The sequence below is a fragment of the Atlantibacter sp. MEI4A-1023 genome (genome assembly GCF_056155425.1).
In genome coordinates, this window is record NZ_JBRXAC010000002.1 from 1 (window position 1) to 53391 (window position 53391).

Consider the following 53391-nt stretch of genomic DNA (forward strand, 5'->3'; position numbering starts at 1 on the left):
GTGAACAGAGTTACTGAGCGCCAGGAACAGAAGAGTAACCCGGAGTTCCAGAGAGAGTACCGGAACCGTATCCGGGAAACACACGACCAGTTAAACCTTTATCTCCCCAAAGATGCAAAAAGAATGTTGATAGAGATCACAAAAGTTAAAAAACTCACTCAGGCTGAAGTCATTGAATTTCTTGTCAAAAGCTATTACGACGGATTGAAATTTGACGATTCTGAAGAGTGATCTTACTATGTAAAAGCGGGTTCGCAGGTATTGCCCCGCTTAGAAACGCATGATATGTTAAGCGGCGTTTACATAACCTTACGGGGTTATTACTGAATTTAGCACGGGAAGAGCGGCCCGGAGATGTACCGCTTAGGAGTGGCAGGAGCCACAAAAAGTAAAACCCCCTGATCCCTGTTGGAAACTTTGGCCGGTCTCTCAGGAATCAGGGGGTGCAAACTGCCCACTGGCAGAAAGGATTATAGCAAATGCGTAACCTATTGCAATACAGCCCGGCCAATATGTGCAGGGGCTGGTGAATCAAAAGAATCCATACCTACAGCTTTCTGACATTGAGTCAGTAGAAGGTCTTTCGCCGGAGTTCATCTCCTGGCTTGAAAGCCAGTCCCCTAAAGAATCGCCCCTGCAGCTGCTTCTCGATGAAGGCACCAAGCCCGTGCGCAAAACCCGCCGTCGTCGCGGTACGCACTCAACGGCGTGTCTCTGCCCGGAGCCCAGCTGGTACCGACCGGACAATTTCAAAAAGCTCCCTGGCCAGCTTGGCCATGCCTACAACCGCCTTGTTCGCCGCGATCGCAAAACGGGCGCGTTAAGTCTGCGTATGCGGATCAGCCGCCACCCGTACTTCGTGCAGCTGCGCGAGCAGGCTGGCCGGAAGCGCGACTTCCGCCCGGAGCGGGAGAAATTACTCGATGCGATTGTGCCGCTCCTGGTCAGCACCGTTGACCGGGCTACCCATATCGACACTATCAACCTCAGTAAAATGGCGTGGCAGCTCAGCGAAAAGGACAGCGAAGGGAACGTGATCCGGAAAGTGACGGTACCGCGGGTTTGCCGGCTGCTGCAGCACATGATGGAATTCGGGTTACTGGCGCTGCCTGAAGGCGTCACATGGGACCCGTTTAACCGCAAGTGGTTCCCCAAGCATGTCGTGCTGACGGAACGCCTCTGGAAGATGATCGGTGTTGATCTCGATAAGCTGTATGCGGAGCAGGCCGAACAGGTGGCCGCTGAAGCTGCAGGCTGGATAACCCGTGATGAACATGGCCAGGCGGAAGAAATCTCTGTTAAAGCCGCGCGCCGGCGCTGGTATGAAAAAATGATGCACGCCACGCTGGTTCGCCGGCGTGAAGCCGCCCTGAAGGGTAAGCGCGAGAAGAAGCTGAAAGCGCTGGCAGAACAGCCCTATGACGACCGGGCTTACGCCATGTCCGTTCATCTGATACGGACGCTGCCGAAAGACGAACTGCACGCGCTGTCGCCTGAGCAGTTTACCCAGCGAGTACGCAGCCACCTGTATCAGCTCGATCTGGGGCTGGAGAGGGAATCCGGTCCCCCTGATTATCACTGATTTTCTCCCCCTGTAATTCTCTTACCGCCGCCTGGCGGTTTTCGTGCTCGCCAGCCGGCGCGACCTGCTCAAATTTCCTCCAGTTTTAACGTGTGGCCATCGTGATTTTTTGACGTTCTGGCGCCGCCGGTGGATAACCGGCAGCGAGATCACCACTATCCACAGTTATCCGCAAAGGAGGAAATAAAGTCACCTGCAATCGTGGTCAAAGCAAGCTGCAATACACTCTTAACTTCTTTAAAAAGATGTTTATTCAATAAAGAGATCACTGTTATTCAGGCTCAATTTTCTGTGGATTATGGGAATATGCCTGGCCTTTCAGCGCCGCTACGCGGCACGACGGCCAGAATGGTCGCTATGCTCCCAGGTTAGCACCCGGCAAATGCCGGGCAGGGTGGCCAGCAGAAACCACCACTGTAGATTTTTCTTTGCCCCACCGTGCTTTTCCCCGCCGAGCCAACGGCTCGGCAGAAAAAAGCATGATGGATGATGTAACTAAGAACACCCCCGTAAGACGGAAGGGCTGCGACCCGCACCCCTGACGTCAACGCTACTACCCACGCGCCCGGTGCGCCGCTAACGTCACACCGCCCGCTCGCAGTAGCCAGGGGGTAATGTGGCCACAGCGTCACCTGCAGGGCAGTCAGGCAGGAAAATCATCTGCTATGGCGTGCAATGCCTTTCAGGCAATCAACGCCAGTGTCTGCTGTCAGTTTTAAAATTAACAGGGAAAAGAGGATCGATTTAGCCGCGGTTATCCACGTCAGCCGCTCGCAGGCGCGTTAAAAAGGGTGAAGGCAGGGGAATGTTGCTCTTTTTGCAGTGAAGGCCACAGAGAGCGTTTCAGGCGCTTATTTGAGGAAATGCGATTTCTGCCAGGGTGGAGGCACAAAAAAACCCGACTGGTGAGATCGGGTTTTCATGTTTTGCCCCGGATGGAGGCGGGAACACCTAAACAATTGACGGTTAAATATTACGCCATGAGTGCAGTAAATGCAAACCACCGGGAATAGGGTATACTGCGCGGGTCAATCTGTTGACGTTCTTCTCCAGCCCCCGCTTACGCGGCGTGAACGGTTTAAAGCCCTGGTTGAAAAACAGGTGGTGCTGTTTCAATGCCCTGGCTGGAGTGGGAACATCTAAACAATTGACGTGAGGTAGCCGCTGTGACAGGCAATGTAAGGGCGATCAGCGGTGTTCCTGCTCTGTATGGAGCAAACGGATGATTAACTTGTTAATCGTCGTTCTGCGGGCAGTTGTTGCAGTGTCTAACGCTGTGATAGCGGTCCTGGAGCTGATCCGGCAGTATTTTGACTGACCGGAAACGTAACTAAAGGCGGGGGGACCACTCCCCGCCTTTTAACAGGGTTACATCTCGATCATCGGGAACAGATCGTCTTCCTGGTGGTAAAGCACGTCGTCCGTTTCCGTTCCATCAAGCCATTCAGCGAACAGTTCAAACAGGCACACCGACATTTCCTCCGGTGAAATTGCGCCACACTGCAGCTCGTAGAAGACCTCAATTTTTTCCAGCAGGCTGTTGGCCGCTTTGTCGTAGCCGAACAGCTTGATCGGCGGGAATCGCATTGCATCCGGGTTGGTTTCCGCCAGTTCATCATCCTTGCGTTCCGGATAAATGCTGTACAGCGTTGCCGGCGATGGCGGCAATACCTCGATAAAGCGGTTTATCCGCATCGGCAGTTCGCTGGAAAACTTCTCATTGTCCGGAATGTAAAACGCGGCGCTGCGTACCAGGGCATCCTGGAAAGAAATTACCCCCTGACCTTCGGTCTGCTTACGTAGCTCACGAATGTTCACGCGGTCCTTTTCACGGATTTGGTACAGATCCCCTTCCCGGACCGTTTTGGAAAACGTGCCGTGTTCGGCTTCCTGCCCGGAGAGCTCAGAATAATAATCCTGGCCGACGGTTTCGCGCAGTATTTCAAAGGTTTTCCGGTCTTCAATCGACTCAAAATATTTCACGCGGGTGTTGGCGATCAGCGAATCCACCTCGCCGTTCGCGCCGCGGGCGAGCGACGGGTGATCCTGGGAGGAAAATACGCCCATTTTTTCCAGTGAACGCATCTGCGCACTCAGCGTATCCATACCGCTGGTGAAATACTGGCCCAGCTCGTCATAAATCAGCCCGTATGGCGCCTGATTATTCAGCGCGTGAGTGAGCAGGACTTCCTCTTTTTTCCCTTCCAGCTGGTAGCCCAGGTCCTTACTGATGGTCATTCGCTGCAGCGTCACATATAAACGGCCAAGCGTGGCCGCTTCACCGCGTGACAGCTCCAGCGACGGGATCATGACGATGAGAATGCGGTCATTGTGGAAAATATCGTCCATCCGGATATCGCCGCTGTCTTCCGGAAAAACATGGCCATAAGTTTCATTGAACAGGGAGAGCGTCTTCAGGAACTGACGGCTCATGTAGTTATGCTGTTCGAAGGCGCGGGCTTCCCACGTTTCCGGGTATTCCGCGTTGGCCAGCAGGAAGCCTGGTGTATTTTCCAGATAACTTTCCAGCGCGGCGTAACCCTCGCTGTGCCAGCCGTTTTTCTTTGCCTCCACGTACAGCGCGGCCATTGCCGGCAGCGACATGTTTTTCTGAATAGTGCGCTGTGACAAAAGCAGTTCGCCGCGGGCGCGCTTATAACACAGGGCATTGATCAGCGCCGACATCATGGCTTTTGCCGTATCCTGCCACTGTGCCGAATCCCCGCCCACCTGGGGGAGCATGGATTCCATCAACTGGATGATGAAGGTCGGCGGGGCAACGCTGAAGAGGTTGACTGAGTTGGATTGCGCGGGGATGCTTTCCTGCTTCACCAGGTTCACGAACCTGTCAATACTGCCGGTCAGCAGGTTGAGAACGTAATAATCATCCTCACGGCCGAAACGGCGCGCCAGCGACCAGGTGGCGAAGGCCAGCTTGTTATCTGCTTTACCGTCTGAGAGGCAGTAGCCACGGCACCACAGCAGGAAGTTAACGATAAACCCATAGAAGGTTTCGGTTTTACCCGACCCGGTGGTACCAAAAAATACCATGTGGCGCAGCAGGTCCGTCATGTTCAGCCACAGCTCGCGGCCGAACAGGCGTCCCCGCTCATACCCGACATATAAAATTCCCTTCGCTTTCTTTCGCTCCCGGACCTTATGCGGGATGCGAATGGGCCCCAGACGGTATTCCGCCTGGGTTTCCGTGGTCAGGGTGTCGTCGAACATTTCGCAGTCTTTCGGCATTCGCAGCGGTGGCCGGAATTTACGATCCGTGAATGCCACCATCAGCGGCGGAAGGATGAGGATGCTCAGCAGCATGGTAAAGGGGAGAAACAGACCCAGCACGGTCAGTATGGCCAGCAGGCCAAACTGTACGTTCGGAGTGAGGAACCACTCCATGAACGAACCATCCGGGCGGAGGACTTTTTTACTGTCTACAGATTCCTGTTGCATAGCGGCTCCGGGTTATTCTCCTATTGCCTGCTGCAGGCGGGCATCGTCTTTGACGACGGAAACCGGGATCACATCACCCGAATCGGCAACGATGGACGGGGTACCGATAAACCCGAATTTCGCAAATGCCATATTGTTCGCGTCAACCAGGCGGGCGCCGGTGGTATCCGGGGCTGTTTTCGGATCGTCAATTTTCGGGTTCATGGTGGTGTATCCCATGTTAATCGTGTCTTCCCAGCTTTTCAGTCGGGTATCTTTCCCGGTATCGAGTACAGGAGCGGCGCGGACCATCGAGCGCAGGTCGCCATAAACGGACACGGGGAAAATCTCGACGTTATAGCGTTTGCTCAGTTCCTGCAGTCGGGGTTCCAGCGCGCGGCAGTGCGGGCACATCGGATCGGAAAACACATACAGGGTGTGTTTATGCCCGGTTGAAAGCGAGATTGTAAAGCGTCCGCTGGTGACGGCATCTTTCAGTGACAGCAAGTCGTTATCAGCCAGTTTTTTAGGGGCTTCAGGTGCTGCCTGAACCTGCAGCTGCTCCGGCGCAGTGGCAGGCTGCTGCAGACCCGGCGCGGGAGCATACGAGTTTGCCTGCAGTGGCTGTGCCGGCTGATGCATATTCATCAACGCGCCGTTGATGGAGACGATAAAGCCCAGCGCGGCGACTGGCCAGAAGATAAAGTTAGACAGCCGGCGCACGGCATTGAGTCCGCGCTGCTGTTTCAGCTTTTTACGGATATTGTTCAGCGCCTCGATGGCCTGATATTCGTTTTCAAAGCGGAACAGCTGCACCGCTTCACCAGAAAACGTATTGTGCGTCAGGATGTGGCCGCTGCCGGCATCATGGCCAAGTCCAAAATGACAGGCTGACAGGGGGAAGGAGTGCAGGGCTTGTTCCTGGTAGTTTCCGTCAGCGGAAAGATAAAGTGTGTTGCGATCGGTTTTTACGGTGAGTTTCATACTTCCTCGCTTAGAGTTCCAGGTGATCGGGTCGGGTTGCCGGCTGAGGTTTAGCCGGCGTCGGTTCATCGTCTGTCAGTCGCAGACTGTTGTTCGGGGTGTCGTGCGGAGCTGCAGGCGGCGTAGCCGGCTCGTCTTCCGCTTCAGCGTCAGATTCAAATGCAAATGGCGGTATAACGTCTTCCTGCCAGTGAGCGACCGGAATGGCGGGATCGCGGCGGTCAATATGGCGGTAATGGAGCAGATCCAGCTCAAGGCCCAGCACGGCCGCCCGCACGGTCGGCGGGAATTTCGCCGCCTTTTCTTCATCGAGCGTCAGCCGGTAACTTTCGCACTGACTCCAGGCAATAACACCACCTCCCTCAATGAAGAACTTCCCGCGGCCGGCGCTTGAAAGTGCATACCATAACGTGCGGTCCACACCTTTAAGCCACCGGAAATTAGCGGATGGCAGCTGCAGGTCATCATCGAACAGCGCGTAGAGTAGCGAACGGGAGCTGCGGCGCCCCTTTGCAAATTCTCGGAACGCTTCACACTGGCTGGCGACGGTCCAGAACCCGGCGGCCAGCGAATAATCAGGGAAACCGTCTTTAGTCCGCAGGCAGGAACGGTTGAGATCGTCGAGAATGGATTTAGCCGTTGGCCGGTCGCCCATAAACCGCAGATGTACAAACGAGGCTGCGAGCGCTTTTTCCCAGGGCGCCAGGGAAAGGGCCGCCCCTTCGGGGGCCAGGTTTACCTGTGACAGGAAGACTTTATGTGCGGCTTTTTTACGGAGGCGGCGCTTAGCGGTATCAATCAGGTTATGTTCCTGGGCAAACTCAACGGGTGACTGCGCGCTGCGTGCTTCTTCCGGATCTTCATTCAGCAGCAGCTGATCGAGGTGGCCAAACCGGGCGAGGATATGAGCTATCCCCGGATAGTTTTTTACCATCACCCAGGGAAGGTTCCGGATGGTCAGTTTACGGGTCAGACGGTAGTAAGGATTGCGCGAGATAACCCAGACGAACAACCCGATGATTAAAATGAACAGGGGAAAGAGCACGCTGGCCGTGTCGTTCATCACGCTGATAAAGTCCCACAGCGAAACCTGGTGGTTATACCGCGCCGCCGACAGCAGCATGTCCCGGCGCTCGGCCGCATTACCCGGCGTAATGGCGTCCGGCAGTACACCGTAGATCCAGTAAAGCAGGCGACAGACTCCGTAAATCACATAATCACGAAAGCCAAACCACATCACTGTGATCATGATGAGAAGGGCCCCGATAATCATCAGGCCATCATCCCCTCCCCCTTTCCGTTGTGGCTGGTTTTGCATCAGAACCTCAGAGAATTTTGGTAAACCTTCCCGATATACCAGGCCTTACGCGCCGGCGTGTTGGAGTGATAGCGGCCGACACCCTGCCAGAAATCCCCCCCTTCGAGAATGATGTTGTATTTGAGGATGTAGGCACTGGCCATTGCAGAGGCGCAGAAGTCATGCTGCAGCTGCTCCGCTTTCACGCCAAAATCGGACGCCAGCTTATTCGCCCAGATGGTGTTTATCTGGAATGCGCCGTAATCGTAAGTGCCGTTTTTGTTTTTATTTTTCATTCCCGGTTTTCCGCCTTCAGTCAGCCACAAGGCGAGGAATCCACGGAGAGGAATGTGATAAATCTGTGCTGCTTCAACCATGCAAGTTGGCAGCGGGATTGAGGGCGGGGCATCAACCATAACAATCTCCTAATGATTTCTATTTCGAGTAAAAAATATACCATCAAAAGGAGATTTTTTTAAATCATTTTGGTGCGGATAATTGAGAGGCTGTCAAAGGGATTTTATTTGCCTTCGACAGAGACAATATTGCCCTCGTTCACATTTTCCCATGTCGGGATTTCGCCACTCAGCGTGCAGCGGAGTGTTTCTTTTCCGACGGTAAGTGGTGCGCCACTGCTGTAGTAATGACTTTCATACAGGCAAGAGGTTTTCTTTTGTTCCGGGGTCAGTGTAATACCGGCATCCTGATCCTTTGCCAGCAGTTGTACAAGATGTTGGTTTGTCTGTACCTGCTCACCCAGAATGCTGCTCAGTAAAGAATCGGTTTTCGGCGCGGATACGCTCTGAGCAAAGGCACTGCAACTGATTACGGATGCAGCCAGAATAAGAGCAATCTTCGTGTTGAATTTCATTTCACTTTCTCCATTAAAAAAATCGGCAATCATTTTCTGTATCATTTAAATTAGGTCTGAAAACCGGCCTGAGTGTCAAGCCGATTCTGTTTAAAAATTAACAGGGGATAAAATGATTCAGTCACGTAATAAATATCTGCAGTTTATGCTGGTTCTGCTGGCAGCCTGGGCCATAGCCTGGGGGGCCATGTTTGTCATGGGGCAGGCTGTTCTGCTCTATGGGCTGGGGAAAAATACGCTGTTCTTCAGTCATGGTGCTGTACTGGTGTACCTCCTGTGTGTTTTCCTGGTATACCGCCGCTGGGTTGCTCCGCTACCGGTCGTTGGCCAGCTGAGCAACGTTGGCGCACTGTGGCTGGTTGGCGCGATGGCCGTGGTGTATGTCGGTGAATTTCTGCTGGGTAAAGTGCTGGACCTGCCCGCTGAGCCATTTATGACGAAACTTTTTGCCGATAAGTCCATACCCGATGTGATCCTGACGTTGCTGGCCGTCTTTATCCTTGCCCCGCTGAATGAGGAAATCCTGTTCCGTGGTGTCATGCTGAACGCTGAAGGATCCCCTCATAAATCAGCCATAGCATAGCCATATTTGAGCAACTGATTGGCGAATAATACCCAGGCCGCCAGCAATTCTTTCTCCGTGATTTGATAATCAGGCCGCCTGAGTACCTCCAATCCCAAGCGAATCGTTGAGAGTACCGTTCGATGCCCAATGGTATTGGCCTGAAAATGCTTATCCCAGCCCTGTTGCTGTGCGTGTAAACCAACTAGCCACAACAGGCATTGAACCATCAACGCTATCAGTAGGATGATGTCGAATCGCTCTGGACTGTTGGTACGACTTTGGCGTAAGCCAAAGCCGTATGCCGGGCTTTTGAGGTCACGAAAGGTTTCCTCTATTTGCATACGTTTGGCGTACAGGTTTACCAGCTGCTTTGGGCTCCGAGATTCTGGTGGTAAATTGCTGGCTAACACCCAAGGCTCTTTCGCCGATGTTGAGTACGTTTTTGCCGATGGATGGTGGCAATTAGTCCTCGTTGAACGCTGATTTGTACGCCCCTTAGGTTTGCTACGATAAAGCGTGAGATGGCAATTGATAGGGTTAGTTTTGGTCAAAGTCTTACAACCCAGGCTCTTCGCTTGACCGTTGGCCAAGTCATGTGTACTTCGAACTGCACGCCAATTTTCAGCGCCAATATCTGCAAATTGAACTGTACCGCGAATACGGCTTAGCCAAAACCAACCATGCGCCTCAACCTCTTTGTACCAAGGCACTTTGAACCCCGCGTCAGTCACGATGAGAGGGGTAACATGCAAAGGTAAAATCTTGGCTAAGTCCGCTAAAAAACCGTTGTGGGAGGCCTTAGAGCATTGTTCTGATAGGGGATAGGACTTCTCATACAGGGTAATAGAGCGGCCATTGAAGGCTATTGAGGCGCGCAGAGCCATGATGCGTTTATGCTCTCGGATGTCTGACCAATCGACGAGCACAATCGGCATAGGGTTACCAGAACAGATGAGGCTGGCATGCCATTGGTAGACAGCTAACCGTTCTTGATGCAGATGCGTGTTGCCGAGCAAACGATCAATGCGCTTGATGTTGTGCTTGGTTCGGGCCGTGGTTGGTAAATTTCGACCTAACTCAGTCAAGGTCAGTGTCTTACATTCAATCAGCGCCTTAGAGGCCAGCATCAAGCTGTTTAATCGTTTTAGGTGAAGTTCTGGGCAGTATTGGTGTAAAGAATGTTGGTAATGACTCCAACTTATTGATAGTGTTTTATGTTCAGATAATGCCCGATGACTTTGTCATGCAGCTCCACCGATTTTGAGAACGACAGCGACTTCCGTCCCAGCCGTGCCAGGTGCTGCCTCAGATTCAGGTTATGCCGCTCAATTCGCTGCGTATATCGCTTGCTGATTACGTGCAGCTTTCCCTTCAGGCGGGATTCATACAGCGGCCAGCCATCCGTCATCCATATCACCACGTCAAAGGGTGACAGCAGGCTCATAAGACGCCCCAGCGTCGCCATAGTGCGTTCACCGAATACGTGCGCAACAACCGTCTTCCGGAGCCTGTCATACGCGTAAAACAGCCAGCGCTGGCGCGATTTAGCCCCGACGTATCCCCACTGTTCGTCCATTTCCGCGCAGACGATGACGTCACTGCCCGGCTGTATGCGCGAGGTTACCGACTGCGGCCTGAGTTTTTTAAATGGCGGAAAATCGTGTTGAGGCCAACGCCCATAATGCGGGCGGTTGCCCGGCATCCAACGCCATTCATGGCCATATCAATGATTTTCTGGTGCGTACCGGGTTGAGAAGCGGTGTAAGTGAACTGCAGTTGCCATGTTTTACGGCAGTGAGAGCAGAGATAGCGCTGATGTCCGGCGGTGCTTTTGCCGTTACGCACCACCCCGTCAGTAGCTGAACAGGAGGGACAGCTGATAGAAACAGAAGCCACTGGAGCACCTCAAAAACACCATCATACACTAAATCAGTAAGTTGGCAGCATCACCAAGAATGTTGTAGGATATTGGCTTCGCGCATCTTGTTGTCCAAGTGTAGTTTTTGGCGAAACCATTTGATCATGCAACAAGATGCGCTTCCACCCTAATTTGATGATTTATTTGTAAATCATCAGGGGATTCTTCAGTATATTGCATTAAGCAAGGGGACGTTATGCGTGTATTAGCCTTATCGGCTGTGTTTTTGGTGGCATCGATTATCGGAATGCCTGCGGTAGCAAAGGAATGGCAAGAAAACAAAAGTTGGAATGCTCACTTTACTGAACATAAATCACAGGGCGTAGTTGTGCTCTGGAATGAGAATAAGCAGCAAGGATTTACCAATAATCTTAAACGGGCGAACCAAGCATTTTTACCCGCATCTACCTTTAAAATTCCCAATAGCTTGATCGCCCTCGATTTGGGCGTGGTTAAGGATGAACACCAAGTCTTTAAGTGGGATGGACAGACGCGCGATATCGCCACTTGGAATCGCGATCATAATCTAATCACCGCGATGAAATATTCAGTTGTGCCTGTTTATCAAGAATTTGCCCGCCAAATTGGCGAGGCACGTATGAGCAAGATGCTACATGCTTTCGATTATGGTAATGAGGACATTTCGGGCAATGTAGACAGTTTCTGGCTCGACGGTGGTATTCGAATTTCGGCCACGGAGCAAATCAGCTTTTTAAGAAAGCTGTATCACAATAAGTTACACGTATCGGAGCGCAGCCAGCGTATTGTCAAACAAGCCATGCTGACCGAAGCCAATGGTGACTATATTATTCGGGCTAAAACTGGATACTCGACTAGAATCGAACCTAAGATTGGCTGGTGGGTCGGTTGGGTTGAACTTGATGATAATGTGTGGTTTTTTGCGATGAATATGGATATGCCCACATCGGATGGTTTAGGGCTGCGCCAAGCCATCACAAAAGAAGTGCTCAAACAGGAAAAAATTATTCCCTAGAAGTGGTTAGCGCGTATTTGTGTGAAATAGCCGTCATATAAGCTGTAAAGATATATGGACAAAATGCTGATGCTCGATGCGCTTGTAGTTAATGGCTCATACTTAATCGGTTAGGCCTAATCGACTTAAGCTCCGCGCGTTAACTTTTAGCCTGAGCATTAGCATCACATTCCTCAACGTAAAAAGCCTAGCCAATTTGCTAGGCTTTTTTGTTATCTAAATGGTCATGGTCACTCAACATTGGGATGTGTATAAAGGAATGGCGATGTCAGTAAAGGTGAATGCCGCTGCGATAAAGTGCCTAGCCCATCAAGGATTGTAGGCTTTCTTGGCTGCTAAAGCGTTTGACGAAAAAGTCCAAGAAGGCGCTGATATTGGTGGCTAATTGTCTGCGGCTCGAATACACCCCGTAGACCTTAAAGGGTTCAATCGGCCATTCCTGTAAGATTGGCACTAGCTGGCCGTTGGCGAGTTCGGTTTTGCAGGCGGAGTTTGATAGCATTGCAATCCCAAAGTCATCGAGGGCTAACTGCTTAACCATAATCGGGCTATTGACCCTGACTTTACGCTGAAAGTTTACCATGGTTTTGCGAGCACCTTTGCCTAAGGGCCATATGGGTGCTGAGCGGGATGTTCCTAGCAGAATACCACTATGATCGCTCAGCTCCTTAGGTGTTGCGGGGGTGCCGCGTGCTTTTAAATAGCCAGGGCTTGCTACCAGAATTGGTTGACGCTCGAACAGTAATCTTGCAACAAGATCAGAGGATTGCAGTGGCCCATATTTGATAGCTATGTCATATCCTTCACCCACCAAACCTATATCGTTGTCGGTAAACTGGACATCTAATTCCACATTGGGATATAAACGCATGAATCCGCTACAGAGGTTAGCAATTAATTCTTGGCTAAAAGAGACCGGAATGGCTATCCGTAATGATCCTGATACATCATCATGGGTACTCTCGATAACAGCCTTGGCCGCTTCCACCTCATTGCGAATGGAATCACAGTGTTGATAAAAGAGTGCCCCGACTTGGGTAAGACTCAGGTTACGGGTGTCGCGTTGTAACAATCGCACGCCTAGTTGTTCTTCAAGCTGCGCGATTTTGCGACTTATGGTGGATTTTGGGTGGCCGGTTTCACGTGCAGCTTGGGAGAATCCCTTTGCTCTCACTACGGCTGCAAATAGCATCATACCGTTTAAATCTGGCATGTTTTTCCCACTGTCTCATATTTGGAACATAGCGTCTTATGCAGTTTAATGGCATTTGGCGGGATAACAAAGTTATATTTATTGGCTAAAAATTTTCAGAGGCTAAAGCAGAGGATCTTTTGATGACCAGCAATAATCAGCCCAAACACATGACTCAAGCCCAAACGCCCGATCCGCTTTTTTTACAGGCCGAGCACTGAAGAATCCCCTGATGATTTACAAATAAATCATCAAATTAGGGTGGAAGCGCATCTTGTTGCATGATCAAATGGTTTCGCCAAAAACTACACTTGGACAACAAGATGCGCGAAGCCAATATCCTACAACATTCTTTACACCAATACTGCCCAGAACTTCACCTAAAACGATTAAACAGCTTGATGCTGGCCTCTAAGGCGCTGATTGAATGTAAGACACTGACCTTGACTGAGTTAGGTCGAAATTTACCAACCACGGCCCGAACCAAGCACAACATCAAGCGCATTGATCGTTTGCTCGGCAACACGCATCTGCATCAAGAACGGTTAGCTGTCTACCAATGGCATGCCAGCCTCATCTGTTCTGGTAACCCTATGCCGATTGTGCTCGTCGATTGGTCAGACATCCGAGAGCATAAACGCATCATGGCTCTGCGCGCCTCAATAGCCTTCAATGGCCGCTCTATTACCCTGTATGAGAAGTCCTATCCCCTATCAGAACAATGCTCTAAGGCCTCCCACAACGGTTTTTTAGCGGACTTAGCCAAGATTTTACCTTTGCATGTTACCCCTCTCATCGTGACTGACGCGGGGTTCAAAGTGCCTTGGTACAAAGAGGTTGAGGCGCATGGTTGGTTTTGGCTAAGCCGTATTCGCGGTACAGTTCAATTTGCAGATATTGGCGCTGAAAATTGGCGTGCAGTTCGAAGTACACATGACTTGGCCAACGGTCAAGCGAAGAGCCTGGGTTGTAAGACTTTGACCAAAACTAACCCTATCAATTGCCATCTCACGCTTTATCGTAGCAAACCTAAGGGGCGTACAAATCAGCGTTCAACGAGGACTAATTGCCACCATCCATCGGCAAAAACGTACTCAACATCGGCGAAAGAGCCTTGGGTGTTAGCCAGCAATTTACCACCAGAATCTCGGAGCCCAAAGCAGCTGGTAAACCTGTACGCCAAACGTATGCAAATAGAGGAAACCTTTCGTGACCTCAAAAGCCCGGCATACGGCTTTGGCTTACGCCAAAGTCGTACCAACAGTCCAGAGCGATTCGACATCATCCTACTGATAGCGTTGATGGTTCAATGCCTGTTGTGGCTAGTTGGTTTACACGCACAGCAACAGGGCTGGGATAAGCATTTTCAGGCCAATACCATTGGGCATCGAACGGTACTCTCAACGATTCGCTTGGGATTGGAGGTACTCAGGCGGCCTGATTATCAAATCACGGAGAAAGAATTGCTGGCGGCCTGGGTATTATTCGCCAATCAGTTGCTCAAATATGGCTATGCTATGGCTGATTTATGAGGGGATCCTTCAGTGCTGAACGTCTTCCGTTCGAGGTACAACTGGACGATGTGGCTGGGCGCGCTGATAACGTCTTTGCTGTTTGCCGCCGTGCATATGCAGTATCAGAACCTGCTGACCCTGGCAGAAATGTTCCTGGTGGGGCTGATTACATCAGCTGCCCGGATCAGAAGTGGCGGCCTGCTGCTGCCGGTATTGCTGCATATGGAAGCTACCGCGCTGGGTTTACTGTTGGGCTGAAAGTTATATTTTTATTAAATATTGTGCGTTAAAGGCTGGTATGTTTTTTTGTGAATGTTATATTTAAATATAACTTTTATGGAGGTGAAAAATGCATACCACTCGACTGAAGAAGGTTGGCGGCTCAGTCATGCTGACCGTCCCACCGGCACTGCTGAATGCGCTGTCGCTGGGTACAGATAATGAAGTTGGCATGGTCATTGATAATGGCCGGCTGATTGTGGAGCCGCACAGACGCCCGCAGTATTCACTGGCTGAGCTGTTGGCACAGTGCGATCCGAACGCTGAAATCTCGGCAGAAGAACGTGAATGGCTGGATGCGCCGGCGGCTGGTCAGGAGGAAATCTGACATGGAAAGAGGGGAAATCTGGCTTGTCTCGCTTGACCCTACCGCAGGTCATGAGCAGCAGGGAACGCGGCCGGTACTGATTGTCACGCCGGCTGCTTTTAACCGCGTGACCCGCCTGCCTGTTGTTGTGCCCGTGACCAGCGGAGGCAATTTTGCCCGCACAGCAGGCTTTGCTGTGTCGCTTGACGGCGCCGGCATACGTACCACCGGCGTTGTGCGTTGCGATCAACCCCGGACGATCGATATGAAAGCCCGCGGCGGCAAACGACTCGAACGGGTGCCAGAGACTATCATGGACGACGTTCTTGGCCGTCTGGCCACCATCCTGACCTGACCCCAGCGTGCCGGCATGAAATATGCCGGCATTGCCTGTTTCCTGAAGCCTGCAATATACTGTATGTATAAACAGTTATTGGAGGCTAAATTATGGCGCTGGATCTCGTTTATCCCCGGCCTTCAGTGGAAGGTGACGCACTCCCTTTTTTTGCCGAGCCCGTTGCGGCCGGCTTTCCCAGCCCGGCCGCAGGCTATGAGGCCAATGAACTTAACCTGCATGATTACTGCGTGCGGCGTCCGGCCGCAACGTACTTCTTGCGTGTGTCCGGCGATTCTATGCGTGATGCCCGCATTCATGATGGCGATGTGCTGGTCGTCGATCGGGCAGAAGAGCCCCGGCACGGCAGCATCGTGATTGCCAGCATCGATAATGAATTTACGGTCAAGCAGCTGCAGCTCCGCCCTTACCCCTGCCTGATGCCGCTGAATCCGGCTTTTCCGCCAATCAGGTTTGATCCGGAGGCGCTGCAGATATGGGGTGTGGTTACGTTCACTGTCATGAGACACCGCCCGTGTACGCCTTAATCGATGTCAATTCGATGTACTGCAGCTGCGAAGAAGCGTTCCGCCCTGATTTACGAGGTCGCCCTGTGGTCGTTCTCAGCAACAACGACGGGGCGCTTGTTGCGGTCAATCGCGCGGCGAAAGCGCTTGGCGTGCGCCGCGGGGAGCCCTATTTCCGCTGCCGCCGCCTGCTGGAACAGCATAACGTTGCCGTATTCAGTTCCAACTACACCCTTTACGCCTCATTCTCCGCCAGATTTGCAACCGTGGTGGAGAGTCTGGCGCCGCGGACATTTGTTTACTCAATTGATGAGCTCTTTGCGGATGCCTCTCATATGGAGGGAGTGATGACGCCGCAGGCGTTTGGCCAGCTTTTGCGGGCTGAAGTGCTGCGCCAGACAACGCTCACCTGTGGAGTCGGCGTCGCGCCAACGAAGACGCTGGCCAAACTGTGCAACCACGCCGCGAAGACGTGGCCTGCCACCGGGGGGGTTGTGGCGCTCAGTGATCCTGTAAGACTGAAAAGGCTGATGAGCCTGGTGTCGGCCGGCGATGTGTGGGGGGTTGGCCATCGTACCGAAAAAGGGCTGGCGACAATGGGGATCAAAACGGCGCTGGCGCTCGCAGAGATGGATATCCGACTGGCACGCCGGCTGTACGGTGTGACGCTGGAACGCACCATCCGTGAGCTGCGTGGCGAGGCCTGCTTTGCCCTGGAAGAAGGTACCGGCGCGAAACAGCAGCTTGTTGTATCCCGTTCGTTTGGATCGCGGGTCACGCAACTGGCGCAGATGCAGCAGGCGGTGACTAAATATGCCACACGGGCAGGAGAAAAGTTGCGCCAGGAAAACCGTCTGGCGAAGGTGGTAACGGTCTTTATCCGCAGCAGTGCTTATGACGCCGGCGGTGTGCCCTACAGTAACCAGGCTACGGAAGTGCTTCCCGTGCCAAGCCAGGATACCCGCGACATCATCGCCGCGGCGCAGCTGGGACTGTCGCGTATCTGGCGTGAGGGCGTGCGGTATGCAAAAGCCGGCGTGATGCTCAGCGATCTGCAGGGATATGAAACCCAGCTGGATCTGTTTTCGCCGGCTGCTGTGCGGCCGGGCAGCGAAAAACTGATGGCCACCATCGACAAAATAAACAGGGAAGGAAGGTCAAGGATCTTCTTCGCCGGAGAAGGTATTGATCCGGAATATGCCATGCGCCGTGAAATGTTGTCCCCGGCCTACACCACGCAGTGGAAGGATATTCCCGCGGCGTTTATGCGATAACAGCGATGTGCAGCCGCTCTTGACGGCGGCTTGTTTTCCCTGGTGTCGGGAACATTAAAACCTCTCCTTACTGCCCGCGTGATAGGGCCGTATTTCCGGCTAATTCCAGATAGTCCCGGCCCTTATCGTGGTGCATAGCCCTCTTCAGCCAGTGCTTTCATGATCTGGTTGATTCCATCCATCATCAGATATGCCTCAATATCTGACGTCGCCAGGCCGCGGCAGTCACTGAATCCCAGACGCTTAACCAGTTGCGCCAGAGCCTGCGCTTCTCTGTGTGTCAGCTGTATATTCACTTCAACGGGTTTTTCGTGGCGAATTTCATCTTTCATGGTCAGAGTCCTTTTTTGATGTTTCGTGAAATGTACCAGGCTTCTTTTGCCTGAGCTACAGCCCAGATCCAGACGAGAGTTGACACAATGCACAGCCCCGTCATGTTCCAGAAATGACCTGTCGTATATTCATGGCTATGAAGCAGGAGGCCGGCGCCGGCCGCCAGGCTCATGACCAGGAAAAGGACGGCTGCGCCGGCGTGATAAATGATGCTGAACATGTAAAACCCCCTTCTGGCGACGGTAGCGCCAGTCTCTGTCTGTATTAAATGGTTGCCGCCTGCCGGGCGTCTGCCTGCATCATGGCGTCAATCAGGGCGCCGGCGCAGGCAATATTCAGGCACGTCATGTTCGATTTCAGGGTCGCCATCATGTCCGCGCGGCTTCTTTTAAGAAACGGCTGCAGCGGACCACGATAGCCCTGTGAGGTCACGATAATCAGCTGAGCGGCCGCATCATGCAGTGCCGGCACGCCGGCCAGAATATCCTGCTCAGCCGCGCTGATATACACGGGTGAACCGGCGATCACAAAGCGATCGTCCGGGCAGCGTTGCATCAGCTCAGCCAGGGAGGCGCAGCGGCCCGCCAGCGGGGGGCGTGCCGTCAGTGAGCCCCAGACGGTCGCCGGCGCGAAGGGCATGGCGTGAAACGTTGCCTCATACGCGACCGCCGGATCGGTATGGTGGCGCAGCCCCAGACCGGCCGACATGGCCCACAGCTCGATGCCCGGCCACCGCGCCGCGATACCGCGGGCACGCAGCCAGTGTGCGCCCCGGTAAAGCTCTCCCGTTTCCAGCACCCTGCCAGGACGGCGGGCGGCCTGGGCGATCAGCCTGTACCAGCCGTCAAAGGCGTCATCAAGGGAAGTGTCGCCCGGAAAAACGGTATCCTCCACGCTGCCCGCCTTGCGCCGGGTACAGGTGGTGATGAGGTGAAGACGTTTGTTCATTCAGGGCCTCCCGGCTCTGGTGCGTCTGTGCCTGCCGCGCGCGGTTCGCCGGGCCGCCGGGCACGCATATCGGGCAGACCCCGGCAGGCATCGTTCCAGTGCGTGCCCCGATCGGGGTTATTGGCCAGCTTACTGATCCAGGTTTCTGACACATTCCAGCGGCGGGCCAGATCCTTCTGCTTCCAGCCTTTCGCCCTGAGCAGTGCCCGCCACTCCTGCGGGGAAAGTGGCGCCGCCGTGATGCCGTCCGCATAACAGGTCGTTTTCATCGCGTGAGGCTCCCGGCCCTAATCCTGCCCCGGCCGTGCCGGCTGGATTTGACGCAGTATTGTTGTTGCCTGCCATCCCGTAAACCCGAAGGTATCGGCCAGTTCGCCGGGCAGTGACGCGGCCAGGCGCGGCAGTTCGTCCGGGGATTCATTGTGAAAGACAAAACAGACCCCCTCATCCCTGATGCGCGACATCAACATCGCAATAAGCCGGTGCAGCCCCTCATGGCTGGCGTGTTCAGTGACCTTTTCAGTAAACCGCCGGGGATTGCTGCAGCTGATGCCCCGGTCGGCCAGGAACGCCAGAAAGCGCTGCAGGAAACCGGGGAGATCCCTGGCGGCCAGGGCGGGTTTCAGCACCGCTTCTGCCTGGGCCTGTGTGAAGCCAAACGCCGCCGCCAGCTCAGGGGAAAAGTCCGGCGTGTCAGCGCTGGCCTCAAAAATGACGCCATCGTTTATGGCCTGCTGCATGTCCGGGGGCATATTCCCGATCATATTTTCACGCACGCCCCATGCACGGCCGGCGCTTTCGGTCAGTCTCTGCGGATCGCTGCAGCTGACGCCCCGCTCCGCCAGGAACGTCAGGAAACGCTGCAGGACGGCGGCGCCGGACCCGGTGCTTTTTCCGCTCCGCCAGGCCGTATTATTTCGACTGACGATGGCAGGATCGACATGTTCGCTGTCTACGATGCTGTTAATGAACGTCACTGACTGTTCTTCGCTGAAATCAAAGTCGCGCTGTAACAGGGACAGCAGCCTGTCATGCCAGTCATCTTTCACGCGACTGGCGGCATTAACCATGAACGTGACGTTCAGTACACCGGCCAGTAAACAGGCAGCCTGGTCGGCCACATACAGGCTGAAGTACTCCAGTACCGCCTGTTCAAATGCAGCGGGATCGCAGCAGACCACTTCCACAGCTCCCAGCGACTGCAGAAACCGCCGGGTGTTTTCGGTCACAGCGTCGGCGGGATTGAGGGCGATGGCGCGGCCGCGCTGTGACTGGATGTCAAATGTGACGATACGCTCCGTGACGGGCATCCGGCCGTGATCGGCGATGAAGCGGTAAAGCTGCTCCACCGCTTCCGTGGCGGTCATCCCCATTGCCTCCAGACGCAGTTCGGCGCGTTTCTTCAGCTGCTCATCGAGACGCACGGTCAGCTGGGCGTTTTTGGCCCGCTTTTTACGTTCAAAAAAACCGGTCATGCTCCTTCCTTTTTGTACAGTCATCTGGCTTTACATAATGTACAGCCATTTGTACCGCACTTTTGCGCGCGGGACCACATTTTTTCGCCGTTGCGGTTTAGCGGTATTCTCCGCAGCGCCGCCACTTATCCACCGTTTCTGTGGATAACGCTATATGTAGTGGCTCCGTCAGCCGGAAACGGCACAAGATATGGTGTCCGCGCCGGCAGCCGCGCGACCGTTCCCCTGCCTTCCTCTCCCTGTTGATTTCGTTTTTTCCGGTATTTACGTTTTTTCCGCAATGGCGGCACCGGCCAAAAGGTATTTTCCGGTGGTTGCGGGCGTAAAAGTCACAGGGTGAAAAGATAAGGGCGCAAATCATCCGGCGGGGTAAATCGTGCGGTCGTCACGCAGCGTGATGATTACCGGTGTGTTGCTTTATTAAATTAGCTTTTAGTGCTAAATCTAAATATTTATAATATACGAATGAAACCTAATTTATTAGAGTGTGGTTATTCAGTAAACAACGGCAAGCGGAGTGAATGGTATGGAATATGAAGCGTACAAGGTTCGCGGCTACGGCTTCGGACTGAAGAAAGAGATCACCGGCGTGCTGGGTCGTTACCCCACGCAGGAAGAGGCGCAGAAGGTCGCGGACGACTACACGCAGGCCTGCCTGCCGGATAACCTGCCGGACAGCTACGATATGGGCATGGTCCGGCCGGTCGCTGCCGGCGAACCTGCCGCCCTCGATACGGACGTTTTTCGCGGTCCGGGCGCGCCGTTCATGATGGATGCCGGCCAGCTAAGCACAGGTCAAACCGTATGCCTGGGCAAAGCGGCGGATGGAAAACGGTTTTATGTCGGCGGGGAGCATTCCGGTGGCCAGTGAACAATGTTTAACAGAGAGGGGGTTATGATGCGTCAGGGGGTGATTTCTGCCGTTATATATTTACTGCTGGCAATGCTGGTCATGATCTACATGCCGGAGGGTTACTCCGCGATTAGCTGGGCCATAGGCGCGGTTGTGGTTGTGACGCTGATTTATATTCGTGCCCGTAAAGGAGAGGATTGATGGCCACCAAGCATATTAATGACGAGCTCTGGCATCGTATTGAAGTTCTGACCGTCCGGGCAAATGCCAGGCAAAACCTGATCCGCCCGGTCAAAGAAGCGGACGTGCTTCATCTGGTTCTGCAGCGTGGCCTGGAGCTGCTTACAGACGACGATCTGCTGCAGCTGGGCAAGTACCGCCGGCCCATAGGATTTGTGCTGCGTCGGCCGGGCATGGAGATGCTGAAGCTGGACACACTGAGTATGGCTGACGCTGCTACTATCCTCATGCGCAGCGGACCGGCAACGCTGTGCATCTGGAGTCGTGACGATATCCTGCGGCAGGCCAGTGAAGCGGTGATCCGCGAACGGCTACCGGAAATGGCCCTGCTGTCGGAGGGGGATGACCGGGCCCGGTTCCAGACGCTGCTGCCTGGCGTCTGGAATGCCGCGAACCGGGGCGAAACGGCCGTGATTTCCCTGCGTGCTGACAATGCGGATCTCGCTATTGCACGCATCACTGACCTGATGTGCGAATCCCTGCTGGGTTATAAGGGGCAGCGGGCATACCGGGCAGGTGAAAACGAACAGGGAGAAGAGTCATGAACATGCGAGGCATTCTTTTTGTACTACTTCTGGGAGGTCCGGAGCAAAAACGTGCAGCAGCTGGACAGTCGTGCTGAGCTGACCGGAGATGAGATCAGTGCAATTCAGAAACTGGCCGCGGACAGTTCTCGGACCGACATTTGATGAAATGAATAAGGATATACAAAAGGAGCCCAACTGGTGAGGAAGGGCTCCTTTTAATTACTAGACGTTTTTACTACTTAACTTTCTGTCGGAGTAAACGGAAAATTAATTTGTTAATCACTGTCAGTATAAGTACCCGATAAACGTGGTGCAACTCCGTATCAGAAATTACCGCCAGTGCTTGAATCCAGCGCCCTGAACAGGGCTTCATGAGCGGCATCCAGAAGGCGTCCAGGCAGAAGGACATCATTCACGCGGTAACTCTGACCGTTCTGTGTGGTCACGGTGAGGTAATATTGATCGTCAAACTGCCTATCGGCACCGATATGCACAATGTTGGACGTGTCGATCCAGCACAGGTTTGTGCCTTCCACAGGATGAAGAGGTTTGATTCGGCCTTTCAGCCATTTCTGCGGGCGTCCCGGCCAGGATTTAATGGTAATGCCGTGCTTATAGTCGCGGGTTCTGGCCACAAAGGCCGCTACTTTATCTTCATCCATCTCTTTTGCTGAGGTGTTCTCCTTGAAGTAGTACGGATTGAGGTTGTATTGCAGCTCTTCAAATAGCTTCATATACGTCACCTGATCATCCAGGCTTTCCCCCTGATTTTTCAGGCTGCTGCCCCAAACTTCTTCCAGATTGGCTTTCAGCGCCAGCGTGACCGCCTCAAATTCTTCCTGATGTTTATCGTAGTAGTTGATATCCATCGCGTCTCCTGTTGTGTTTATGGCGAATTTGCGGAAATAATATACATAAAAAATGTTCAAATATGAACATTTTCAGGCTATAAATACAGGCAGATTATAACAGGCCAGTCCACCAGGATTCGGCCAGGAGCTGAGTACGCATGATAAAGAAACCACTTATTGCCGGCATCATGCTGGTTGTGGCGCACACCGCCGGCGCTGCGCAGGTTGATGATACCAATCTGCAGCAGATTTATACCGAGGCGGGCATTCAGGGTATATGCAGCGCCGGGATGCTGGCTGTGCCGGAAGGGGCCAGAGATGAAGTTGTCCCGCAGAACGTCAGACACCTCCTGGTTCAGTGTGCCTATTTCGACGAGCAGCAGTTGCGCCGGCGTGCCGGCCTTCCGGCTCAGACATTTAGCCACTGGCGTGACCGCAATGCGGTCCTTAATCTGTCGTCTGACCAGGTATCTGATGCGCTCTGGCTGTCAGCGTGGCGTGATTTCCGGGCACAACTGGCCTCGGCCTACCCGGCCCCGGCGGAAAAAAAGGCACAGGGGAAAGAGGCCGTACCCGCCGGCACGAAGCCCGGCACTGAGCATGGGAGTGCGGCGGATTGACCGGCTTTGACTTGATCCTGTGGCGACGGGGCCTGAACTGGACCCAGGAACGCGCCGCGGCTGAGCTCGGTATCAGCCGTACCAGCCTGGTAAAATATGAGGACGGTGAGACAGTACCCCGGACCATACAACTTGCCACCGTCGCGCTGACGCTGAAAGCGGAATGGCCCACCCTGAAAACCATGAGCAAAGACAGGCTGCTGCGGCAGCTGAAGTATGAAGTGCTGAGGATCGATAATGAATGAGTCCATCCATGTTGTCGGCTCTTTTATCCTTGCGGGTATCCTGCTGTATGGCCTCTGGCAGGGTACACGGCGACGCCGGCGCCGGCACGAACGGAAACAGGCCAGCGCGGTACGTGTGATCGATAAAATTAATACGTTTCCGCATTTCGGGCAGAAAATTGCCTATCTGCGCAAGATTGACCCGTTTGTGTTCGAAGAGCTGCTGCTTGAAGGCTTTGAACGCCGGGGCTTTGAAGTGATCCGTAACCGCCGGTATACCGGTGACGGCGGGATTGATGGCCGTGTGAAGATTGATGGCCAGACCTGGCTTATCCAGGCCAAACGCTATACCAGCTATATTGCCGTTGGCCACGTCCGTGACTTCAGCGACCTGCTGAACGCCACCGGTGCCCGCGGTTTTTTCTGCCATACCGGCAAAACGCGCGAAGGCACCAAATCGCTCATTCGCGGAGACAGCCGCATGATCCTGGTCAGTGGCCAGAAGCTGCTAGACCTTATTGCCACCGATGCGCCGTTTATCCCGTATCCGGGATACCGGCCACCGACCGAAATGGTTCATCCTGAACAGGAGACAACATGAAATTCAAAGGATACGTCGCCGCCCTGCCGGCACTGCTGCTGACAGGGTGCGCCATGCTCCCCGGACAGCCCACCGATTATGACCGCTTCTGTAACGTCTCAGGCATCGCCAGCCACGGCGAAACCTACCGTGTCAGTGACAGCCAGGATTTCTGGTTAACCCCGAACGGCCGCTATCTCAGCCAGGCTGAGTACAGCAGTCCGGCAGATACGCTTCAGAAACTGACGGGCGTGGTCAGTGGTGAAGATCCTGACCAGGTGCGGAAGAACGCCGTCAGGGTAAGGGTGTTCCGCGTCGAGAGTGAAAACAGCCATAAAGGTGCGTGCCTGCCTGTGCGTTATGACGATAATGGCGCACAGCGTAAAATGGATTCACTGACTAACGGCCGCCGTATGGTGGTATTCAGTGAAGATGAAGGTCAGTCTGGTCAGCAGATTTACAACAAAAGTCGTGGTACAGGATTCAGTTACAGGTTGTTATGAGTGGATTGAAAGGCCGCCGAATCAGCGCGGATATGTTTGCTATGATGTTAAAAGTATCTGCCGGGCAGCTGGTTTTTGCAGCCCGGCATGACAAGCCTTTACGCGGACTGACCCTACCCCCTTACAGAATCGAAGGCGGGAAAAGCTGGAGCTCGACCGCCTCCACCCGCAGTATGACGTTTGATATGCAGGATGCGGTCGAATTCAGCGAGAAATTTCATAAAATTCAGTCGCCTGACGGCTGATTAGCGGATTTTAAAAAATTGAACACTTTCCCCCTGCAAATTTCCCAGAATTCACGTAGCGACGCCATCGGGACCGGGCGCGTGACATATGCCTACTTCGATTATGCCGATGCGCTGGCGCTGCGGGAGATGGCCAGCCAGGCTGATTTACCCAAATACCTGCTGGCCCCGGAGGTGTCGGTGTTTCTGCGGTATGTGCCAGACCTGCGCCAGCAGGTCCTTTTCGATACCCTCTGGAACACGGGCGCGCGTATTAATGAGGCGCTGGCGCTGACCGGCGCCAGCTTTCAGCTTGACGGTTCCCGGCCGTTTGTCCGGCTGAAGACGCTTAAACAGCGTCAGCGTGGCCGCGGCAGGCCGGGCAAGGATGAAGAGGTGTTCCGTCTTGTTCCTCTGACCGATCCTCAATATGTCAGGAAGGTGCGTGAATTTCTGACCACCCTGCGTATTGGTAAACAGCAGCTGCTCTGGCCGGTGCAGAGTGATAACACGCCGCGTAACTGGATCAGGAAGGCACTGGACCTCGCAAAACGTGACTCTGTCACTTTTAGTATCCCTGTTACCTGCCACACGTTCCGTCACAGCTTCTGTATGCACCTGATCCAGCATGGGGTTCCGCTGAAAGTTGTACAGGCTTATGCCGGGCATTCCCGGCTGGAAACCACAGAAACCTACACGCGCGTGTTTGCGCTCGATGTTGGTCGTCAGTATGGCGTCCGATTCAGCCTGCCAGACAGTCATTTAACGCTCCCGGAATAATCTGTATCCCTCCCTGATATTTCCGTATAAATCTAAATAAATCCCTTTTCTTTCTATGTCAGACCGTTTTCAGGACGGTCTGACCGTCTTTTGTTGATTTTTATTCGGTATTTTTCTGTATTTTTCTATATTGGTGCATCTTTTTGTCTTTACACGTCAGCAGAGATGCGTAATAATCCATTTGAAAGCTGTATTTTTCCTGATTTCTACGGTTTTTTTCTAAATAATGTGAGGTTCAAAATGCGTATTTTTGTTGATGACGGTTCCACCAACATCAAACTGGCCTGGATGGAAGAAGGCGCAGTGAAAACGTTGATCAGTCCGAACAGCTTCAAGCCCGAATGGTCCATGACATTGCTGACAGATTCATCGGTGCCGGCTTCCGCCAACTATGAAATTGACGGGGAAAAGTACAGCTTTGACCAGCTGAGCCCGGATGCCGTGCGCACCACGGAAACACGCTATCAGTACAGTGATGTGAATGTCGTCGCTATCCACCATGCCCTGATGCAGTCTGGCATTGAACCGCAGCCGGTTGATGTTGTGGTGACGCTGCCGCTGGGCGAGTACCTGGATGAAAACGATCAGCCTAATATGGCCAACATCGAGCGGAAAAAAGCGAACGTGAAGCGCGCGGTGGCCGTTCAGGGGCGTGAGAGCTTTACCGTGCGTAAAGTCAGCGTACTGCCAGAGTCGGTCCCTGCAGGCTTCAGTGTGCTGAAGGATCTGGACGATCTGGACTCCCTGCTGATTGTGGATATCGGTGGAACCACGCTGGATATCGCGCACGTTCGCAGCAAAATGTCCGGATTCACCAAGACGCATTGCGATCCTAAAACCGGCGTATCCATCATCACCGAAGCCGTAAAACATGCACTGGATACCAGTGTGAGCACCCGTACCAGTTCGTATTTTGCCGACCGTCTGATCCAGGCGCGAAATGACGAAACGTTTCTTTCCCGTTACCTCCAGAATGCTGACCAGCGGGCCCAGGTGATGAAGGTACTGCATGAGCGGGAAAAAGCCCTGACGCACCGTGTCACCGATTCAGTTGGCCGCTTTGCCGGCTTCACGCACGTCATGGTTGTCGGTGGCGGTGCCAGCCTGGTCGCCGGCGCAGTGAAGCAGGCCACGGGGGTGAGTGACGATCGTTTCTTCGTCAGTGATAACCCGCAATTCGATCTGGTTCTGGGTATGGTGGCAATGAAGGGCTGAGTATGACTGATAACCGTAAGTGCTCGTTTTATATCTACCCGGAGCGCAATGCGGCGGACCGGGTAGCCGACGGCTTTCTTGAGAAACTGCCTCAGAAAGAGCGTGGCCGCGCGATGCGCGCCATGATGCTCTGTGGTGCCGCGTTGATGAAGCAGGACGAACGCCTGCCGTTCCTGATCGCTGAATTCCTGACGGAGAGCACCACGATGCAGGATATTCAGCGGATCATCAGCAGTACGCTGCCGCAGCAGGATACAGGAGAAATGGCGCGTCTGGTTGAGGCGTTTCTGCAGGCCACCGGCGGTGGCAGCAATACGGTGTCGCCGGCAGGCGGCGCTGCGCCGGAAAACAGTCCCGCCGTGGCTCCCGAACCGGCAGCACCGGAGGATAAGAATCTGGAAGAAACCCGTAAGAACGTCCAGCATCTGTTCCCGGATGATGATTAAGGGGGCTGCGTGAAAAAATATGTGCTGTTAACCCTGACCCTCATCGCCGGCGCCGTGGCAGCAAACCCGGTAACAGCGGCCGGCAATATTGCCGGCGATGTCCAGGCGCAAGCTGCGACTGAAGTGAAAACCGGGTTTTCACCCGGCGGGACCGCATTAAATCTGGTTCTGGATTCAATCGACCACGCGCAGCATGAGATTCTGGTTGCCGCGTACAGCCTGACCAGTCGTCCTGTTGCCGGCGCGTTGCGTGCCGCAAAAAAACGGGGCGTATCGGTGGTGGTGGTGGCCGATCGCAAAGCGAACGACAACCGGTACACCGAAGTGAACTTTCTGGCCAATAACCGCGTGGCGGTGCGGATCAACGATAACTACGAGGCCATGCATGATAAATTCATGGTCTTTGACCGCCGCGCCGTATTGACCGGCTCGTTTAACTTCAGCGCCAGCGCAGACAGTCGTAATGCGGAAAATGTGGTGCTGATCAGCGGCGCGCCTGCAGTAACTGAAGCCTACGTGAACGAGTTTTCCCGTTTATGGGACGAAGGAAAGGACGTGGCTCCACGGTACTGACCTACAGCAGCGGCAGAAACTCTGCCGCCTGATTTTTAACTTGATTTATATGGCTCATTCGTCGTATTATCAAGGCTCATTTTTCGGTAGCGCCCCGACTGGCGAAGGAGTAAAACCATGCAATCATTCCCCCTGTTCGTTTCCCGTGTCGTTCCTGTGATCACCCTGAGCCATTGTCTGCGGCAGCGGCGCTGGTCCCTGCACAACACGCCATGCCAGATTGACCTGAGATCAGGTTGTCACCTGCGCTCACAGCCTTTCGGCACGCTATCCAGACGGGAAATAAGCGACCGGCCACCGGCTATGCCCCGCGGTTACTGGTTCAGGCAATGCAGCCGGGATGTCATGTTTACGGGGCGCATCGATCAGGCAGATCCTATGAAACAGGTCTATTACAACGAAGGCTGGAGCGGTCCGAACAAGTATACGTTTGAAGTTTATCAGCTGGAGAACGGGAGTTACCGGGCGCTGGCCCGCAAATGGAATGGCAAAATCAACAAGGTGCAGCAGGAAACGCAGTACCTGTCTGACACGCGGGAGGGGCTGAAGCACCAGGACTATCCCCGCACGCGCCAGGTGAAAATTTTTCTGAATTCAGACTTCTGGGAGAAGGGTAATGATTAAGATGGTTAGCGTCGTTCCGCAGCCGGAAACAGTGAAGACGCTCCGGGAAAAAATGGGCATGACTGAAACCGCATTAGGGGCTGTCATGGGGTACGAACTGCGCGCCTGGCAGCGTAAGGAAGCTATCAGCGACGATCTCAGCCAGTACAACAAGACCAGTCTTCGCCCAGGCGAATATAACATGCTGATGCTGATCGCCGGCGTGCATCCTGATTACCGCCTGAACAGGGCATTCAGTCCTGATGATATGGTCAAAGATCCCGCCACGGCCGAAGACGTTCGCCGCCTGCGTCTGGCGCTGGGGCTGAAGCACGCTGAAATTGCAGCGCTGTTTGGCTATAAACCGGCGTCATGGCAGACCAAAGAAAAGGCTGCTCAGCGCGGCGTAAAGCTCAAGACCGGGGAATTCAATTTCCTGTTACTTCTGGCCGGTGAGCATCCGTCACTGCAGCTGGTTGAGAAGGCGAAATAAGGCCCGCGGCGACCAGAGAGGACCCTTTATGATCACCACACGCCGAATGTTAATGCTGTATGCCTGCCTTGTGCCCGTAGCCCTGACAGGGTGTGATCTGGCTGATTATTTCCCGAATGTGCCACAGCCCGTGCCCGTGATTTCGCCCGGCTATCAGGTTGATATCGATGGCCACCCGGTCCGAATATCAGGATTTGATGACTGTCCGCGGGAAAAAGATGAAGCCCGGCACGCAGCTGCACAAGATGAGAAAGGCTGCATTGTGCTGTCTGCAGAGCGTTCCGAGGTGAAGGTCAGACTGTATCAGCCAGCCGGCGCCGTCACCGAAACCTGGCGGATCATCCGGGAAAAAGACGCTCGCCAGAACGATATTATTCGCCTGCAGCGCCCGAACGGTGCGCTTGTGATGCAAAATTTACAGGGGAAAGAGTCTCCTTAAACCAGGGAAATAACAAAATTAACTTGATTTATATGGCTCATTAGACGTATAATAATTACATCGAAAGGCAATCCGGTCTTTCGACGGTAGCGCCCCGACCGGCGCAGGAGTCACCTTATGACTGCTCTCAATTCTCAGCAACAGGCTGATGTTGCCCGCTATATCCGGGAACATGGCAATAAAACCGTTATTTCCCCTGAATGGTCACTTATTTATTTCTCGCTGTGTCAGTGTGAATTACATCAATCGCATGAAGCCATTATTTTTCATAATGGCCGACCTGCAGGGCTATTTATTCTGAATGAAACAGGCGAGCTCACCGAATTATATCTGCTGGGGTCGCTTTCTGACATTCTCACCGCCGCTGCGGTCAACAAATAGCTTTCAGGGAGTAAATACACTATGACCATGCAATCAGAACTTGTTTTTACTGATCCTATGCTCAACGTCGTTATTGCTGAAGTTAAGCGTTTTAATTGCCCGCTTCTTTTTGTCAAAGATCATGGCGTGTATGTGATGGCGGCGAAAGGTGAGAAAAACAGTAATGGGATGCACAATGTCTGTTACGCCAATGGTTTTAATCCGGATACAACGGATTTTGACGAGCTCTGGGACCGGATGCGTGATGCCTGTGGCGGAGATGATTTTTGCGAATCCCTGGAGCTCGATCCGAGGTCGATTGAACTTCTCAGCCGTACCAAACCCTGCCTGAAAATTATGCTTTCAGAGACGGAACTGGAAGTTATTGCAGGGGGACAGAAATAGACCATAAAAGCCCGTTAAATCGGGCTTTTTTATATTTCACTGTATTTACATCTAGGACAAAATGTCCTATTATATATTTGTGGCCGGGCATGGTGCTCAGGTCCCCTAACGAGGGAAATATATGAAATTTTCAGCAGAAGAACTCAACATTATCCGCCAGGCGGACGCCATTATTGCCGGTAAAATTACCACAACGGATTTTATCACCGGCGCCGACGCCGCGCGTTCCTTACTGCGGTTTCGTCTTGCTGCAGAACCACGCGAATCATTCTGCGCGTTCTTTCTTAACTGCCACAACGGCGTGATTGCGTTTGAAGAACTGTTTAAGGGAACTATCAGCAGCGTCACCGTTCATCCGCGTATCGTCCTGCAACGCGCCCTGCATCATAATGCCGCCGCCGTGGTACTGGCGCATAACCATCCTTCCGCTAACACTACACCCAGCCAGGCTGACAAGCTGATCACCGAGCGTCTGGCGCAGGTGCTGGGGATGGTTGATGTCAAAGTCCTCGATCACCTGATTGTGGGCGGCAGCGATATTTACTCTTTTGCTGAACATGGTCTGATTTGATAACCGCGGCCGCACAGTGGTGCGGCCGGCTCTGGAGGCTTGCTATGGGCAATAAATATACCGTGCCGCTTAACGTGGGCGCGATCCGCGAAAGCTGTTTCCGTCCCGCTGATAAATGGACCCCGCCGACGGGGGATGAACTCCGCTATCTGCTGGAAAATGTGCTCAACCTGAGTCAGGAGGGACTGGCGCGACATGTCGGCGTGAACGGCAGAACGGTGCGCCGCTGGGTGAACGGAGAAAGTGACATCGCGTATTCCGTCTGGTGCGTCCTTTGCATCGATGCCGGCTTACCGCCGATCTGGAAATAGCAGCGCAAAACACCGACGCGCAAACGTGCTTCCTGAACGTATCGGATATACGAAGGAAATATTATGAATACTGATAACTATTTTTTCAGAGTCCCGGCCACACGCGGAATACAGGGCGGCATAGAACAATACATGCTGACGGTTCCTATGGTCGTGTTACGTCGTATTCTTGCAATGGACAATGATGGCGATGTTATGGATCGCAGCCAGCGAGAAGCGAACAAAACGCGGGCCAAAAAAATACGGAATTATGTTGCCGGCGCAACATCAAAACGAGCTCCCTATATTTTGCCGTCAATTACCGGAAATATTGATAGTCATGTTGAATTCCTTCCCAGCGAACTCTCGCCGGCAGTGGGGATTCTGGTAATGACTCCAACTTATTGATAGTGTTTTATGTTCAGATAATGCCCGATGACTTTGTCATGCAGCTCCACCGATTTTGAGAACGACAGCGACTTCCGTCCCAGCCGTGCCAGGTGCTGCCTCAGATTCAGGTTATGCCGCTCAATTCGCTGCGTATATCGCTTGCTGATTACGTGCAGCTTTCCCTTCAGGCGGGATTCATACAGCGGCCAGCCATCCGTCATCCATATCACCACGTCAAAGGGTGACAGCAGGCTCATAAGACGCCCCAGCGTCGCCATAGTGCGTTCACCGAATACGTGCGCAACAACCGTCTTCCGGAGCCTGTCATACGCGTAAAACAGCCAGCGCTGGCGCGATTTAGCCCCGACGTATCCCCACTGTTCGTCCATTTCCGCGCAGACGATGACGTCACTGCCCGGCTGTATGCGCGAGGTTACCGACTGCGGCCTGAGTTTTTTAAATGGCGGAAAATCGTGTTGAGGCCAACGCCCATAATGCGGGCGGTTGCCCGGCATCCAACGCCATTCATGGCCATATCAATGATTTTCTGGTGCGTACCGGGTTGAGAAGCGGTGTAAGTGAACTGCAGTTGCCATGTTTTACGGCAGTGAGAGCAGAGATAGCGCTGATGTCCGGCGGTGCTTTTGCCGTTACGCACCACCCCGTCAGTAGCTGAACAGGAGGGACAGCTGATAGAAACAGAAGCCACTGGAGCACCTCAAAAACACCATCATACACTAAATCAGTAAGTTGGCAGCATCACCGGGATTCTTAAAATTCCGATGGACGCTGATTTAAAATTATTCGATGGCCAGCACCGTGCGCTGGGTATTTTTGAATTTGTACGCGATTATTCCAATACGGAAGATACGATCAGCTTGTTGCTTACCGTTGGCCTGCCACTTGAGTTACGCCAGCAGTTTTTCGCTGATATTAATAACAACGCGAGCAAACCGGCAGCGGCGATCAGTATGGCATATAACAACAATGATCCGGTCAACCAGCTGGCAATGCATCTGGCCCGAACCGTCACCGGGCTGGCGGGCACAGTGGATTTTGAACACAACGTGGTCCCGGCGAAAAGCTCACGGCTGATCAGCTTTAAAGCACTGAACGATGCGACGAAAAAAATGCTCAACCTGCGGGCCAACAGCATTCCCTCGACGCAACAGCGTGATATGGCAGAAAAGCTCTGGACTGCCTGGGCACAGGCGATGCGCTGGAATGATATTGCCCAGGATGATATCGCTGCGGAGTACCGTCAGGAGGCGCTGGGACTGCATGGCATCATGATAAATGCGATCGGTATGGCAACGGCCAGGATGTTACGGCACAGAACACCTGAAAGCATCGAGAACCTTCTGGCCTGTGCGGAAAACGGAGACAACGGTTTTCATTATCGGGAGTCGTTTGTACCTGAGTGCTGGGAAGGGAAGTGTGTTGATCCGGAGACTGGCACCATTAAAACTGACCGGCGGGCGCTTGAAGCAACGGCTGAAGCGCTGCAAAAGCTGATAGACCCGTTCGCAGATGCGCTGTGGTTGCGTGCTTATCTGCCAGTTGAAGAGGCGAGTGATACGGCATTACTGAAATATGCTGCTGACATCGAGAGTTATAAGCAGCGCACAGCCGTGCCGATGATCAATATCGTGGAGAAGCTGAAGGCGCTGGGTGACGGCGAACCGCAGTTCAGAGCGTCGGTGCTGGCTTCCCGTGAGGGGCTAAGCCGCTATCTGGCCGGGGCTGAAGGCTGACGCGGTGGTTGCCGCCTGCAGGGCAATACGGGCATCGAACCCGTATTGCCCTGAAACGCGCTGAGCCGCTCTCTGGGCGCGCATTTAAAAAACCTGTACCCATCATCGTTTTTATGTCTTTGACGAGTCCTGCCCCCTATTCTGGCCTTTTCTGATGTGATCCCGCCCTGGTGTCTGCAAGTTAACTTAATTTTGACGCCCGCACAGCGTGTCTTCCCTGTTCATTTCTGCTCAGTTGCCGGCGTTTTCTGGCTGGCCTGTCGTACTAAAACACCTCTGGGCCCCTTCGGCTCCTGCCCGTCGGGCAGTCGTCAGCCACACTCCGCTAGCCAGGCAAAGCCTGGCAGCTCCGCCGAACCCCCTGCGGGGTTTCGGGCTATCGCTAGTGTCTGATGCCTGAACCCCTGCACCATGCCGGCAAAGCACCTTCATCGGGCTGATGGGGATCTGAAAAGCAAAATTTACAGGGAAAGGAGTTCAGGAAAAAACAAAGAAAATTAATCAGATAACGCTTGATTGTTATGGCTCATTAGACGTATAATGATCACATCGAAAGGCAATAAGGCTTTTCGCGGTAGCGCCCCGACTGGCGCAGGAGTAACAAATTATGAGTAAAGCACTGACCCCCTCCCAGCTTAAAGCTGAACTGGAAACGCAGAAAGATGCGCTGCTGAAGGCGTGCCTGTATGCCCTCAACGAAATCCCTAACCGTCGTTTAAGTGGCCCGTATGCGTCCACGTATGCGCTGGCCGAGCAGGTCAGTAAACTGCTTCAGCGCTGCAAATAATCATTGATGGGCTGGCATTGCCAGCCCTGTTCACCCCTTACGGTAGCGCCCCGCATGGCGCAGGAGTCTGAAATGTCATCTGAAAAAACTCTCCCGTCGGTCGATCTGATGTCCTGCCAGCATGGCGGTGAAGTGATCCCGTCCATAGCTATTGAGCGCATTATCTCGTTGCGGAATGAAGGTATTCGCGTCTATCTCGACGGCATAGACAAGCTGCGAAAAGCGCGCGATCTGATGCAGCAGGCCGGAGGCTGTCAGTACCTGTATGACTACGACAAAGCCGTAGAGAGCGCGATCAAATGGAGCGACACCAGACCAGACCAGGCCGAAACGGCTATTTCCCGCGTTATCGACGGAAAAATCTGGGATCGGCTGATGTCGGAAACCGGCATGTATACGCTGATGAGCAACAAACAACGTCAGGAATGGGATCGGCAGGTGGCAGGCGAGGAAATGCCGCCGATAACGCTGGAGAACGTTATGAGTACGTTCCGGCACCTGAACGCAAGCAAGGCCGATACTTTCACGCAAGGGCTGATTGATATCTTTAAATCCCTGTCGTGGGATTATAAAACCAATAACCCCTGCATGTTTGGCAAGCGTATCATCATCGCGCCGTTGCTCGATGTCTGGCGCAGTAGCTGGGTGCGCTTCAGCTCAGACGGGCACACCAAAATTGACGATCTGGCGCGGCCGTTCTACGTGCTGGACGGGCGTAACGTGCCTGATTACCGCGTTTCTGACGGTGCCAAACTGGATGCCTTTTTCAGTGAAAACCAGTTCAACGGTAAGGTGTTCGAGTGTGATTACTTCAGCGTGCGATATTACAAAAAGGGCAGCGCGCACATTACGTTTAAACGCCCGGAGCTGGTTGAGAAGATCAATAATCTGGTTGCCAGTCACTATCCCGGAATGTTACCCCCTCGCGTGTAATGCAGACGGCAGGCCGCATTTGCGGCCTGAAATATAAACAGGGAAAGGAAGTATTCCCCGGCCTGAAAAAATCATGCCGGGCATGTATTTATTGCTTGATTAATATGGCTCATTAGACGTATAATAATCACATCGAAAGGCAATGAGGCTTTTCGCGGTAGCGCCCCGACTGGCGCAGGAGTAATAAATATGGCTATTCAATCCCTTCAGTTCCGTAACGGCTCCGTTTCTCTTGGTGATGTTTTTGTTTCCAGCTGGGGTTATGAGCAGACAAATACCTGTTTTTATCAGGTGATCGCCCTGCGCGGTAAGAAAACCGCCGTACTGCGCCGCATCGCTGCGCAGCAGGTGAAAGCAGACAGTGCAATGTCTGGCGAGTTAAAGCCGGTATTGAACGACTTTAAAGGCGAACCCGTGACCCGTCGCATCTGTGAAAACCATGAGCATCCGTCTGTCAGCATTGACGAGTACGAACAGGCTTATAAGACCGATCCTAACGAAAGCCATTTTTACAGCACCTGGGGCTGACCGCCTGCTACGCCCCGCAAGGGGCGTATAGTCGAAGACTTATTCAACCAAAACGTGAATACTATGCGAAATAACAAGGCGCTCAGGACGCAGATACATGGCGGAAACAGTTTATCAGGCGCGGAGGCGTTTTTACCTTCTCCGTTTTCGGCGCAGTCGTAACCCGGACACACTGGAAAAAATGTACGAATCCATGCGGGATCGTGGACAGGTGCCGCCGGAGGACACCGAGGCTTTTGAGGCTGCCGCCGACCATCGCCGCGCAGAGCTGGCATCGGGACGCATCTGGGATAAGATCCCGCCGCATGTCTGGCAGTATGTAAAATAATCACAGCGCCCCTACACGGGGCGTTTTTTTGCTTGCATATATGGCTCATTAGACGTATAATGTTTTTACTGATTCAAATCAGTACCTTCCTAAACAGCCTTACAGGTGCATTATGACCTCTTCTGAAATCCTCCATAACCTCCCTCAGATTATCACGGCCGTGGCCGCCCTCATTACAGCCATTACCGGGCTGATTAAAGTCATGAAGGATAAAGGTAAGGACTGAACCGCCGCAGGGGGCGACAGCCCCCTGCATCCCTAACCGGCAGCGCCCCGACTGGCGCAGGAGTAAAAAAAGTGACAACGCTGCATATTCGAGAAATTCCCACTGATGGAGCGCCGCCTATCTGTGCAGGCCGCTCAATCTCAGATGATGACCTTTGCGCCTCATGCCAGCATCTCGACTATCGCCCTGGGCACCTCAGCGCCTGCCTGCTGTCAGGTTGCGGGCGTGACGACTGGCCTTCAGAACTGGATGCAAACGGCTACAGCGTTGCCTGTAGCAGCTATGAGCGTGAAAAATCGCTTGATTAATATGGCTCATTAGACGTATAATTATCACATCGAAAGGCATCCGGTCTTTCGCGGCAGCGCCCCGACTGGCGCAGGAGTTTTACAATGCACGGTAACGTAAATGAAATTTGCGCAAGGCTTCTCGATAGTTTTGATCCACAGCAGCGGATCAGCCTGCTGATCTGGACTGCTGAAGATGTCCATGACTGCACCAGTGATATGAACCTCACTGACGATGAGGCCGAAGCCGTTCTGGCAGAAATCGCGGAATGCAGTTCACACAGCCGTTATGGCGTCGGAAAAGATACCGTCTGGAGCCTGGCAAAGCAGGTGCGCGAAGATGCCGCCCGCGATCGAAAAATAGAGGTCAATGCCGAGGCGCTGCAAAAAGTCGTGGCGCTGGCGGCGCAGTTTATCCGGCTGGAAGAAATCCAGTCTGGTGAAGGAGCTGCACGCCGACTTTATCCGCAGGAGTCTGAGGCGCTGGAGTGCATCACGAAGGTGATTAACGGCTAATTCACGCAGTAACGCAGCGAACTTTCACGGTAGCGCCCCGACTGGCGCAGGAGGAAAAAACATGTCCCAGAATGAAGCCTATTACGACACGCTGGCCCTGATTGAAAAGGGGCAATGGTGTTTCGGCAGTATGGACGAAGAAAACGAAGAGCGGGCAATCAAGGCCGCTAAGGCGCTGGCGCTGTTTGCGCGCCTGAATGAGCAGGACTGCGACGGACACCCGGTTTCCGAAATCATCGTTGATTTTATCGCTAACCTGATGCACCTGGGGGAAGCGATAAATTTTCGTGTGCTCGATGAAGAAAGCGCGGTGATCCCGTTGGTCAGGATCGCCGCCGTACACTTTAACGCTGAAACAAAGTCATAGTAATCATGTGAATCAGAAGGGGGCAGGCGTGATCCTGCCCCCAAAAATGGACAGGGGAAAGAGTTCTCCCGCCTGAAAATATTCAGGCAGGCGGGAATTTTTTGCTTGATTAATATGGCTCATTAGACGTATAATAATCACATCGAAAGGCAATCCGGTCTTTCGACGGTAGCGCCCCGACTGGCGCAGGAGTACAGAAAATGTCTACTGAACTGAATCAACCCGCCATCACTGCACGCATTATCCCCAATAACCGCCGCATGGCCTTTCTGCCACGTCTGTTCGGCGCCTGGTATCTCACAGGTGAGGCCGGTGTCTACAACCTCGCACGCTCTCTCTGCGTCGATTATCAAGGCGGTTCCTGGGAGTTCGTCGAACTGTCTTGCGGTAGCGGCTTCATGTACCCACTGAGCGCAGAGCGCTTCACGGTATCGGTTAGCGGTAACTGGTTCGAAGGGGAACTGTCCGCAGAAGCTACCGGTATCGTGCTGACCCTGTTCACCCTGAACCACATGATCTGGCACGCACATGATGAAGGCTATCAGCACATCTGCGACATGCTGATCACCCAGCAGGAAAAGCTCAAATTATATGCCGACCAGCACGCCGAAGCCGGTTTGATTTACCGCGCGATTGACTGAAACGGCGGCCCCCGTGAGGGGGCCAATACTGACAGGGGGAAAAATGTTAACACTAACTGATATTCGCGCCAGCAATACGGTGCTGGTTACGGAATTTGGCGGCGTGCGTGCTGTGCATTTCTGTCTGCATGAAAAATTAAGCGGTAGCGACAACGATCTGTGGTTTCCGCTTGCCAATGGAGCCGACCTGTTCGAGGCGCTGGAAAGCATTATGTGCATCAATTTTGCCGCTGCTAACGTTGTCTCGCTGGAGTTCCTGCGGCAGAACGGGAAGTGCAAAGACTACCGGATCACCTACAACAAGGCCAAATTCAAGCCATTAGGTTAGATGTCTGGCATCATTTGATGTTCATATTTGAACAAAATTAAATAAAAAAAATACGTCTGATGAGTTGATAAAATGGCTCATTAGACGTATAATTATTACATCGAAAGGCAGTTGAGTCTTTCGCGGTAGCGCCCCGACTGGCGAAGGAGTTGAAATGAAAGAAGCAGACCAAAAAAAAGTGAATGCCGTAATGGCAATTGCTGATTATCTCGGTGTGAAAAATCAAATCGAGGTGATCGAATACTCAGCCGAATCAGTGCAGGTTGAGTGGCGAAATCCTAAAACAAAACAGCTTATTCATCGTGATTACACTTTTGCAAATTCCTTTGTAAAAGACTTTGAAAAAGCCCTGAAATCGAACGTGAAGTTTTACTGAAAAAGAGGGGGAGAAATCCCCCTTAATCCTCCCATTTTTTACTGATAAACATCAAATATATGAGGTGTATTATGTGGAAACGTGGCGAAAACAAAGTGATTCTGATGGGGCGTGCTGGCAAAGATGCAGAAGTGCGTTACACCCCAAACAGAACGGCCATTGCGAGCCTGACGCTGGCTACAGAAATCAGCTACAGCGACAACGAAGGGAAGGAGCAAAAAGAAACGGAATGGCATGATATTGTCATTTTTGGAAAGAAAGCCGAAGCAGCTGGGAAGTACTTCAAAAAGGGTATGATGCTGTATTTTGTCGGGCGCATTCGTAATAACAAATGGCAAGGGACAGACGGCAAAATGCGCAGCAATAAGGAAATTGTGATCGATAATAACGGCGAAATGCAGATGCTGCCGGGAGCTGGGCCACGTAACACCAGTGCAGAAGGCCAGGGAGGCATTGAAAATCATGATGAACCGCCGTTCCCGGATATGAATGATTACCCGCAGTGAGTATTTGAGTTAGAACGGCCCGCAGGACGCGGGCCGCCAATCCAGAGGGGGGAGTATGAATATCAGTGAACAATATCGGGTGGCGGTCGTCAGTACCGGCCATGTAAAAAAAGAAGACGCGGAACTACTGGACAAGGTCTGTAACGATGACTTGTCCGGTCAAGGTTTGTTCTGGATCGAGAAAAATCGCTATGGGTGGATATTGCGTATTTCTGCTACTGAACAATGGCGAGTGGAATTAACCAGGGCGGGGATCAGTGCAAGTGCTTTGGATAATATAGCCGCGTTAAATGGTGCCGGGTTCGACTGGATTTGGTTTGACCGGGATGCGGAACAGGTGCCAGAACTGACCGTTTGGGAGTGGTAAACCGGTTAAAAATTTGCCTCGAAAAGGGGCATTTTTTTCTTGCCTGCAATGGCTCATTAGACGTATAATAATCGTGAAGTTTAAAAGTGGATATTGATTAAAACGCTCTGTAAATAACGTGGAGAGAATATTATGGCGGCCTTATACCCTTATGAGGTTTATACCCTTATTGTGTCAGAATTAATCGTAAGCCATTTTAATGATGTCGCTATGGTATATCCGGGAAGCGAAGAAATTAAAAAGAACTACGACAGTGAATTAAGTGCTGTACAGGTAGTTAATGGCATCAGAGAAAAACTGATTGAAGATGGTGTTATACAGTGCGAACAGTGCCCACTGCTATCCGAGTGGGATGAGAACAAGGTTATCAACCAGCTAATTAAAGATTACCGCCTGATTCTCAATCGTGACTATGAACTAAACCGTGTTCGTCAGCAGCTGGCCCCGGAGCTGATCGCACAGATAGAAAACTGGAAAGAGCAGAAGTATTCCGATTCTGCGAAGGAATACGAGGTGCTCTATGAAACCATCAACATCAACGGAAAGGAGGTTACAGGCAAACTAAACGTAGTTGCAGTAAGTCGCTTTGATGCTGTTTTCATCGTAGGGCAGCGTCACGCTAACGATAACTTTTTGGTTCTGGATGTGAAGGAGGTGATGAATCATTGAAATCCAGAAAAGGTGCCGGATTGCGCCAACAATCCGGCTGGGTAGGCAATTTAAATTGTGAGGTTCAAAATGCCATTGTGGATTATACACTATGCTGAAGATGTCGCAAACGGAGTGCAAACAAAGTCGCATCCGATGAACGCAGCGCAATGGGATCACTTCCGTTTCTGGTTGGCAGTGTTCCGGCGGATTAAAGAAGCCGCAATGTAATCTGTAACTGTCTCAGGGGCGCTGTATGCGCCCCTTTTTAATATCCTTGCCCGGACTCCTTTCCCTGTAAATTTATCGGGATCAAGGGCGGATCGTGGCCCTGAACGTGCGCACCATTGAGCGCTGCATCGCAGCGGAACCGGAAAATTTTTTTCCGGCCAATGAGTGCCCTTGTCACCGGAACGGTGACAAGTATGCACGCACAATTACACGAACAGGCAGCACCCATGCCCGGCCTGACAGGCCGGGAGCTATATCATAATGTGGGATGCTATATGTGAAAGGTGAAGGTTAATACTGCGGACCTGAAGCGTCAGGATTCTGAGCGGTAGAGCTATTTTGTGTGCGCTGCTCTTCGTCAACTCCAGTGATTTTTTTTCGGCTGTTGCTGGTTCTTTTTTTTCCAACTCGTCCGGCAGTAATGTCCTTGATATCACGTAATGTAACGTCTGAAAAACCCGCATCGTTGAGGAATTTCAGTATCTCTTTATCTTCATATCCTTTCGAATCTTTCAGCTTCTTAATGTCAGACTTAAGCTCGTCGAGTACGTGCTTTTTCTCAAGCCTTTCCGACGTCACATCAGGCAAGTCGTCGAGAATGCTTTTGAATTTTCCGATGTCCTCACTGCTATAAAATGCTTTCTTTTTTGCAGGCATATGCCCTCCCAATAATGTCAAAATCGCCATGCCGAACCGGAGAAAATCGACCCAGGCTATTCGGGTGATTTTACATGATGCCCGGCACGATTCAATTGCTCTGCCTGCCAGGCCCTTCGCTGCTGGCTTTCAAACCTCGCCGATGGTAGAATTCAATGAGGTATTTAAGTACGGGACAAGATGTGTTTTTGGAGTACCGCCGACACGCGGCGGCCGTCCAAAAACGTCTTGGTCAGGGCAAGCCCCGACACCCCCTAACGAGGTTAGCTATCTGATGAGCCGTAGCGAGAGCAGAAAAACAGACGATCGAATCCAGGTGAGATGTTCCACAGAAGTGAAAGCTAAACTCACCGAAAAGGCCCATGAAGCAGGGCTTAGTCTTAGTCAATATCTTATCAAATCTGGGCTTGGAAAGCGCATTCAATCGAAAGGCAATTACAATGCACTTGCCGCTCTTGTAAAGATAACAGCCCTTCAAAAACATCTGTTTAACGAAGGTGCCGGAGTTCATAGCAAGGAGTATTCAGAGATTCTGATCGAGGTCAAAAAGGCCGCACAGAAACTGCAACAGGAGATGGATGGTGATACCTAAAATCATTGAGGGCCGAAGGGACAAAAAGTCCAGCTTTGGTCAGCTGATTAAGTACATGGCAGACAAGCCGTCTCAGGAGTTGACTGATACAGTTCAGCCTACTCCTGAGACGGCTTTGGCTGTTAAATCAGATATGTTCGAAGGGTTAAACAATTACCTGACCCGTAAGCAGAAAGTGATCAGCACACCGGTGGATGTTGAGCCAGGTGTACAGCGTGTTGTGGTTGGTGATGTTACCTGCCAGTACAATACCTTCTCGCTCGATGGTGCAGCACAGGAAATGAATTCAGTTTCTCAGCAAAGCACACGCTGTAAAGATCCAGTTATGCACTATGTTCTCTCATGGCCTGACTATGAAAAGCCGAATGATGATCAGGTTTTCGATTCGGTGAAGTTTACACTGGCATCGATGGGCATGTCCGATCACCAGTATGTTGCTGCCATCCACCGGGATACAGATAACCTGCATGTGCATGTTGCTGTTAACCGCATCAATCCCCAGACATATAAAGCAGCCTCATCGAGCTTTACCAAAGACACTCTTCATCAGGCGTGCCGCTTACTGGAATTGAAGAATGGTTGGTCCCATTCAAACGGTGCATATGTGGTTAATGACCGTCAACAGATTGTCCGGAACCCTCACAGCAAGAAAGAGCGGGGCAACTGGCGCTCACTCGATCGCATCAACAAGATGGAGAATAAAGAGGGGGTTGAAACGCTCTATCGCTATATCGTTGGTGATGAACAGGTAGGCGGTAGTCGTCAAAACTTGATCCATGTTTCAGCTGGGCTTCGTGAAGCCAAAAGCTGGGATGATGTGCATAAGACATTTGCAGACATCGGTCTTCGTGTCGAAAAAGCACAGGGGAAAAAGGGCTACGTCATTACCCACGAACATCAAAACCAGAAGACGGCTGTTAAGGCGAGTCTGGTATTTAACAAGGCGCAATATACCCTGAAGTCGATGGAAGAGCGCTTTGGTGAATACCAGCCTTCACATATTGAACCGGCCAAAGTATCGGTATTTAAAACCGCATATACCCCTGGTGCTTATCGTCGAGATGCCAATAAACGTCTGCAGCGTAAAATTGAGCGCGCAGAAGAAAGAATGCTGCTCAAGGGTCGCTATCGCGCCTACCGAAACAATTTACCGATATATTCTCCGGATAAGGATCGCATCGCCGATGAATACCGGAAAATTGCCCAACATACCCGGTTGGTGAAAAATAACGTCCGGCATTCTGTTTCAGATCCTCATACCAGAAAGCTGATGTACAACCTGGCTGAGTTCAAACGCCTGCAGGCGGTTGCCAATCTGCGTCTTAGCTTGCGTGAAGAACGCAACGGCTTCAGGGCGGCTAACCCACGGCTTTCTTACCGGGAGTGGGTCGAACAGGAAGCACTGAAGGGTGATAAGGCAGCGCTCAGCCAAATGAGGGGCTTTGCCTATTCCTCCAGGAAGAAGGAGAAGTATAAACAGCAACTGGTTGAGCAGATCGGGTTCAACCGTACCTTTAACGCCATCACCAGTCATGATCGTGATGATGTGGCCGTAATGGCCTCAGCACGTCATGGTGTCAAGCCACGGCTTTTGAAAGACGGTACTGTTATCTTTGAGCGCGACGGTAAACCGGTAGCGGCTGATCGTGGTCATATTGTGCTGACAGAAAGTAATGGAATCGACAAAGAGAAAACGGCTGACCTTGCAATTGCATTAACGATTGCTGGTAAAGCCAAATCTGTTCGTGTTGATGGTGACGGCGAGTTTAAGGAACTGTGCTGTAATCGTATCGTCGATGCAGCTGTGAACCACAATCACCCTGTCGCGCAGGGCATTACCTTCACAGATGCCGCTCAGCAGGCGTATGCTCAAAACGAGAAACATCGTTTGATTCGTGAGCAAAATAATAGTAAAAATGAAATGCAATTCAGAAGTGAAAGCGACGACAAATTCAATCCGAAGTAAAATGGAGTAAGAAATGAAAATCAAAATGCAAACGGTCCTCGCGGCCGTTTCTGTGTTAGCTCTTGCCGGGTGTGCCTCTCAAAGCGAAAAGGAAAAACAAATCTCTGCACAGCAGCTGGTAGATCAGGAATTGCGTGAGCAAGCCATTAAGATAAAACTCGCACAGGATGAGCTTTACCAGGCTGGAGCCATTAACAGGACCCGTTACAAATTCCCTACCATTATCAATGCAAACAGTCAGTATGTTCGTGTGAGCTGGCAGGGTGATGCTTACGAATTACTGGAGCAACTGGCTAAACAGCGTGGCCTTCAATTCACCAGTCAGGGGATCAAGTTACCGCTTCCACTCAATATCGATGTTGGTGGTTCGAAGGTTACGTTTGAACAGTTGCTGACCCTGATCCGACAACAAACGCAGTACCGTGCCACCATCAACCAGAAACCCGGTGAACTGCAGCTGCTTTACCTCACACCATCGAAGAAAGGTTCATTCCTCAGAGGGACCCGCCCATGAAACTTAAACTGATCGTGCTTCTGACGTTACCGCTGCTTGCTGCGAACGTTGCACGCGCGGACGACTCCGATGTTAAAGGCCTGGATTACTACATGGACCCGCCAAGCCAAAGTGACGATGAGGCCGATGTTACTGGCAGTATGCTAAACGACGCAGCGCACACCATTGGATTTCGCGGCGGAAAGGCAGAACGCGCTAAAGAAATTCGCGCCGCGCTGGAAAATCAGCGCAGCAACCTTGATTACATGTATTCGTTCCAGCCGCTGATCTCTTCTGAAGGCTACCTGCCTCCGGTCATTGCTGAAGCTAAAGACGTTGCACACATTACCAATGAGCAAATCCGAACGGCCAACCGTGCCTATGACATTGTGGTGCCGGCGCGCTTTGTCAGTAACCCGCCGACCTGGAAAAGCTATCTTCTGACCGGGCTGATGGCGCAGCGGATCGAATTGCCTGAACCGGCTGCAATGCCGAAGGACGGGAAACAACGTGATATCTGGAAAAAAGCTGTCGCGCTGGGCTGGTCTGACGGTCGCCAAAAAGCTGATGAGATATTCACTGCTAATTTCAATCGCCTCACACGGGATTACACCGGCATGTTGCGCTACAGCACGCTACTGCAGCAGGGCATGATTAAGGCTCCAGTCATCACACAGCAGCAGCAAACAGTTACAGGGGATAAAAACCGCCTCATGCTGGGCGATAAAACGAAACGTATGAAGCAGCAAGCTGAGTTTGACATCAACAAACGCAGCTGGAAACCGACCATACGTTAAGGGGCAGTAGATGGAAGCATTCAATTTTGGTCCAACGCTGACGCCCCAGACGCTGGAACGTTTTCTCGTACACTGCTCAAACAATGAAGTGTCCGATATTCTGTTGCAGGGCGGAGATAAAATCTGGGTAGAACGTCATGGGCGCCAGTTGCCCATGACATCTTACCCGCTCGACAACCTGGAGCTGGAACGTACCGTTGATAAGGTGTTCGGTCAGGAGATCAAAGGGACGCTGAAAAGTGCTGCGGTCGTTAATACCGCTATCCAGCTAAGAGGTGATGAAGCGGGCACGATTGGACTCGGCCGCGGCGAAACCCGCCGGTTCCGCGCGAACTTTACTCAGGCCGATATTTATAAAACAGAAGCGGCAATGTCTCTGACACTCCGTGTTCTGAATGAGGTTATTCCTCAGCTTAAACAAATGGGTATTGAGCCGGACCTGTTTAATTCTCTGTTGCCGGCTGCCGGCCTCGGACTGATATGCGGCGAGACGGGATCGGGCAAGTCAACCCTGATGGCCAGCATCTTCCAGTATTGCGGTGAAACGTACCAGGACCGGAAAATCATCACGGTTGAAGATCCCATCGAGTATCGCCTGGGAAGTCGAGACTGGATTGCGCCGGCGCCGGCACAGTCACAGATTGGGCGCGATATTGATTCCTTCCACAATTTTATCACTCTCTCCGGGCTCCGTCGTTCTCCGAAGATTATGGGGGTTGGTGAGCTCCTTAACCGCCTGTCATTTGAAGCTGCTGTACTGGCAGGTAAATCCGGCCACTTTTGTCTTGGCACACTGCACGTCAAAACGGTCGGAGAAGCCATTTCCCGATCATTGCAGAACTATCCGCCGGAAATGCGTGAAGCTGCCGCCTTTGACCTGCTGAGTATCCTTTCTTACATCATCGTGCAACGCTTGCTTAAAACAAAAGACGGCCGGCGCAAGGCTGTCCGTGAATATCTCGTCATTGATAACAGCCTGCGCCGCAAACTCTATGACGTTGATTACAGCAAGTGGGGCCGCTACATCGACGACCTGTTGATCGCTGAAAACCGCAGTCTGATTCAGAACGCCTGGGCAATGCACCAGGAAGGTTTGATCGACGAAGCGGAAGTCATCGAGGTCGCAGGATATATGGACTATCTGGCGTTAAAAGAGGGCAAGTATGGACATTAACAAATGGCGTTATGCCGGCCGGCCACTGACGGTTTTTGGTGTGCCTGTTATCTCGTTTCTTGTGTACTTCATCTGGTTTCCGTTCCCGTCAGTAAAAACCTTTGTTATCTGCACCTGTGTGGTTCTCTTTTACTTTCTGCTGGCCATGATGGGCTACACGTTACCGGTGCTGTACCAGGTCATTCTCCGGGTTATCCGCGGGAAAAAACTTACCGGGCGGCCGTGGTGGTACCGGCGCTCTCAGCGATAACACATAACTACAGGGGTAGACAGTATGGCGAAACCTGAAATTGCAACTGAAAGAACCCGTCTGAGTATTCCCTTTGACGATCGCCAACGTGCAATACGTGCGGCCGGCAAACTGGCTGATGGCAGTAATGCTCTGGACTACGTGAAGGAAGAAAAGGTGTGGTATGCACAGCCGGGGGCCAACCTGAGCCGGCTGAAAGAGTGGATTTTTGACCCCAATAAAGTGATCGAAGAACCGCCCCTGGATATTCAGGCCATTGAAGATGAATTTACGGCGTGGCTTGAAGAGCGCGGTGCCATTATCAAAGACCCCATAGAGTTCGATGGCCAGAAGCATTATGTCGATACCGTGGACGGTAAAGCTGGTTCAAGAAAGGGGGTGTATGCCGCCTTTCTGGATGGCCGACCTGCAGGGTGGTACAGGGACTATAAGAACGGTGGTGAAATTCAGAAATGGGTATCTACCGGCGCAGCCCCTAACCCTGAACAAATGGCCATGCTCCGTGCTGATGCTGCGGCAAGGCGTGAACAAAGAGCTGCAGCGCAAGCGGATAAGTTTGATCAGACCGCTAACCGGTTGATGGAAGAATATAACCGGCTTCCGGATGCCACGGGAGATCTGGCATACCTGAAAAACAAACAGGTCATTGCCGCTAACGGCCTTAAAGCTGATGAGCGGGGCAACGTTGTGATCCCTCTGTTTAATGCTGATGGCGAGTTCAGGACCCTTGAGCGCATCTGGTCCGACGGTAGTAAACACCTTGAAAAAGACGGCCAGGCATGGGGGAGTTTTTTCGTTGTGGGTGGTCAACTGAAGGATGGTGACAACCTGCTTTATGCCGAGGGATATGCGACAGCAGCCAGTATCAGCGAAGCCATCAATCAGCCTGTGATCATGACGGTTAATGCCGGCAACATGGTGGAAGTTGCTGGCCGCCTGAAAGACACCTTTCCAAACAGCACTCATTACTTCCTTGCTGACAATGACATTTATAAAGACGAGAACGTTGGGCTAGAAAAAGCGACAGAAGCTGCAGAGCTGACTGCCGGCCATGTTCTGGTCCCTGCCTTTAGCAACCCGAAAGAAGGGCTTACTGACTACAACGATTTGCATGTCTCTGAAGGGCTGGAGCAAGTCAGATTGCAGGTAGAAGGAGCCATTAATCAAATGAACAGGGTAGACACTATGCCGACTGATAACCCGAACATTACTGACGTTAATCACAGCTCGACTGACAGCGCTGCCGTTGCAGATCCTGAAAAAGCCGCGCCGGTGGCCAGCGCCCCTGCAGCTGCCGAACCGGAGGAAACCGCGCCGGTGGCCAGCGCCCCTGCAGCTGATGAACCGGTGGAAGCCGCGCAGGTGGCCAGCGCCCCTGCAGCTGATGAACCGGTGGAAGTCGCGCCGGTGGCCAGCGCCCCTGCAGCTGATGAACCGGAGGAAGTCGCGCCGGTGGCCAGCGCCCCTGCAGCTGCTGAACCGGAGGAAACCGCGCCGGTGGCCAGCGCCCCTGCAGCTGCTGAACCGGAGGAAGTCGCGCCGGTGGCCAGCGCCCCTGCAGCTGCTGAACCGGAGGAAACCGCGCCGGTGGCCAGCGCCCCTGCAGCTGCTGAACCGGAGGAAACCGCGCCGGTGGCCAGCGCCCCTGCAGCTGCCGAACCGGAGGAAGCTGTGCCGGTGTCCAGCACCCCTGCAGCTGCTGAACCGGAATACACCGCACCAACAGATCGAGACGGCGATGATGAAGAGAGTAATAGCGCCAGTGATCTTGAGGCGTATGCCGCTATGATGGCCTTTGGCGGTGAAACAACTGACTCCGCTCAGCAAAAGCCTGAAAGGATAGCGCCCAGCGAATCTGTAGCTAATACCGCCCCGGCTGAAAATGAAACCGAGGAGAAGAAAAAAACAAACGAAGAACTGGAAAACGGCATACGCTGGGCAACCAACGATAATGCAGAAACGCCCCCAAAAGAACGTATAGACCTGGAAGGGTTAATTGCCCGGTTTGGGTACAGAGCAGAGAAAGACTATACGGCGTATACGCTTGATGGACAGGATGCGTTTTACGATTACGGCTCACATCTGCGTATGGCTACCCCTGAAGCCAGCCAGAGTGACGAGATGATCCTGGCGGCCGTTCTAACCGCGGATAAGCAACATCATCGTGGTATTGAAATCACCGGCAGTGACGAATTTAAAGAGCGAGTGTTTAACCTTATCAGTGAATACAACATTGAGGTGAAACTGACTAACCCAGAACAAAGGGTTAAATTGCTCGAACTCAAAAAAGCAAATGAAACAGCAAAAGAAACGGCAAAAGAAAATGTTGCTGATTCAAATGCGAATAAGCAGGAAGGGGCAAACGAAAAGACAAATTCATCAGTTCAGCAGAATGGAATGCGCTGGGAAGAATCGGCCTCTGTGCAGCCGAAGAAGCAGAATGCATCTGATACTCAAAAGGAAGATAAAGCTGCAGGTGAACCCTGGGAGAAAGGCGTTATCGTCGCGCATGGACGTGCTAAGTATGAGTGGAAAGAAGATGAATCCATGAACTACTTTGTCACCCTCAAAAATGAACATGGAGAGAAGACACTCTGGGGGAAAGACCTTGAGAGAGCGGTTAAAGATGCTGGTGTAGACACAGAACGTCTTGTTACAGTCAGAAAGCTGGGATTTGTGGATGTTGAGGTGAATGCACCTGTCCGTGATGAAAGCAACAAGATCGTTCGTTATGAAACTATCCAGACCAAACGTAATGAGTGGGAAGTAAAGCCTGTATACCCACAGCCAACAGCAGGGAATGAACAGGCCTATAAGCCTTCTGAACTGGTTCCGTATGATGCTGCAACCTTCCAGAAGCTCCGCACAACAATTCAGCAGATTACCGGTGTTGATCTCAGCCGTGAGGCCGTGCCTGAAAAAGAACTGTACTGGTTCTTGCCTAATGGTAAGCCAGCTCCAGAAAGCATGACAAAGCCCACAGGCTATAAACTCCCTCAAGAGTCAAAAACCGCGGGTACACCTTTGCTGATCGCACCGCATAAAAAAGGCGAACGCCCAGATTATTTCCTTGTTGAGTCGCGTAAAGGATTCATGCAGGGGATCGCAAAGGATAAGGAGTCCGGTGAGTACCATAGCGTGATTGGAAAAGTGAACAAGCGTATTGATAAAGACGGAAACTGGAAAACGTATATGACTCTTTCAGCAATCAATAAAAATGCCGAAAGTGGAATTGTTTTGCATGGTTATGGACATGTAGATCAGGGGGGTAAAAATTTGCTTTACAAAAACACAATTGCAAATGAAAAACAGCCTCAGCATTTACAAGCGGCCTCAGATGAGGTAAAAAACAAAACAGTAATGAAGCAGCTTTTTCATCCTTCAAATTCTGCAAAAAGAAAAGATGATGAAAGGAGAGAACAGACTCATGCACCAGTCGCAAAGTCAGCGCCTCGGCCATAAAACAAAAACCCTACTCGTTGCAGTAGGGTTTTCCTGCATTTCTGTGAGCTCATTTGCGGCAACACAGACCTGTGCAGCATACGAACTGGCAAAAGCTGGTGCAGATGCTGCCTATAAGCAGGAAGTGGAAAGGATTAACAACGCCGCAAAAAGCGAATCCAGTACGTCTGATTCTCTCGGACAGTGCCTGGGGTCGCTATCGGTATCACTTAAAATCCCACAGTTTCCGTCTATCAGCGACATTATTGATAAGGTGAAGGATGAGGTATGCAATACGGTTAAATCGAAGATTAATGAGAAGTGGGGGAGCCTGACTAATACGACGCTGGACCCGTGGTCAACGATTTCATCCCGACTGCCAGATACGTCAGGTATCCTGCCCAACGCATCTTCTAAAAATGTGCAATTAAACAATCCGGCAGCTGCGAGTGGAAGTGGTGAGGATGCAAACAGTGATGCATTCCCGTTCCATTTGTAACTACCGGAAGAGTCCTTTCGGGATTTTATCGAATAGCTTGCCGGTTCGTATTTCAACGCGGCGGTGTTCCGCCGCGGTTAGTAAACGCATAAATTCTGTGGCAGGTAGAACATCACGTTTTGAGTCTACATACGTATCAAGCGAATCTTCATTCATGAAACGTCTGACAGTATGCAGCCAGTCTTCAGCTGATTTCATATTTTTTGAGCTCATCGTCGCTCATCTCGGCAAACGCTGCAGGTCGGCGACCTTTTCCTGTCCAGGTTATGGACTTTCCATCAACTTCGATCCGGTACTTCACTTTTCCAAAAGTGGATTTACTTTTCGTGGACGGACCAAAGAGATTTTCGAAGATCTGGAGAGCTTCATCAGCCGTAATATTGTGTTCTTCCATGAACCGCTTTGTGGCTGCGGCTTTCTCTTCAGTGGCCTTCTGTTCTTCCTTAAATTTCTCGATCATTCCCTGTGCAATGTCGGACCACATATTAATGAGTTGTTCAAGGTTTTCTGGCGGGATTTTGCGCAAAACGGCGGTGGCTTTTCGTCGTTCGCACATGATAACTGCACAGGATTCGTAATCATTATGTTCGCTCATGTATACCTCATTGTTCATTAACGATCTGCGTGATTTTCTAACACAAACTTTTGAAAAGAGAAACTCTATGAAAACACAAAATGGTGAAAATATTATGGATCAAACTGACTCGGATCAAAACTCAGTCGTTGATGATGACAGCAACGCCCTTGCTCCAGCTCTGGCTGAAGAGAGTAACCGAACGGTACAAGAAATCGTATCGAAACATGGTTTAAAAGTAATTTTGATTCAAACGCTAATCATATTAGTCGCAATCATTATCATTGGTCTTCAGGGTTACTGGCTTCACCAGAAAAAAACCAAATATATTGCAACGAATGGGGGCATGATCACAGAAGTTCATCCAACCGATGAACCCGCTTACACGGCGGAAGAGGTGATGGACTTTGCCAACCGTACAATGATCAAATCGCTTTCACTGAACTTTGTGAATTACGAAAACCAATTAACCAGCGTCCGCGGCGATTTTAGCGCTGAAGGGTACGTTAGTTTCCGTAAAGCGCTGTCCGATAGTGGGCTGCTGAAAGATATCAGTGAAAAACGTCTGAACGTAAAACTTTCCACAACTCCTGGAACCCTGATCACGGAAGGTCTTATCCGTGGCACCAAAACCTATGCCTGGCAATACCGCATTCCGGTGACTGTTCAGCTTGTTGGGCAGGCTCAGGACTACAGACCGCAACCTTACGATTTGATGGTTCAGGTACGCCGCGTAAAAGAAGACGAAGATCCACGGGGTATTCAAGTAGCACAGGCCATTCTCAAACCCCGGAACTACTGAGGTCAATCATGAAGATTAAACTGTTAACTGTACTTATGGCCGCACTGTTTTCGGCAAATTCTGTATCTGCAGCTGATGCGCCGACTGGTAATGGAGCGCCGCAGCAAACGGCGCCAGCTGTGCCTGGTGGTGATATTGCTCAATGGCAGCAGGCCAGTTCCGGGTTGCCCGTAAATCAGCAGTCACAGGTGCAACAGCCTCCACAGCAAACAGCACAGGAACAAGGTCAGCAGCAGGCGCAAGGCCAACAACCACAGGCACAGGCCCAACAGCAGCCAACTACTGCACTGCCTCCTGCACCCATGCCGCAGATTCCTCCACCACAGCAGCAGGTTACTCATGTTAATCCGCAGACACTGGAAGAGTTACCTGCACCTGTTCTGCAGCAGATCCAGCCTATTACCCCTGGTCAGGTGCGGTCTGCCCGCAGCGCAATGGAAGATATGAGCGCGGCGGCCAAAACCTCACCATTAACGCCGATCCCACGAATTTCAAGCCAGACGGTATCACTGTCAGCTGGTGCATCCATTCCGCAGGTACGGGTATTTCCAAACCAGGCAACCACAGTGACGTTTTCAGATGCAACCGGACACCCCTGGGTATTAGGCGCCCCTCCATATAATTCGAGTCCCTGTGCATCTGGTGGTGAACTGTGTGTTGGCTATATTCCAGGATCGGCGGTATTCACAATCCAGCCGACCAATGCCTATGCCAGCGGGAACATCACAGTGCTTCTGAAGGGGCTGGCTACGCCGGTCATTATTAACGTGAAGGGGGCAGAACCCTCCGTTAAATCAAAAACCGTTGATGTTGATTATCGTCTGGATCTCCGTATCCCGAAGCGCAGTCCTGACACACCGGTTTATACCGCTACTCCTGAGAAAAAAATCTCACTGTATGACAAGCAGCTGCAGAGCGTGCTCGATGGCATCCCGCCTGAAGATGCTCAGCGGTTGAAACTTAAAAACGCGCCAGGGAGTACCAAAGTCTGGCAGATCGGTGATGAGCTCTACGTCAGAAGTAACATGCAGCTGCAGGATGAGTTTGAAAAAACGCTTTCCGCTATCGATGGCACACATGTTTACGTGCTGCCGGCAACACCAGTGCTGACTTTTTCGGTTAACGGTCAGGCGCGTGACGTTGAAGTTGAGCTGAATTAAGGGGAACGACGATGGCTACAGATAAAGGTAAAGAAACCAGAAAAATGATGCTCTACGTCGGTGGCGCCGCTGCAGTTGTGGCGCTTCTGGGAGGGTACTGGTTGTTTGGCTCATCAGATGAGCCGGCAACGGGCGGGTCGCAGGTGAAGGCCCAGGGGCTGGAAGGGAAAACTGGCAGGGAAAAAGCTAATGATCCCCAATACAACAAGCTGCTGAATGAGTGGAATGCTGATAACTCAGAAAAAGCGGCTCTCACGGGGGATAGTTTCATATCCACGTTGTCAGCCAGTAACCCGGTGGCCGTTGATTACGGCACCAAAGCACCGCCACCAAAATATTCGTGGGAATCGTCAGCAAAACAGTCGGGCGATAACAGTAAGGCTAATGATGCTGAGCAGAAAGAGCGTGAGCGTCAGGCTAAAGCTGTGGCTACGTTACTGCAGAAAATAGACCAGGCCAGAACACCGGTTGTCACGGGTGTTGCTCTTGCAACCCCTCTGGGAGCAGAGGGTAATGACAAGAACGGCGGCACCTTCTCAGGGTGGACCGATTCGGTCTATCCGCAGAACAAAAAGCCGGATGCTGAAAAACAACAGGGGGCGAAGAATAAGGTCAAAGATAAAGGAGCCCGGCTTGTATCGGCTTACACGCTTGTGCCGGCAGTAATGGATACGGCGATGGACAGTGACGATCAGAACAGTATTGCTATTGCCCATGTTCCAACTGGAGCGCAGGCCGGCGCCAAATTCTATTCTGGCCAAAACCGTCTTGCCGGCGATGGTATTCGAATTCACTTCACCGGCATGGAGCTGAACGGAGTGCAGTGTAAGGTCGATGCGTATGGCGTGGCTTCCGACTCGTTGCGCGCGGCCGTTTCCTCAAATGTAAATAACCGCTGGTTCAGCCGTATTATTCTGCCGGCTGTTGCTAACGGATTAGGCCGAACTGGTCAGCTGTATGCGGACAGCAATTCGCAGATGATTATCACTGACGGCGGGAATGCATATCGTTCAACTGGTACACCTGATGGCAAAGCGGTTGCCGGTACCATTATTGGCGGGATGGGTGAGCAAGCAGGGCGTGTCCTGGCCGACGATGCAGCCCGCCTGCCGATTAAGCAGGTTACGGTTGACCGTAACCAACTCAT

The 53391-nt window shown here is 52.2% G+C and carries 73 protein-coding genes and 2 pseudogenes (1 of these 75 only partly in view); 57 read left to right on the forward strand and 18 right to left on the reverse strand.

Annotation, left to right across the window (positions count from 1 at the left end; all coding sequences use genetic code 11):
- The 4 genes from repC to dqlB all read left to right on the forward strand — a co-directional run bounded on the left by repC (position 1) and on the right by dqlB (position 2900).
- Positions 1-231: an IncL/M type plasmid replication protein RepC gene (gene repC, locus ACVV26_RS22425; protein ID WP_011091085.1), complete on the forward strand. Its 231-nt coding sequence runs from the start codon at positions 1-3 to the stop codon at positions 229-231.
- A 248-nt stretch (positions 232-479) separates the two neighbouring features.
- Entirely contained in the window at positions 480-530 is a 51-nt protein-coding gene (gene repB, locus ACVV26_RS22430) for an IncL/M-type plasmid replication leader peptide RepB (protein WP_011154478.1), read from the forward strand.
- Positions 527-1582, forward strand: coding sequence for a plasmid replication initiator RepA (gene repA / locus ACVV26_RS22435; protein WP_015060006.1), 1056 nt, complete (start codon positions 527-529; stop codon positions 1580-1582). The genes repB and repA overlap by 4 nt, the downstream gene beginning before the upstream one ends.
- Before the next feature lie 1222 nt (positions 1583-2804).
- Positions 2805-2900, forward strand: coding sequence for a DinQ-like type I toxin DqlB (gene dqlB, locus ACVV26_RS22440; RefSeq protein ID WP_004206884.1), 96 nt, complete (start codon positions 2805-2807; stop codon positions 2898-2900).
- Positions 2901-2950: 50 nt separating this feature from the next.
- Here the strand turns inward: dqlB and ACVV26_RS22445 are convergent, their stop codons facing one another.
- The 5 genes from ACVV26_RS22445 to ACVV26_RS22465 all read right to left on the reverse strand — a co-directional run bounded on the left by ACVV26_RS22445 (position 2951) and on the right by ACVV26_RS22465 (position 8202).
- Positions 2951-5038 (reverse strand): P-loop NTPase family protein, encoded by a 2088-nt coding sequence (locus ACVV26_RS22445; RefSeq protein ID WP_004206885.1) that lies wholly within the window; start codon positions 5036-5038, stop codon positions 2951-2953.
- Positions 5039-5050: 12 nt separating this feature from the next.
- Entirely contained in the window at positions 5051-6001 is a 951-nt protein-coding gene (locus ACVV26_RS22450; RefSeq protein ID WP_004206886.1) for a DsbC family protein, read from the reverse strand.
- A gap of 10 nt (positions 6002-6011) precedes the next feature.
- Positions 6012-7319 (reverse strand): secretion/conjugation apparatus DotM-related subunit, encoded by a 1308-nt coding sequence (locus tag ACVV26_RS22455; RefSeq protein ID WP_015059988.1) that lies wholly within the window; start codon positions 7317-7319, stop codon positions 6012-6014.
- The gene (locus ACVV26_RS22460; protein ID WP_004187436.1) at positions 7319-7714 is read right to left on the reverse strand and encodes a lytic transglycosylase domain-containing protein; all 396 of its coding nucleotides are present in this window, start codon (positions 7712-7714) and stop codon (positions 7319-7321) included. Before ACVV26_RS22460 ends, ACVV26_RS22455 begins: the two co-directional genes overlap by 1 nt.
- 104 nt (positions 7715-7818) lie before the next feature.
- Positions 7819-8202: a DUF1496 domain-containing protein gene (locus ACVV26_RS22465; RefSeq protein ID WP_019725042.1), complete on the reverse strand. Its 384-nt coding sequence runs from the start codon at positions 8200-8202 to the stop codon at positions 7819-7821.
- A gap of 79 nt (positions 8203-8281) precedes the next feature.
- On the opposite strand from ACVV26_RS22465, the pseudogene ACVV26_RS22470 reads away from it, so the two are divergent.
- A pseudogene (locus tag ACVV26_RS22470) lies at positions 8282-8716 on the forward strand (CPBP family intramembrane glutamic endopeptidase); the annotation flags it as partial.
- Positions 8717-8730: 14 nt separating this feature from the next.
- Here ACVV26_RS22470 and ACVV26_RS22475 read toward each other — a convergent pair.
- Positions 8731-9936 carry an IS4-like element IS10A family transposase gene (locus ACVV26_RS22475; RefSeq protein ID WP_025987686.1) on the reverse strand — a complete coding sequence of 402 codons (1206 nt, stop codon included), beginning with the start codon at positions 9934-9936 and terminating at the stop codon, positions 8731-8733.
- Positions 9933-10630 (reverse strand): IS1-like element IS1B family transposase gene (locus tag ACVV26_RS22480; RefSeq protein ID WP_095033700.1). Its coding sequence is split into 2 segments (ribosomal slippage): positions 9933-10381 and positions 10381-10630, totalling 699 coding nucleotides; the frame shifts between segments, so codons are not numbered across the junction. The genes ACVV26_RS22475 and ACVV26_RS22480 overlap by 4 nt, the downstream gene beginning before the upstream one ends.
- Positions 10631-10848: 218 nt before the next feature.
- Between ACVV26_RS22480 and ACVV26_RS22485 the strand changes: the two genes are divergently transcribed.
- Positions 10849-11646 carry an OXA-48 family carbapenem-hydrolyzing class D beta-lactamase OXA-48 gene (locus ACVV26_RS22485; protein WP_015059991.1) on the forward strand — a complete coding sequence of 266 codons (798 nt, stop codon included), beginning with the start codon at positions 10849-10851 and terminating at the stop codon, positions 11644-11646.
- Positions 11647-11947: 301 nt separating this feature from the next.
- Here the strand turns inward: ACVV26_RS22485 and ACVV26_RS22490 are convergent, their stop codons facing one another.
- On the reverse strand, positions 11948-12859 hold the full coding sequence (locus ACVV26_RS22490; RefSeq protein WP_015586033.1) for a LysR family transcriptional regulator: 912 nt from the start codon (positions 12857-12859) through the stop codon (positions 11948-11950).
- A 302-nt stretch (positions 12860-13161) separates the two neighbouring features.
- On the opposite strand from ACVV26_RS22490, the gene ACVV26_RS22495 reads away from it, so the two are divergent.
- The 6 genes and pseudogenes from ACVV26_RS22495 to umuC all read left to right on the forward strand — a co-directional run bounded on the left by ACVV26_RS22495 (position 13162) and on the right by umuC (position 17073).
- Complete coding sequence (locus ACVV26_RS22495) at positions 13162-14370, forward strand: IS4-like element IS10A family transposase (RefSeq protein ID WP_001206290.1); 1209 nt, start codon at positions 13162-13164, stop codon at positions 14368-14370.
- Positions 14371-14382: 12 nt separating this feature from the next.
- A pseudogene (locus ACVV26_RS22500) lies at positions 14383-14610 on the forward strand (CPBP family glutamic-type intramembrane protease); the annotation flags it as partial.
- Between the two features lie 91 nt (positions 14611-14701).
- On the forward strand, positions 14702-14959 hold the full coding sequence (gene pemI / locus ACVV26_RS22505; protein WP_004187429.1) for a type II toxin-antitoxin system antitoxin PemI: 258 nt from the start codon (positions 14702-14704) through the stop codon (positions 14957-14959).
- Position 14960: 1 nt separating this feature from the next.
- Positions 14961-15293, forward strand: a complete 333-nt coding sequence (gene pemK-mt / locus ACVV26_RS22510; RefSeq protein WP_004187427.1) for a type II toxin-antitoxin system toxin endoribonuclease PemK-mt — start codon at positions 14961-14963, stop codon at positions 15291-15293.
- A gap of 92 nt (positions 15294-15385) precedes the next feature.
- Positions 15386-15820 carry a LexA family protein gene (locus ACVV26_RS22515; protein WP_004187425.1) on the forward strand — a complete coding sequence of 145 codons (435 nt, stop codon included), beginning with the start codon at positions 15386-15388 and terminating at the stop codon, positions 15818-15820.
- Positions 15808-17073: a translesion error-prone DNA polymerase V subunit UmuC gene (gene umuC, locus ACVV26_RS22520; RefSeq protein ID WP_019725070.1), complete on the forward strand. Its 1266-nt coding sequence runs from the start codon at positions 15808-15810 to the stop codon at positions 17071-17073. Before ACVV26_RS22515 ends, umuC begins: the two co-directional genes overlap by 13 nt.
- A 122-nt stretch (positions 17074-17195) precedes the next feature.
- On the opposite strand, the gene ACVV26_RS22525 is transcribed toward umuC, so the two are convergent.
- The 5 genes from ACVV26_RS22525 to ACVV26_RS22545 are packed head-to-tail and all read right to left on the reverse strand — an operon-like array spanning position 17196 to position 19829.
- The gene (locus ACVV26_RS22525) at positions 17196-17405 is read right to left on the reverse strand and encodes a DUF7706 family protein (RefSeq protein ID WP_004187413.1); all 210 of its coding nucleotides are present in this window, start codon (positions 17403-17405) and stop codon (positions 17196-17198) included.
- A 2-nt stretch (positions 17406-17407) separates the two neighbouring features.
- The gene (locus tag ACVV26_RS22530) at positions 17408-17626 is read right to left on the reverse strand and encodes a hypothetical protein (protein WP_004187411.1); all 219 of its coding nucleotides are present in this window, start codon (positions 17624-17626) and stop codon (positions 17408-17410) included.
- 44 nt (positions 17627-17670) lie between these two features.
- Positions 17671-18354, reverse strand: coding sequence for a hypothetical protein (locus ACVV26_RS22535; protein WP_015059994.1), 684 nt, complete (start codon positions 18352-18354; stop codon positions 17671-17673).
- Positions 18351-18623 carry a helix-turn-helix domain-containing protein gene (locus ACVV26_RS22540; RefSeq protein ID WP_015059995.1) on the reverse strand — a complete coding sequence of 91 codons (273 nt, stop codon included), beginning with the start codon at positions 18621-18623 and terminating at the stop codon, positions 18351-18353. Before ACVV26_RS22540 ends, ACVV26_RS22535 begins: the two co-directional genes overlap by 4 nt.
- Positions 18624-18641: 18 nt before the next feature.
- Positions 18642-19829 (reverse strand): type II toxin-antitoxin system RelB/DinJ family antitoxin, encoded by a 1188-nt coding sequence (locus tag ACVV26_RS22545; protein WP_015059996.1) that lies wholly within the window; start codon positions 19827-19829, stop codon positions 18642-18644.
- A 526-nt stretch (positions 19830-20355) separates the two neighbouring features.
- Here ACVV26_RS22545 and ACVV26_RS22550 point away from each other — a divergent pair.
- Genes ACVV26_RS22550 through ACVV26_RS22560 form a run of 3 tightly spaced genes read left to right on the forward strand, consistent with a single transcriptional unit; the run spans position 20356 to position 21467 of the window.
- The gene (locus ACVV26_RS22550) at positions 20356-20700 is read left to right on the forward strand and encodes a hypothetical protein (protein WP_004187406.1); all 345 of its coding nucleotides are present in this window, start codon (positions 20356-20358) and stop codon (positions 20698-20700) included.
- A gap of 24 nt (positions 20701-20724) precedes the next feature.
- Positions 20725-20883 carry a hypothetical protein gene (locus tag ACVV26_RS22555; RefSeq protein ID WP_004187405.1) on the forward strand — a complete coding sequence of 53 codons (159 nt, stop codon included), beginning with the start codon at positions 20725-20727 and terminating at the stop codon, positions 20881-20883.
- On the forward strand, positions 20883-21467 hold the full coding sequence (locus tag ACVV26_RS22560) for a hypothetical protein (RefSeq protein WP_015059997.1): 585 nt from the start codon (positions 20883-20885) through the stop codon (positions 21465-21467). The genes ACVV26_RS22555 and ACVV26_RS22560 overlap by 1 nt, the downstream gene beginning before the upstream one ends.
- Positions 21468-21772: 305 nt before the next feature.
- Here the strand turns inward: ACVV26_RS22560 and ACVV26_RS22565 are convergent, their stop codons facing one another.
- On the reverse strand, positions 21773-22318 hold the full coding sequence (locus ACVV26_RS22565; protein ID WP_004187400.1) for a hypothetical protein: 546 nt from the start codon (positions 22316-22318) through the stop codon (positions 21773-21775).
- A 140-nt stretch (positions 22319-22458) separates the two neighbouring features.
- Here ACVV26_RS22565 and ACVV26_RS22570 point away from each other — a divergent pair, with 140 nt between their 5' ends.
- From ACVV26_RS22570 to ACVV26_RS22650, 17 genes are all read left to right on the forward strand, one after another.
- Positions 22459-22920 (forward strand): hypothetical protein, encoded by a 462-nt coding sequence (locus tag ACVV26_RS22570; RefSeq protein ID WP_004187397.1) that lies wholly within the window; start codon positions 22459-22461, stop codon positions 22918-22920.
- Complete coding sequence (locus tag ACVV26_RS22575; RefSeq protein ID WP_004187394.1) at positions 22917-23165, forward strand: helix-turn-helix domain-containing protein; 249 nt, start codon at positions 22917-22919, stop codon at positions 23163-23165. Before ACVV26_RS22570 ends, ACVV26_RS22575 begins: the two co-directional genes overlap by 4 nt.
- On the forward strand, positions 23158-23745 hold the full coding sequence (locus ACVV26_RS22580) for a restriction endonuclease (RefSeq protein WP_004187392.1): 588 nt from the start codon (positions 23158-23160) through the stop codon (positions 23743-23745). The genes ACVV26_RS22575 and ACVV26_RS22580 overlap by 8 nt, the downstream gene beginning before the upstream one ends.
- Entirely contained in the window at positions 23742-24227 is a 486-nt protein-coding gene (locus tag ACVV26_RS22585; protein WP_004187390.1) for a hypothetical protein, read from the forward strand. Before ACVV26_RS22580 ends, ACVV26_RS22585 begins: the two co-directional genes overlap by 4 nt.
- The gene (locus ACVV26_RS22590; protein ID WP_004187387.1) at positions 24224-24472 is read left to right on the forward strand and encodes a hypothetical protein; all 249 of its coding nucleotides are present in this window, start codon (positions 24224-24226) and stop codon (positions 24470-24472) included. Before ACVV26_RS22585 ends, ACVV26_RS22590 begins: the two co-directional genes overlap by 4 nt.
- A gap of 18 nt (positions 24473-24490) precedes the next feature.
- Entirely contained in the window at positions 24491-25231 is a 741-nt protein-coding gene (locus ACVV26_RS22595; protein WP_004187383.1) for a tyrosine-type recombinase/integrase, read from the forward strand.
- A 240-nt stretch (positions 25232-25471) separates the two neighbouring features.
- A complete protein-coding gene (locus ACVV26_RS22600) occupies positions 25472-26446 on the forward strand; it encodes a plasmid segregation protein ParM (RefSeq protein ID WP_004187382.1) in 975 nt (324 codons plus the stop codon).
- Positions 26447-26448: 2 nt separating this feature from the next.
- Complete coding sequence (locus ACVV26_RS22605; RefSeq protein WP_004187380.1) at positions 26449-26892, forward strand: plasmid partitioning/stability family protein; 444 nt, start codon at positions 26449-26451, stop codon at positions 26890-26892.
- A gap of 9 nt (positions 26893-26901) precedes the next feature.
- Positions 26902-27465, forward strand: coding sequence for a phospholipase D family nuclease (locus tag ACVV26_RS22610; protein WP_019725065.1), 564 nt, complete (start codon positions 26902-26904; stop codon positions 27463-27465).
- A 117-nt stretch (positions 27466-27582) separates the two neighbouring features.
- Complete coding sequence (locus ACVV26_RS22615; protein WP_004187377.1) at positions 27583-28089, forward strand: hypothetical protein; 507 nt, start codon at positions 27583-27585, stop codon at positions 28087-28089.
- Complete coding sequence (locus tag ACVV26_RS22620; RefSeq protein ID WP_004187375.1) at positions 28082-28561, forward strand: helix-turn-helix domain-containing protein; 480 nt, start codon at positions 28082-28084, stop codon at positions 28559-28561. Before ACVV26_RS22615 ends, ACVV26_RS22620 begins: the two co-directional genes overlap by 8 nt.
- Before the next feature lie 28 nt (positions 28562-28589).
- Positions 28590-29000, forward strand: a complete 411-nt coding sequence (locus ACVV26_RS22625; RefSeq protein WP_004206907.1) for a hypothetical protein — start codon at positions 28590-28592, stop codon at positions 28998-29000.
- Positions 29001-29117: 117 nt separating this feature from the next.
- Complete coding sequence (locus ACVV26_RS22630) at positions 29118-29381, forward strand: hypothetical protein (RefSeq protein WP_004187372.1); 264 nt, start codon at positions 29118-29120, stop codon at positions 29379-29381.
- 21 nt (positions 29382-29402) lie between these two features.
- The gene (locus tag ACVV26_RS22635) at positions 29403-29765 is read left to right on the forward strand and encodes a DUF3085 domain-containing protein (protein ID WP_004187371.1); all 363 of its coding nucleotides are present in this window, start codon (positions 29403-29405) and stop codon (positions 29763-29765) included.
- A 121-nt stretch (positions 29766-29886) separates the two neighbouring features.
- On the forward strand, positions 29887-30336 hold the full coding sequence (locus tag ACVV26_RS22640) for a JAB domain-containing protein (protein ID WP_004187369.1): 450 nt from the start codon (positions 29887-29889) through the stop codon (positions 30334-30336).
- Between the two features lie 44 nt (positions 30337-30380).
- On the forward strand, positions 30381-30647 hold the full coding sequence (locus tag ACVV26_RS22645) for a helix-turn-helix domain-containing protein (RefSeq protein ID WP_004187367.1): 267 nt from the start codon (positions 30381-30383) through the stop codon (positions 30645-30647).
- A 63-nt stretch (positions 30648-30710) separates the two neighbouring features.
- Entirely contained in the window at positions 30711-31034 is a 324-nt protein-coding gene (locus tag ACVV26_RS22650; RefSeq protein WP_019725063.1) for a DGQHR domain-containing protein, read from the forward strand.
- Here ACVV26_RS22650 and ACVV26_RS22655 read toward each other — a convergent pair.
- A protein-coding gene (locus ACVV26_RS22655; RefSeq protein WP_095033700.1) for an IS1-like element IS1B family transposase occupies positions 31028-31725 on the reverse strand; the annotation gives its coding sequence in 2 pieces (ribosomal slippage) (positions 31028-31476 and positions 31476-31725; 699 coding nt in all). The genes ACVV26_RS22650 and ACVV26_RS22655 overlap by 7 nt on opposite strands.
- Before the next feature lie 58 nt (positions 31726-31783).
- On the opposite strand from ACVV26_RS22655, the gene ACVV26_RS22660 reads away from it, so the two are divergent.
- The 14 genes from ACVV26_RS22660 (at position 31784) to ACVV26_RS22725 (ending at position 39629) form a co-directional block, all read left to right on the forward strand.
- Positions 31784-32770 (forward strand): DGQHR domain-containing protein, encoded by a 987-nt coding sequence (locus ACVV26_RS22660; RefSeq protein ID WP_254913179.1) that lies wholly within the window; start codon positions 31784-31786, stop codon positions 32768-32770.
- Positions 32771-33377: 607 nt separating this feature from the next.
- Positions 33378-33557 (forward strand): hypothetical protein, encoded by a 180-nt coding sequence (locus ACVV26_RS22665; RefSeq protein WP_004187364.1) that lies wholly within the window; start codon positions 33378-33380, stop codon positions 33555-33557.
- Between the two features lie 72 nt (positions 33558-33629).
- Positions 33630-34490: a DUF4942 domain-containing protein gene (locus ACVV26_RS22670; RefSeq protein WP_015059998.1), complete on the forward strand. Its 861-nt coding sequence runs from the start codon at positions 33630-33632 to the stop codon at positions 34488-34490.
- A 189-nt stretch (positions 34491-34679) separates the two neighbouring features.
- Positions 34680-35018 (forward strand): hypothetical protein, encoded by a 339-nt coding sequence (locus ACVV26_RS22675; protein ID WP_004187354.1) that lies wholly within the window; start codon positions 34680-34682, stop codon positions 35016-35018.
- A 97-nt stretch (positions 35019-35115) separates the two neighbouring features.
- The gene (locus tag ACVV26_RS22680) at positions 35116-35346 is read left to right on the forward strand and encodes an Hha/YmoA family nucleoid-associated regulatory protein (protein WP_004187345.1); all 231 of its coding nucleotides are present in this window, start codon (positions 35116-35118) and stop codon (positions 35344-35346) included.
- 297 nt (positions 35347-35643) lie between these two features.
- The gene (locus ACVV26_RS22685) at positions 35644-35880 is read left to right on the forward strand and encodes a hypothetical protein (protein WP_011154457.1); all 237 of its coding nucleotides are present in this window, start codon (positions 35644-35646) and stop codon (positions 35878-35880) included.
- A gap of 84 nt (positions 35881-35964) precedes the next feature.
- On the forward strand, positions 35965-36375 hold the full coding sequence (locus tag ACVV26_RS22690; protein WP_004187342.1) for a DUF1380 family protein: 411 nt from the start codon (positions 35965-35967) through the stop codon (positions 36373-36375).
- A gap of 61 nt (positions 36376-36436) precedes the next feature.
- Positions 36437-36742 carry a hypothetical protein gene (locus tag ACVV26_RS22695; RefSeq protein ID WP_004187339.1) on the forward strand — a complete coding sequence of 102 codons (306 nt, stop codon included), beginning with the start codon at positions 36437-36439 and terminating at the stop codon, positions 36740-36742.
- A 200-nt stretch (positions 36743-36942) separates the two neighbouring features.
- Entirely contained in the window at positions 36943-37383 is a 441-nt protein-coding gene (locus ACVV26_RS22700; RefSeq protein WP_015059999.1) for an antirestriction protein, read from the forward strand.
- A gap of 43 nt (positions 37384-37426) precedes the next feature.
- Positions 37427-37711, forward strand: coding sequence for a hypothetical protein (locus ACVV26_RS22705; RefSeq protein ID WP_004187337.1), 285 nt, complete (start codon positions 37427-37429; stop codon positions 37709-37711).
- Between the two features lie 154 nt (positions 37712-37865).
- The gene (locus ACVV26_RS22710) at positions 37866-38087 is read left to right on the forward strand and encodes a hypothetical protein (RefSeq protein ID WP_004187336.1); all 222 of its coding nucleotides are present in this window, start codon (positions 37866-37868) and stop codon (positions 38085-38087) included.
- Between the two features lie 71 nt (positions 38088-38158).
- Positions 38159-38593: a single-stranded DNA-binding protein gene (gene ssb, locus ACVV26_RS22715; protein ID WP_019725164.1), complete on the forward strand. Its 435-nt coding sequence runs from the start codon at positions 38159-38161 to the stop codon at positions 38591-38593.
- Between the two features lie 55 nt (positions 38594-38648).
- Complete coding sequence (locus ACVV26_RS22720) at positions 38649-38960, forward strand: DUF5983 family protein (RefSeq protein WP_004187333.1); 312 nt, start codon at positions 38649-38651, stop codon at positions 38958-38960.
- A gap of 132 nt (positions 38961-39092) precedes the next feature.
- Positions 39093-39629 carry a hypothetical protein gene (locus ACVV26_RS22725; protein WP_004187332.1) on the forward strand — a complete coding sequence of 179 codons (537 nt, stop codon included), beginning with the start codon at positions 39093-39095 and terminating at the stop codon, positions 39627-39629.
- A gap of 501 nt (positions 39630-40130) precedes the next feature.
- On the opposite strand, the gene ACVV26_RS22730 is transcribed toward ACVV26_RS22725, so the two are convergent.
- Positions 40131-40526 carry a hypothetical protein gene (locus ACVV26_RS22730; RefSeq protein ID WP_019725163.1) on the reverse strand — a complete coding sequence of 132 codons (396 nt, stop codon included), beginning with the start codon at positions 40524-40526 and terminating at the stop codon, positions 40131-40133.
- Between the two features lie 34 nt (positions 40527-40560).
- Here ACVV26_RS22730 and mobA point away from each other — a divergent pair, with 34 nt between their 5' ends.
- Genes mobA through ACVV26_RS22770 form a run of 8 tightly spaced genes read left to right on the forward strand, consistent with a single transcriptional unit; the run spans position 40561 to position 49708 of the window.
- A complete protein-coding gene (mobA, locus tag ACVV26_RS22735; RefSeq protein WP_172740549.1) occupies positions 40561-41088 on the forward strand; it encodes a plasmid mobilization protein MobA in 528 nt (175 codons plus the stop codon).
- A complete protein-coding gene (gene traI / locus ACVV26_RS22740; RefSeq protein WP_004187323.1) occupies positions 41075-43054 on the forward strand; it encodes a TraI/MobA(P) family conjugative relaxase in 1980 nt (659 codons plus the stop codon). Before mobA ends, traI begins: the two co-directional genes overlap by 14 nt.
- Positions 43055-43067: 13 nt before the next feature.
- Positions 43068-43568, forward strand: coding sequence for a DotD/TraH family lipoprotein (locus tag ACVV26_RS22745; RefSeq protein ID WP_004187320.1), 501 nt, complete (start codon positions 43068-43070; stop codon positions 43566-43568).
- A complete protein-coding gene (locus ACVV26_RS22750) occupies positions 43565-44344 on the forward strand; it encodes a type IV secretory system conjugative DNA transfer family protein (RefSeq protein ID WP_004187315.1) in 780 nt (259 codons plus the stop codon). Before ACVV26_RS22745 ends, ACVV26_RS22750 begins: the two co-directional genes overlap by 4 nt.
- A 10-nt stretch (positions 44345-44354) precedes the next feature.
- Positions 44355-45518, forward strand: a complete 1164-nt coding sequence (gene traJ, locus ACVV26_RS22755; protein ID WP_004187313.1) for a plasmid transfer ATPase TraJ — start codon at positions 44355-44357, stop codon at positions 45516-45518.
- Positions 45508-45768, forward strand: coding sequence for an IcmT/TraK family protein (gene icmT / locus ACVV26_RS22760; protein ID WP_004187310.1), 261 nt, complete (start codon positions 45508-45510; stop codon positions 45766-45768). The genes traJ and icmT overlap by 11 nt, the downstream gene beginning before the upstream one ends.
- Before the next feature lie 24 nt (positions 45769-45792).
- Positions 45793-49230, forward strand: coding sequence for an LPD7 domain-containing protein (locus ACVV26_RS22765; protein ID WP_015586048.1), 3438 nt, complete (start codon positions 45793-45795; stop codon positions 49228-49230).
- The gene (locus tag ACVV26_RS22770) at positions 49196-49708 is read left to right on the forward strand and encodes a hypothetical protein (RefSeq protein ID WP_011091071.1); all 513 of its coding nucleotides are present in this window, start codon (positions 49196-49198) and stop codon (positions 49706-49708) included. Before ACVV26_RS22765 ends, ACVV26_RS22770 begins: the two co-directional genes overlap by 35 nt.
- On the opposite strand, the gene ACVV26_RS22775 is transcribed toward ACVV26_RS22770, so the two are convergent.
- Together ACVV26_RS22775 and ACVV26_RS22780 are read right to left on the reverse strand one after the other, a co-directional pair.
- The gene (locus ACVV26_RS22775; RefSeq protein WP_305953721.1) at positions 49709-49921 is read right to left on the reverse strand and encodes an Hha/YmoA family nucleoid-associated regulatory protein; all 213 of its coding nucleotides are present in this window, start codon (positions 49919-49921) and stop codon (positions 49709-49711) included.
- Positions 49893-50303, reverse strand: a complete 411-nt coding sequence (locus tag ACVV26_RS22780; RefSeq protein WP_004187465.1) for an H-NS family nucleoid-associated regulatory protein — start codon at positions 50301-50303, stop codon at positions 49893-49895. The genes ACVV26_RS22775 and ACVV26_RS22780 overlap by 29 nt, the downstream gene beginning before the upstream one ends.
- A gap of 67 nt (positions 50304-50370) precedes the next feature.
- Here ACVV26_RS22780 and ACVV26_RS22785 point away from each other — a divergent pair, with 67 nt between their 5' ends.
- The 3 genes in view from ACVV26_RS22785 to traO are tightly spaced (at most 11 nt apart) and all read left to right on the forward strand, a layout consistent with a single transcriptional unit that may run on beyond the window.
- Complete coding sequence (locus ACVV26_RS22785) at positions 50371-51084, forward strand: DotI/IcmL family type IV secretion protein (protein ID WP_004187467.1); 714 nt, start codon at positions 50371-50373, stop codon at positions 51082-51084.
- A gap of 8 nt (positions 51085-51092) precedes the next feature.
- Positions 51093-52244 (forward strand): DotH/IcmK family type IV secretion protein, encoded by a 1152-nt coding sequence (locus ACVV26_RS22790; protein ID WP_004187471.1) that lies wholly within the window; start codon positions 51093-51095, stop codon positions 52242-52244.
- An 11-nt stretch (positions 52245-52255) separates the two neighbouring features.
- On the forward strand, positions 52256-53391 hold the 5' portion of the coding sequence (gene traO / locus ACVV26_RS22795; RefSeq protein ID WP_004187474.1) for a conjugal transfer protein TraO. Its footprint extends 214 nt past the window's final position; the window shows 1136 of its 1350 coding nt (coding positions 1-1136); it begins with the start codon at positions 52256-52258; its stop codon lies off the right edge, out of view.

Coding starts and splice junctions, on each gene's coding strand:
- dqlB (WP_004206884.1), top strand. CDS start 2,805: ATGATTAACTTGTTAATCGTCGTTCTGCGGGCAGTTGTTGCAGTGTCT.
- ACVV26_RS22445 (WP_004206885.1), bottom strand. CDS start 5,038: ATGCAACAGGAATCTGTAGACAGTAAAAAAGTCCTCCGCCCGGATGGT.
- ACVV26_RS22450 (WP_004206886.1), bottom strand. CDS start 6,001: ATGAAACTCACCGTAAAAACCGATCGCAACACACTTTATCTTTCCGCT.
- ACVV26_RS22455 (WP_015059988.1), bottom strand. CDS start 7,319: ATGCAAAACCAGCCACAACGGAAAGGGGGAGGGGATGATGGCCTGATG.
- ACVV26_RS22460 (WP_004187436.1), bottom strand. CDS start 7,714: ATGGTTGATGCCCCGCCCTCAATCCCGCTGCCAACTTGCATGGTTGAA.
- ACVV26_RS22465 (WP_019725042.1), bottom strand. CDS start 8,202: ATGATTGCCGATTTTTTTAATGGAGAAAGTGAAATGAAATTCAACACG.
- ACVV26_RS22485 (WP_015059991.1), top strand. CDS start 10,849: ATGCGTGTATTAGCCTTATCGGCTGTGTTTTTGGTGGCATCGATTATC.
- ACVV26_RS22490 (WP_015586033.1), bottom strand. CDS start 12,859: ATGCCAGATTTAAACGGTATGATGCTATTTGCAGCCGTAGTGAGAGCA.
- ACVV26_RS22495 (WP_001206290.1), top strand. CDS start 13,162: ATGCGCGAAGCCAATATCCTACAACATTCTTTACACCAATACTGCCCA.
- pemI (WP_004187429.1), top strand. CDS start 14,702: ATGCATACCACTCGACTGAAGAAGGTTGGCGGCTCAGTCATGCTGACC.
- pemK-mt (WP_004187427.1), top strand. CDS start 14,961: ATGGAAAGAGGGGAAATCTGGCTTGTCTCGCTTGACCCTACCGCAGGT.
- ACVV26_RS22515 (WP_004187425.1), top strand. CDS start 15,386: ATGGCGCTGGATCTCGTTTATCCCCGGCCTTCAGTGGAAGGTGACGCA.
- ACVV26_RS22525 (WP_004187413.1), bottom strand. CDS start 17,405: ATGAAAGATGAAATTCGCCACGAAAAACCCGTTGAAGTGAATATACAG.
- ACVV26_RS22530 (WP_004187411.1), bottom strand. CDS start 17,626: ATGTTCAGCATCATTTATCACGCCGGCGCAGCCGTCCTTTTCCTGGTC.
- ACVV26_RS22535 (WP_015059994.1), bottom strand. CDS start 18,354: ATGAACAAACGTCTTCACCTCATCACCACCTGTACCCGGCGCAAGGCG.
- ACVV26_RS22540 (WP_015059995.1), bottom strand. CDS start 18,623: ATGAAAACGACCTGTTATGCGGACGGCATCACGGCGGCGCCACTTTCC.
- ACVV26_RS22545 (WP_015059996.1), bottom strand. CDS start 19,829: ATGACCGGTTTTTTTGAACGTAAAAAGCGGGCCAAAAACGCCCAGCTG.
- ACVV26_RS22550 (WP_004187406.1), top strand. CDS start 20,356: ATGGAATATGAAGCGTACAAGGTTCGCGGCTACGGCTTCGGACTGAAG.
- ACVV26_RS22555 (WP_004187405.1), top strand. CDS start 20,725: ATGATGCGTCAGGGGGTGATTTCTGCCGTTATATATTTACTGCTGGCA.
- ACVV26_RS22560 (WP_015059997.1), top strand. CDS start 20,883: ATGGCCACCAAGCATATTAATGACGAGCTCTGGCATCGTATTGAAGTT.
- ACVV26_RS22565 (WP_004187400.1), bottom strand. CDS start 22,318: ATGGATATCAACTACTACGATAAACATCAGGAAGAATTTGAGGCGGTC.
- ACVV26_RS22570 (WP_004187397.1), top strand. CDS start 22,459: ATGATAAAGAAACCACTTATTGCCGGCATCATGCTGGTTGTGGCGCAC.
- ACVV26_RS22580 (WP_004187392.1), top strand. CDS start 23,158: ATGAATGAGTCCATCCATGTTGTCGGCTCTTTTATCCTTGCGGGTATC.
- ACVV26_RS22585 (WP_004187390.1), top strand. CDS start 23,742: ATGAAATTCAAAGGATACGTCGCCGCCCTGCCGGCACTGCTGCTGACA.
- ACVV26_RS22590 (WP_004187387.1), top strand. CDS start 24,224: ATGAGTGGATTGAAAGGCCGCCGAATCAGCGCGGATATGTTTGCTATG.
- ACVV26_RS22600 (WP_004187382.1), top strand. CDS start 25,472: ATGCGTATTTTTGTTGATGACGGTTCCACCAACATCAAACTGGCCTGG.
- ACVV26_RS22605 (WP_004187380.1), top strand. CDS start 26,449: ATGACTGATAACCGTAAGTGCTCGTTTTATATCTACCCGGAGCGCAAT.
- ACVV26_RS22615 (WP_004187377.1), top strand. CDS start 27,583: ATGCAATCATTCCCCCTGTTCGTTTCCCGTGTCGTTCCTGTGATCACC.
- ACVV26_RS22620 (WP_004187375.1), top strand. CDS start 28,082: ATGATTAAGATGGTTAGCGTCGTTCCGCAGCCGGAAACAGTGAAGACG.
- ACVV26_RS22625 (WP_004206907.1), top strand. CDS start 28,590: ATGATCACCACACGCCGAATGTTAATGCTGTATGCCTGCCTTGTGCCC.
- ACVV26_RS22630 (WP_004187372.1), top strand. CDS start 29,118: ATGACTGCTCTCAATTCTCAGCAACAGGCTGATGTTGCCCGCTATATC.
- ACVV26_RS22635 (WP_004187371.1), top strand. CDS start 29,403: ATGACCATGCAATCAGAACTTGTTTTTACTGATCCTATGCTCAACGTC.
- ACVV26_RS22640 (WP_004187369.1), top strand. CDS start 29,887: ATGAAATTTTCAGCAGAAGAACTCAACATTATCCGCCAGGCGGACGCC.
- ACVV26_RS22645 (WP_004187367.1), top strand. CDS start 30,381: ATGGGCAATAAATATACCGTGCCGCTTAACGTGGGCGCGATCCGCGAA.
- ACVV26_RS22650 (WP_019725063.1), top strand. CDS start 30,711: ATGAATACTGATAACTATTTTTTCAGAGTCCCGGCCACACGCGGAATA.
- ACVV26_RS22665 (WP_004187364.1), top strand. CDS start 33,378: ATGAGTAAAGCACTGACCCCCTCCCAGCTTAAAGCTGAACTGGAAACG.
- ACVV26_RS22670 (WP_015059998.1), top strand. CDS start 33,630: ATGTCATCTGAAAAAACTCTCCCGTCGGTCGATCTGATGTCCTGCCAG.
- ACVV26_RS22675 (WP_004187354.1), top strand. CDS start 34,680: ATGGCTATTCAATCCCTTCAGTTCCGTAACGGCTCCGTTTCTCTTGGT.
- ACVV26_RS22680 (WP_004187345.1), top strand. CDS start 35,116: ATGGCGGAAACAGTTTATCAGGCGCGGAGGCGTTTTTACCTTCTCCGT.
- ACVV26_RS22690 (WP_004187342.1), top strand. CDS start 35,965: ATGCACGGTAACGTAAATGAAATTTGCGCAAGGCTTCTCGATAGTTTT.
- ACVV26_RS22695 (WP_004187339.1), top strand. CDS start 36,437: ATGTCCCAGAATGAAGCCTATTACGACACGCTGGCCCTGATTGAAAAG.
- ACVV26_RS22700 (WP_015059999.1), top strand. CDS start 36,943: ATGTCTACTGAACTGAATCAACCCGCCATCACTGCACGCATTATCCCC.
- ACVV26_RS22705 (WP_004187337.1), top strand. CDS start 37,427: ATGTTAACACTAACTGATATTCGCGCCAGCAATACGGTGCTGGTTACG.
- ACVV26_RS22710 (WP_004187336.1), top strand. CDS start 37,866: ATGAAAGAAGCAGACCAAAAAAAAGTGAATGCCGTAATGGCAATTGCT.
- ssb (WP_019725164.1), top strand. CDS start 38,159: ATGTGGAAACGTGGCGAAAACAAAGTGATTCTGATGGGGCGTGCTGGC.
- ACVV26_RS22720 (WP_004187333.1), top strand. CDS start 38,649: ATGAATATCAGTGAACAATATCGGGTGGCGGTCGTCAGTACCGGCCAT.
- ACVV26_RS22725 (WP_004187332.1), top strand. CDS start 39,093: ATGGCGGCCTTATACCCTTATGAGGTTTATACCCTTATTGTGTCAGAA.
- ACVV26_RS22730 (WP_019725163.1), bottom strand. CDS start 40,526: ATGGCGATTTTGACATTATTGGGAGGGCATATGCCTGCAAAAAAGAAA.
- traI (WP_004187323.1), top strand. CDS start 41,075: ATGGTGATACCTAAAATCATTGAGGGCCGAAGGGACAAAAAGTCCAGC.
- ACVV26_RS22745 (WP_004187320.1), top strand. CDS start 43,068: ATGAAAATCAAAATGCAAACGGTCCTCGCGGCCGTTTCTGTGTTAGCT.
- ACVV26_RS22750 (WP_004187315.1), top strand. CDS start 43,565: ATGAAACTTAAACTGATCGTGCTTCTGACGTTACCGCTGCTTGCTGCG.
- traJ (WP_004187313.1), top strand. CDS start 44,355: ATGGAAGCATTCAATTTTGGTCCAACGCTGACGCCCCAGACGCTGGAA.
- icmT (WP_004187310.1), top strand. CDS start 45,508: ATGGACATTAACAAATGGCGTTATGCCGGCCGGCCACTGACGGTTTTT.
- ACVV26_RS22765 (WP_015586048.1), top strand. CDS start 45,793: ATGGCGAAACCTGAAATTGCAACTGAAAGAACCCGTCTGAGTATTCCC.
- ACVV26_RS22770 (WP_011091071.1), top strand. CDS start 49,196: ATGCACCAGTCGCAAAGTCAGCGCCTCGGCCATAAAACAAAAACCCTA.
- ACVV26_RS22775 (WP_305953721.1), bottom strand. CDS start 49,921: ATGAGCTCAAAAAATATGAAATCAGCTGAAGACTGGCTGCATACTGTC.
- ACVV26_RS22780 (WP_004187465.1), bottom strand. CDS start 50,303: ATGAGCGAACATAATGATTACGAATCCTGTGCAGTTATCATGTGCGAA.
- ACVV26_RS22785 (WP_004187467.1), top strand. CDS start 50,371: ATGAAAACACAAAATGGTGAAAATATTATGGATCAAACTGACTCGGAT.
- ACVV26_RS22790 (WP_004187471.1), top strand. CDS start 51,093: ATGAAGATTAAACTGTTAACTGTACTTATGGCCGCACTGTTTTCGGCA.